We start from the raw sequence: 57671 nt of genomic DNA, 5'->3' as shown, positions 1-57671 counted from the left end.
ACTATCATTTTATTTCGTGGAAGTTCAAGGTCTACATTCTTAAGGTTATGCTCTTTTGCTCCCTTTATTATAATCTTATCATTCATTATAAAACCTCATATATTTTTTATGTTATTTTTGAAAATATAAAACATATTATCTAAAACTTTTACAAAAATTATCTAAATACTAATCATAAATGAATAATTCATATCAAGCATACCATAAATGGTGTTATATTTTATTAAATTACACAACACTTTTTATATCATTTTATTTAATTTTAGTATAATACTAAATTCTATTTAAATTAAGATATGCTCAAATTCTTTTGCAAGCAAAATTTCTAACAATTTTATAGATATCTTCTTTTAGATATTTATAAAACCTTGCTCCAAGCAAAATATATTTGAGCATAATATTAAAAAATATCTATGTTTAGTTAGACAATAGTATAAAATTTTTCAAAAATACAATTAAAAAATACCACATATATATTATTTGAAACATTTTATCTTATTTAATCTTTGCTTCTATTTCTTTTATTGTATCTCTCAACTTTGCGGCTTTTTCAAATTCCAAGTTTTCAGCTGCTGCAAGCATCTGCTCTGTGAGTAATATAATTCTTTGTTTCAATTCTTCTACTTCTATAATATCTTTTACTCCATAATTTTCACCGGTTTCGGCTACTTTTGTTGCAACTATTAAATCTCTTACTTCTTTATATATAGTCTGTGGTTTTATATTGTGTTTTTTATTATATTGCTCTTGTATATGTCTTCTCCTGTCTGTTTCGTCAATAGCCACTTGCATCGAATTTGTTATTATATCTGCATACATTATTACTTTTCCGTCAGCATTCCTTGCCGCTCTTCCTATAGTCTGTATAAGTGAAGTTTCTGAACGCAAAAATCCTTCTTTATCTGCATCCAATATCGCAACAAGTGAAACCTCTGGAATATCAAGTCCTTCTCTTAAAAGATTTATGCCTACAAGTACATCAAATTCACCTATTCGCAAATCTCTTATTATTTTTATCCTGTCGAGTGTATCTACATCGGAGTGCAAATATTTTACTCTTATACCTACTTTTTCAAGATAGCTTGTAAGTTTTTCTGCCATTTTCTTTGTAAGTGTCGTTACCAAAACTCTTTCATCTTTTTTGGCTCTTAAATTTATTTCTCCTATTAAATCATCTATCTGCCCTTCAATTTTTCTGACCTCTATAATGGGATCTAATAAACCCGTAGGTCGTATAACCTGCTCACCGAATTCTGATGATTTTTCCATTTCATATTTTCCAGGTGTTGCAGACACAAACATTATTTGATTTATTATACTTTCAAATTCTTCAAATTTGAGCGGTCTGTTGTCAAATGCAGATGGTAGTCTAAAACCGTAATCTATTAATGATTTTTTCCTTGAATGGTCACCTGCATACATAGCGTGTAGCTGTGGTAACATTACATGGGATTCATCTATTATTATCAAAAAATCCTCAGGAAAGAAATCTATCAGCGTAAACGGTCTTTCGCCAACTTTTCTTCCGGTCAAGTGAAGCGAATAATTTTCTATTCCTTTACAATTTCCTATCTCTTTCAACATTTCTATATCATATTTTGTACGCTGAGAAATTCTTTGCGCCTCCAACAACATATCATTATCTTCAAAGAATTGTATTCTATCTTTTAATTCTTGCTCTATACCTTTTATGGCTTTTTCCATCTTACCTCTATTTGTTACATAATGTGATGCCGGAAATATGGAAACATGATCTCTTGTCCCTAAAACTTCACCTGTAAGATAATTTATCTCTGATATTCTTTCTATTTCATCTCCGAAAAATTCTATTCTCAATCCTCTTTCATCAGTATTAGCAGGTAAAATTTCAAGAATGTCTCCTCTAACTCTGAACGTTCCTCTGACAAAATTTACATCATTTCTTTCATACTGTATCTCTACCAATTCTCTGATTACATCATCTCTATCTTTGTTCTGCTCCGGTCTTAATGATACCATCATTTCAAGATAATCCGTAGGATCTCCAAGTCCATATATGCAAGATACTGATGCAACTACAACTGTATCTCGTCTTTCCAATATAGCTGCTGTAGCACTGTGACGAAGCTTGTCAATTTCGTCATTTATGGATGAATCCTTTTCTATATATGTGTCGCTATGAGGTACATATGCCTCCGGTTGATAATAATCATAATACGATACAAAGTATTCCACCGCATTATTTGGAAAAAACTCCTTAAATTCACTGTATAATTGAGCTGCAAGTGTCTTATTATGCGTGATTACAAGTGTAGGCTTTTGAACCTCTTGTATTATGTTAGCCATTGTAAATGTCTTACCTGAACCTGTTACTCCAAGCAAAGTTTGAAATTTATTCCCTTTTTTTATTGATTTGCTCATAGCTTTTATGGCTTGTGGTTGGTCACCTGTCGGTTTGTATGAAGATATTACTTCAAATTGCATCGTTATATCCTTTCAATTTACTTTATATCAAAAAATATATTATGTTATTCCCATTAATTATACTATAAAATCCTATTAAATAAAAATATTTCTTGAGTTTATTTAAAACTAAAAAACAGGTACAACAATTTATCAAAACTATGTACCTGTTTTTAATTTATTTTATTTGAATAAAAATTCTTTTAAAAAAATATAGTTTAGGTTTTAAAAATATATATATTATCTAATTTTTGCAGGAAGTACATAACCGTTTCTGTTCTTCTTAGGCGCTGAAGGCATTTCCCATAAATTATGATCTGTATGCAAAAGACTATGTGCTTTATGGCTATTAGGCTCTTTAAAATAATTTTCATAAATAGCTTTTATATCAGGATTTTCATGAGAATATCTAATGGTTGAACTCTCATCTATAAAATAAAGATTTTTTCCTCTTTCAAATGCAAGCTCACTTCCATCGTGTATGGGTTGACCTCCTCCCCCTACACATCCTCCGGGACATGCCATTATTTCAACAAAATCATAGTGCTTTTCACCATTTTCTACACTATCTATCAATTTTCTTGCATTTCCTAAGCCGTTTGCTACACCTATTCTGAGATTTGTACCGTTTAATTCAAAATTTGCCTCTACTATTCCTGTTTCTTGTGAAGATGCTCTAACCACATCAAATGCGTCTGCCGGGCAATTAACTCCCATTATTGCATGGTATGCTGTTCTGAGTGCCGCTTCCATCACTCCTCCGGTAGCTCCAAATATAACTCCTGCGCCTGAATAATCATGGAATAACTTATCAGGCTCTATTCCAACTAAATTTTCAATATTTATATGTGACGCTCTTAACATTCTTACAAATTCTCTTGTAGTTATAACTAAGTCTGTATCATGCCCTGCATATTCTCCATGGAATAACTCCATATTGCTTTCTCCTTTTTTTGCAAGACAAGGCATTATAGCAACTGAAACTATGTCTTCAGGATTTTTACCTATACTTTGAGCAAAATATGATTTCATAACTGAACCGAACATCTGCATAGGAGATTTTGCAGTGGAAAGTTGTTTTACCAAATGAGGATATTGGCTTTTTATAAATCTTACCCAGCCCGGACAACAAGAAGTAAACATAGGTCTTTCCTTAAGATCTCCGTTACTGAATCTGTCTATAAATTCATATGCTTCTTCCATTATTGTAAGATCAGCTGAAAATGATGTATCAAATACATAATCCGCTCCCATCTTTTTTAGTCCTTCAAATATCTTATTTACTGTACCTGCTTCTCTCCCAAGATTGCTGTCTTCAGCCCAAGCCGTTCTTACAGCCGGTGCCACTTGTACTACAACTACTTTATTAGGGTCTGCAAATGCTCTCCACAATCTTTCTGTATCATCTCGTTCCACTAATGCCCCTACAGGACAGTGTGTAATACATTGTCCGCATAAGGAGCAATCCGCCTCTTTTATTGTTCTTGAACCTGAAACATTTACGGTACTTCTTGCTCCTGTTCCTTCGAGCTCCCATACATTGAGACTTTGAATTTTATCACAGACCTGTATACAGCGCATACATTTTATACATTTCGTAGAATTTCTTACAAGCGGAAATGTCCTATCCCACTCTTGTCTTTCAAGCACTTCTCCGTAAAGAATATCCCTTATATTTAAGTCATTTGACAGTGCTTGCAATGAACAGTTTCCTGAACGAACACAGGTTGCGCATTTACAATCATGCTGAGAAAGTATCATCTGAACAGTTCTATAACGATCAAGTCTCACTCTTTGGCTGTCAGTATGTATAATCATTCCCTCTTCAACAGAATTATTGCATGAGGTAACTAATCTATCTATGCCTTCCACTTCAACAACACATACTCTGCATGCCGCTATTTCATTTATATCTTTCAAAAAACAAAGTTTGGGAATATTTATACCGACAATTTTAGCGGCATCCATTATACTTGTTCCTTCGTCAACACTTACATTTACATCATCTATTATTAAATTTACCATAAGTTTTCACGACCTCCTTTGAATATACCGAATCCATAATGATCACAGCGCAAACATCTGCCACATTCTTGCATAGCCGCTTTTTTCGGCATACATATTTCGATTTCTTCAAAATCATTCTTCCTGTCACAAGCTTCTCGTTCTCCAAGCTCAGTTCTTGCACAAGGCTGCCTGTCATCTTTGCTTGGTATCGGTATTTCAACGTCACAACTTATTTCATGTCTATATCCTAAATATTCATCTATATTTGCCGCAAGCACTTTTCCGGCAGCTATTGCCTTTATAACTGTTGCAGGTCCTGATGCACAGTCTCCGCCTGAGAATATATTAGGCAATGCGTCAAAACCTCCTGTAGGCAATGAAAATATTTTCCCTTTCGCAACAGGTATTCCTGCATCTTCATAATGTTTAGTTTCTATATCTTGTCCTATAGCAACAATTATATTATCGCATTCTATAAGTTCGTCATCTTCTCCGGAAGGTATTACATTGGCTCTTTTATCTTTTATCTTGGATATCATCTGTGGAGTTACCCATATCCCTTTAAGTAAACCATCTATAATTTCAAGTTTTTTAGGGGCTTTTAAAGTTATAAGTTCTACACCTTCAGCTAAGGCTCCTTCAATCTCCATGGGCAAAGCCGTCATGTCGGCAGTTCTTCTTCTATAAACACAGCTCACTTTTTCACTTCCAAGCCTTACAGCAGTTCTTACAGCATCCATGGCAACATTTCCTCCGCCAATTACTACTGTTTTTTTACCGTCAAGTCTTTTTGCTTTATCAAGTCCCACTTCTCTTAAAAATTTTACTGCCGAAACTACATTTTCATTGTCTTCACCTTCAAGACCAAGTTTTTTATCTGTTGAAGCTCCTATCGTTATTAGAGTTGCATCATATTTTTTGCTCAGTTCATTAAAATCTATATCTACACCGATTTTTATTCCAAATTTAACTTCCACACCTGTTTTTAAAATTGCATCTATATCATCATCTAAACGTTTTTTAGGCAGTCTGTAATTAGGTATACCGTATCTTAACATTCCTCCAAGTTTAGGCAACATCTCATAAACAGTTGTTTGATGACCCATTAATTGTAAATAGTAAGCCGCACTTAATCCTGCCGGTCCGCCGCCTATTATTGCTATTTTTTTTCCGGTAGAAATATTACATTTTGGAGGATCAACTTCTCTTGCATAATCAGACGCAACTCTTTTTATTCCTCTTATGTTGATAGAATCATCTATCATATTTCTTCTGCATCTTTCTTCACAAGGGTGTTCACATATGTAAGCGCAAGTTGTAGGGAGAGGATTATCTTTTCTTATAAGTCTTATGGCATCCGCATAGCGTTCTTCCTTTACTAAAGCTATGTATCCCGGTATATCTATTCCTGCCGGGCAAAGTGAAACGCATGGAACCGGTTGTGTATTTAAGCAAGTACATCTCCTGCTTTTTATATGTTCTTCATAGTCATCCCTACAATATTTTACACTTTTATATACCATTTGAGCAGCTTCATAACCTATAGCACAATCAGCAGTTTCATATATGGATTTTGCTGTTTCTTCTATAAGATCTATAACTGATATATCCGCATTTCCTCTAAGTACATCTGTTATGAGATGTTTAAGCTGTAAAAGCCCTACACGACACGGAACGCATTTCCCGCAGGTCTGGGAATGACACATTTCTATAAACGCTCTCGTTGTATCTACCGGACAGACACCGATAGGACCTGATTTTATTCTTCGGCTTAAATCATCGTATATATCTTCGACTATAAGCTGAGAATTACTTCTGGAACGAAGTTCCAATCTACTCATATTAAAATCCCCTTTCTTTTTACCAATCATATAAAATATATATATTCCATATTCATAATATAAGCAATCAAAAAATAATTAAGTAAACCAATTCCAAAATTTGAAATTACAAAAATTTATATATATTATTAATTGATTTATAAAAAAAATATGATTTATTAATCAGCTCATCAGCTGATTATTGAATATATAAATATTTTTAATGAAAATATAATGCTATTATTTTTTATATGTTGCACTTATATCGTAAATCTAAAAACATACAATATTTTAATGTCATTTTAATTTACTAATATATACATATTTCTGATATATGATAAGTATTAAATATTTTTATTAGCTATGTTTAAATACTGATATTATAAATGTAATTATATAGTTTTAATTTTAAAATAATTATGCCATAAGTGCAATATTAGTTTATTTTTTATCAACAAAAAAAATATAATTATATGAATAAAAAAACCTATATCCTTGTTTTTATCACAAAAGATATAGGTAATACCATGCTTTGCAAACTATCTGAATATTTTCATTTGCAAATACATTTGAAAAATATTTATCAAACTATATGTTAAGTTTGTTTAATTTTTTTTATTCATATTTATTGTTTTTATTAGTTTATCGGGTAATTGTACTATATTTACTCCGTTTTCCTTTTTCAAAAATATATAAACATCCAATGTGCTTGCATTTTGAGCTATCTCAAACTGAGGTTTAAGAATATTATTTTCTTTTTTACTTGCTTGGTAGTAATAATAAGTAGCTTTGGGTATATGATTTAAATACTCTTTATTTATATTGTCTTTTCTTGTATAGACAAAATTTGCCAAAGAGTTGTCGGATTCTTTTATGTCATTTATCATATGAGTAGTTGCAATCAAAGAGTGTATAGTATTTCTTCCGTTTTTGTTAAAGTCTGAAATTTCTTTTCCATTGCTGTATTTTTTTATACCGCTTCCGTCGTTAGCTGCATCAAGAGGATAATAATATACATCAAAAGTATACACATTCATATAAAAATATCCGTTAAGTCCTTTTGTAATATTACCCTTCTCTCCGGCTTTAAATATGAAGTATTTTCCGTCAGCTAAATATTTTTCGTTTTTTGCATCATCGGTTAAAGCATAGGTAAAGCTGAATTTTTCAGAATCAGGACCTATAGATTTTTCAAGTTTTGCGGTGTCATTTTTTTGAGAAAATTTTATAGTGTTGACAATTGATTTTTCATCTGAATTTATTAAAAAATTTTTAGTTTTGTAGTTCCAAGATATTTTTAAATTAAAAAAATCTCTTAAAACAGTTGCAGGAACCATAAGTTTTCCATCTTTCAATACAGATTTCAATTCTATTGAAACTTTACTGTCATTAAGTTTGACAGTATTACTTCCATTCATAAATTCTATTTTTAAATCATCCGTTTTTACAGTTGCAATTTTTTCATTCTTGTTCCAAGATATACTTCCTCCTACTGCGACTGATAAATCACCGACTGATATAAATGCTTTATCATTTTGTATCAATATAGGTGTTGTGTTTTGGATTTTGTTATTATTTACATATATTCCTTCGGCATTACTGAAAGATATATTAAAAAGGAACACTAACAAAAAAGAAAAAATAATTTTATTAAAAAATTTCATATAATTCACCTCTTATAAATCACCGAACATTAAATTAATATTTAATAAATATCCATAATGAAAACAGTGTTTACACTACAAAGTTTTTTTAAAACATAGGTATTATAATTATTTGTATATATTAATTTAGTAAATTGGTGATTGTCTTAAAAATTAAATGTTTTGTCAAAAAAGAAAAAATCCTCTTATAAATAAAAAGAGGATTTAGATTTTTTTATTATTCTTGTGAAAAACTGTCTTTATCAACTCCACATACCGGGCAAACCCAATCATCCGGTAAATCCCCAAAGCTTGTTCCCGGTGCTATTCCGTTTTCTTCATCTCCGACAGCGGGATCATAAACATATCCACATACATCACATACATATTTTTGCATAAAAATATTCTCCTTTTTAAAATTTAATTTTTTAATAGAGCTTTGCCCCGATAATACTTATAATTAAACTTTAATTATAAGTTTAAACTATTCTCTTATATGAGGTAAATTGCTTACTTAAAAGCAAATATCTTATACCCCTCTATAATTTATAACTAACACCGTAAAATAAAATATATATTAATTTTACTATAAATTTAAATATAATACAATAACTAATTACAATTTGTAATAATATATAGTATAAAATATTCTTTATTTAAATCAAATTTATATTTAAATTTCAATATTTATATAAAAATATAAAATTTAAAAATTATTTAAATAGTGAAAAAATAATTACAAAATAAAATTATTATTGACAAACAATATTAAGCGTACTATTATAACTATAACGCATATATCTTGTAGTGTTTATGGTATTGTTGAATAATATAATCAAAATAAATTATTTTTTAAAGAGGAGGGAAAAAATTGATACAAGTAGATGTAAGAAGCAGAGTTCCTATATATGAACAAATCATCAACAGTATAAAACAGATGAGCATAAGCGGAGTATTGCTTCCCAATGAAAAACTGCCTTCAGTAAGAGAGCTTGCAAAAGATATGACCATTAATCCCAATACCATTCAAAAAGCATATCAGGAACTTGAAAGACAAGGGATAATATATATAAAAAGAGGTCAAGGCACGTTTATAAATCCTGATATAAAGGCAAAAAACAAGGAGGAAAAAATGACAAATCTAAAAGAGATTATAAGCAATATAGTCGTTGAAAGCATATATTTAGGCATATCAAAAGAAGAGCTCATAGAAATAATCAAAAACATATACGAAAAAAATCAAGTCCAATAAATGCTTATAGAAAGAGGTGAATAAAATTATGATAATAGGCGAAAACGTATCAAAAAGCTATGATGTACTCCCTGTTATAAAAGATATAAATATCCAGCTTAAAGAAAATTCCATATATGGACTCATAGGTGCCAACGGTGCAGGAAAGACAACACTCATCAAGACACTTTGCGGAATATATATACCCGACTTTGGAAGTGTAAAATTATTTGACAAAGATGTATACTCCTGCAATGAAATAAGAGAAAATATCGCATATGTACCTGACAGCATTATGTTTTACAACAATTTCACAGTAAAAGACATGAAAAATTTTTATAAAAATATATACCGTAATTGGGACGAAAAAAGATACCAAACTCTAAGAGAAGTATTTACATTTTCAGATAAAAAAAGAATAAAACACCTTTCAAAAGGAATGAAAACTCAATTATCTCTATTGATAGCACTCAGCTGTATGCCAAAAGTCATACTTATGGACGAACCTACTTCAGGTCTTGATCCTTTTATAAGAAAAGAGGTGCTTAATCTCATAGTACAAGATGTATCATCAAGAGGCACAAGCGTCCTAATATCAACTCACAACATATCAGAATTGGAACAGATATGCGACAGAGTAGGATTTATGAACAAAGGCGAATTAAAAATACAAGAAGAAATGGAAGATTTAAAATATAAATTCAAAAAATTACAGATAGCTTTTTCCGAAGAAATGAGTGAAGAATTTAAAAAAGAATTTAACCCTAAAATTACAAATAAATACGGAAAAGTATATGAAATTGTAGTAGATATGGATTTTGAAATATTTAAGGAGAGCGCTCAAAGATATAATCCTATTTTGCTTGAAAAATTGGATATGACCTTAGAAGAAATATTTTTATTCAAAATGGGAGGCGATAATAATGTCAAGCAAGTCACTATTTAACACTACACTGATAAAAAAAGATTTAAAAATACTATCTCCGATACTTTACATTAACATTATATACCTTATATTCTCATACCCTTTCAGATATACGCAGGCAATAATACAATTAAAAAACACAGCTTTTAATTTTTACAGTTTTGAAAATCTCAAAAGCTCTGAAATTTTTATAGTCGGCAGTTTTTTTTCAGCACTTATTGCATTTTTGTGTGCTATAATACTTTTTGCAAATGAAAAGAATAAAAAGACTATAGAAATATTAAGTGTAGCACCATTTTCAAGAAAACAAATATATATAAACAAAATAATAACAGGACTACTTGTAAGCATAGTTCCTATGATAATAATATATATGATAACATACTTTATAATATCCACTGAGCCTTTGTTGTCATCAGTATTAGAGTTACAATATTTCAGATTTTATATGTATGTTTGTGTACTTATATCACTTGTAGTATTTTCGTATTTTATAATGGTGTCAATGCTTTTCGGCTCTGTTATATCCACATTTATATGCGGAAGTATATTTGCATTTTTGCCGTTAGGATTTTTCCTATTATTAGACGAACTTGTAAATATCCCTGAAAAGTTGATAGATTTCAGTGCAAAATTTACACCTATGATGGCACAGGCGTTTTCTATAATATATAGAAACACAAATATATGGTCTTTACTTATATATTCGATAATATTCTTGTTGGCGGGATATTTTCTGTTTGAAATGTATAAAATGGAAAAAAACTCCGAATTTTTGACATTCAAATGGACAGAACCGGTATTTAAAATCGGTGTATTCTTATGCTCTGCAGTATTAGGTGCAAATATTATGAAAGTTATGCTTTACGATATATCAAGATTTGAAACTATGAACGAAATATTAGGATTTATAGTAGGCGGTGTATTAGGATATTTTATACCGAAAGCAATAATTTCAAGAAATAAAGTAGCATAGGAGGTATGATATGAAAACTAAAAAAATAATCATAATATTATTATTTGTTATATATATAGCATTTTCATATGTAGCGAATAGCAATGTAAGTATGTTTAAATATTCCGAATTTGCAAAATTGAATCTATATGATTATACAAACAGATTTAACGCTTCTACAATATGCGATATAAAAAATGTAAATTACTACGATAGAAGATATTCTAATATTTTTAGAGAATTCGATGTATATTATTATAATGAAAATAAAATTATATGCTATGTAACCAATTTGACAGATGTAGACAAGTTAATTGAAGATGAAAAAATAACAAATACAAGTAATATAGACTTTAAAAAGCCTAAATTTAATCTTCCGATAGATAAAGAAGAATATCAAAACTTTTTCGGTGATGATTTTACTAAAGTAAAGCAAGAGGCTAAAGTTATAGGTAAAGATGCAAACGGATATTCAAAATTCGATATTTCACCTGACGCACTAATACTCCTTACTGAAGATAACAATATAATATCATATGCTTATATAGACAACAGACTTATCGACACAAGAGATATTATGAACAAAAAATACAAAAATAATATATATGGCAAAGGAAATGACATAGATATGAAAATAGAAAGAGATGAAAAAGGAACATACAATAAGTATAAGCTTGTAGAAGTAAAATTAGAAAAAGAATATAAAGAAGAAGATAACTAAAAGTTACTTAACCCTCCATTTCAAATGGGGGGTTAAGTTTTCCAATTATTATTGTGGAGTGTAAATACTTTTGTGTATAATCTTTGCCTATTTAAATAGATATTATCATCATCTTTCATTTTTCAATTCTACTGAATTTATGCAAAAAAAACTAAGTAAAAAATTACTTAGTGATATTATGTATATTATATATTTTCTTTATATAAGAAAAATTACATTAAAGATTTGTTCTTTGTTATTAATATTATTTTTTTGCTAATACATTCAAACGATTTTATATAATAATCTTTTAATTTTACTTTCTTCATCATAAATTATACCTCCTAAAAAATATTAACTCTTTATTATAGCATAATTTACATAATTTATTTTGGGCTAAGTTAAAAACTTATCATAGGCTATATTGTCCTTAGATAATGTATAAATCGGCTTTATCAAAACTCTCTAAGGTATGCCTCCGCTCATTCCTATGAGCAGGCGTGCTATCAATAGTAACCCGTACTAAAGCTACACGCAAATATCATTAATCATCGCTCTTATATTTATTAAAATAAATATAGTCATTGCGGTCGATATTTAATGGTGCAGAGGAAGGGACTTGAACCCTCACGCCATCAATTAGCATACGCCCCTCAAACGTACGTGTCTGCCGATTCCACCACCTCTGCACATTACTAAATTATTTTATCATAAATTTAAAATTTTTCAAGCATTTTTTTATTTTAGCCTATTAGCTAATAAATAATAAGAAATCATTTTTTTATAAAATAAAAAATTTATTCTTTTATATTAATCTCTAATAGAGCTATTTGTATATTAAACAAAAAATCAATATGTTGATATAAGGTAAAAAATGAAACTGTTGAAATTCATAGCAACAGCTCCATCTTTTACTAAACACTATTTAAAATATACTCAAATATATTAAGAAATATCTGTATTAAATTATATAAATATCATATTGTTCAATATTACTTTACGAAAATATAATTATTTATAATCTATAAGTCCAGGCACGTATCCTAAATCTTTTATCATTTCTATATCATCTTTTATTGTAATTCCTGAAGTTGTAAGCAAATTACCTGATATTGCGGAGTTTGCTCCTGACTTGAAGCAAGATTTTCCTTTGTCTTCCAAAAGTCCTCTTCCACCGGCTAATCTTATTGACGCATCCGGTAATATAAATCTATATATAGCCACTATCCTTCTCATATCATCAATTGTCAGTTTTTTATTATTTTCAAAAGGTGTTCCTGATATTGCGTTCAACATATTTATAGGTACGGATTTTATCCCTAATTCTCTTAAATCTAATGCCATATCTATCCTATCCTCATATGTTTCTCCCAATCCCATTATTCCACCGCTACATACTTCTAATCCTGCTCTTTTTGCAGCTTTTATTGAATTTATTTTATCATCATATGTATGTGTAGTGCATATATTGGCAAAATTATTTCGTGAAGTTTCAAGATTATTATGAATCCTTACAATTCCGGCATCCTTTATATATCTGAATTCATCTTCATCGAGCAATCCGAAAGATGCACATATCTTCGTGTCAAAATCTGCCAATATTTTTTTTATGACATTGCACATATATTCCAATTCTTTTTTATTCAATTTTTTGCCTGATGTAACTATTGAATATCTAAAAATTCCATTTTCAATATTGTTTTTTGCAAGTGATATTATTTCATCTTCTGCAAGAAGCGGATAATAAGCTGCATCTGTATAATAAAATGATGATTGTGCGCAAAACTTACAATTTTCCGAACATTTTCCGCTCTTTCCGTTTACTATAGAACATAAATCAAAATTGTTATTACATATTTTTTCTCTTATTTCATCAGCACAATCACACAAAATTTCAAGTGGTGCGTCCACAAGTGACAATGCCTCATCTTTATCTATAAGTTTTCCGTTCAATACTTCATTTTTTAACTCTATAACCCAATTCAATTTATACACCTCTATTGTCAATTAATTTACAATAGATATGATACAATACTAAAATAATATTGTCAATCATAGTTTTAGTAAATATATACAATCCGCAGATTTTTTATTCGTGTTTTTGCACTAATCTATAATCATAATATGAGGAGATAAATACCAATACTATACCTATAAAACTGTACAACCCAATATTTTGTTTGAAAAATATTATGCTTAATATCGCTGCAAATATCACACTTGTATATGTATATATACTTACTTTGCTTGCCGGCGAATATCTATATCCCATAGTTAGACAAGTCTGTCCTAATCCGGCAAACACACCTATTCCTATCAATAAAAATATTTCATAAATGTTAGGCATTACAAAATTCATAACTACGAACGGAAACGAACATATAGTTGAAAATAAAGAAAAGAAAAATACTATTGTATAAGGCTTTTCAAATTTATTTGCATATGAAAGTGCCATATGTGATATAGCTGTAAGTATTGCAGAAAGCATAGCTATTAAAGATGGGAAAGTCTGTGAATCAAACTTGGGTCTTACTACAAACATAGCTCCTATAAAAGCAATTATAACACACAAGGTCTTGTTTCTATCAAGCGCTTTTCTTGCTAATATAGCAGAAAATATTGTTATGTATATAGGTGAGCTTTTCTGTAATATTGATGCATCTGATAATGTCATATGATTAGTTGCATAAAAAAAGCAACATACTCCTGTATATCCGAAAAATGCTCTTAAAAAAAGGTATTTTCTATTTTCTTTTTTTCCGAAAAAAGACTCTTTTTTCTTAAAAATTACAAAAAATGTTATAAAAAATGTAATTAAATTTCTAAAAAAAATTTGCTCCATAAGTGGTATATTCTTACCGGAAAACTTAACGCAAACTTGCATAACAGAAAACCAAAAAGAAGAAAGTATTATAAAAAATATAGCTTTTCCGGTATTATTATCTGTATTATTCATAAATAATCCTCTATATAATTATATTTTTGCTATTTAGCTTAATTTTAACACATAAACAAAAAAATATAAATCCTAATTTAAATATTTATAAATCTATACCTTTTTTGTTTCAAATATATCAACTGAGTGTATAATACAAATGTAAACCACTTTTAATAAATATATTTTTTATATATAAGGAGAATTTCTATGAAAAGTAAAAATAAAATTTCTGTTATAGGTGCCGGATTTGTAGGTTCTGCAATAACTTTTGCTCTGATACAATCAGGTATTGCTTCAAATATTGTAATGGTAGATTTAAATAAGGATAAGGCTGAGGGCGAAATAATGGATTTGGCACACGGTGCCGCTTTTGTAAAGTCGGTAGATTTAAGTGCAGGAGATTATAAAGATACGGCTGACAGCGATATAGTAATAATAACTGCCGGCGCCGGACAAAAACCCGGAGAAACAAGATTGGACTTAATCAAAAAAAATGTAGCAATTTTCAAATCTATGATACCTCAAATAACAAGATATTCTCCAAATGCAATACTTCTTGTAGTATCAAATCCTGTTGATATATTAACATATGTAACTTATAAGTTATCCGGTTTTCCTGCAAAAAGGGTAATAGGAAGCGGTACTGTACTTGATTCGTCAAGATTGAAATATGAAATTTCAAAAGAATTCGACCTTGATGCAAGAGCAGTTCATGCATATATAATAGGTGAACATGGAGACAGCGAGTTTCCTGTGTGGTCATCAGCATTTATAGGAGCAATATCATTTCATGATTACTGTGAAACAAACGGGCTTGATGAAGAAAAATTAAAAGAAAAATTATCTAAAAATGTAAGAGATGCTGCATATCTTATAATTGAGAAAAAAGGCTATACCAATTATGCAATAGGGCTTGCAGTAAATAGAATAGTAGAGGCTATATTAAGAGATGAAAAATCTATACTTACCGTATCAACTTACAACTCAATAGATGATGTATATTATTCAGCACCTAATATTGTCGGACAAAACGGTCAAGTTATAAAAATATGTCCTAAATTGACTGATTTGGAAACAGAACAATTGGAAAACTCTAAAAAAGTGCTTAAAGAGGTACTTGATCAAATAGATCTCAGATAATTTAACAATACTATAAAAAATCACAACTTCTCTTATATAAAAAGAGCAGCTGTGATTTTTTTTATGCTATCATGCTTGTATTATCGTCTTTTTGATTTTTTTCTTGTCTAATATATGTGACTTCCGGCATAAGCTCGCTTGTAATCTGTTTCAAAATTCCTTGAAACGTATTCATTTCTTCGGCTGTCAATTTTTCTTTAAGCCTATTTATTACCAAATCTACATATCTTTTTTTTATATCATTATATTTATAGTATTTGTCAGTAAGTTCAAGATAATATTCCCTTTTATCGTCTTCAGATTGTATTTTTCTTACATAGCCTTTTTTTACAAGTGATGTTATTCTATAAGCCGTGTTAGGCTGTGATGCTCCCATAAACTCTGTAAGTTGAGATATAGTAGGTCTATTTAACGCATAAATAATATCCACGCAAAAAACTTCCATCAAACTTAAACTTGGATTTCTTTTTTCAAATTTCTTGAATATTATTTTATAAAAATTTATCTTGAATTTGTCATAAATTTCATTAAATAGTTCTTCTACCGTTTGCATTTCAATCCTCTTTCTAAAAATTAATACCTCGGATTAATATAATACCAATCTTAAATACTTGTCTTATCAAATAAAATTTAGTTGCAATATACTTTTTTAAAAGTCTAAATATTATAAGCACTATTTGAATTAAAATATTCTCAAATTATTTTGCAAGAAAAATATATTTAAATATTGTATTAAAAAAACATTTATGTTTAATTGAATAACCGCCTTAAACAAACCTGTTTAAAAAATACTGATTTAATACATGAAAATCAAAGTATTTGAGATTGGTATTAAAAATTGTTCAATTATGGTCAATTACTTTATATCTTAATTTATTACAAATTTAAGCTCAGCTGTACAAACAACTTTATCATTCACTATAGCTTTTGCCTTTCCTATACCGAATACTCCTCTTTGTTCGGTAAGCTCACATTCCAACCTTAATATATCTCCCGGCTTAACTTCTCTTTTAAATCTGACTTTGTCAGCCCCAGCAAACAATGCAATTTTCCCCTTGTTTTCTTCTTTTGATAATATAGCTACAGCTCCTGTTTGAGCCATAGATTCTAATATCAAAACTCCGGGCATTACAGGATAATTTGGAAAATGTCCGTTAAAAAATTCTTCATTAGCTGTAATCGCTTTTTCTCCTATTGCAAATTCCCCTTCTTTGTAATCCAATATCTTGTCTATTAGCAAAAAAGGATATCTGTGAGGTATTATTTTTTTTATTTCATTTATATCAAGCATTAAATTGCTCCTTTACAGTTTTATACTGTTATATTAAAACCTATTTAAAATAACACATAATGCCGAAACATAAAAAATGCATATGAACGTGTTTGATTAAGATAGTTGTAAACTCCGGTGCAGTCAAAAGTGTCTATAATAAAATATATTCCATTCAGCATTTTATTATATGTTTATTTAGGAATTATTAATAATCTGAATTTTAAATTATATTAAAGTATTTTCTTTTCTCATAAGTATAGAGCCGTTATGTCCTCCAAATCCGAATGAATTGCTGAGAGCATAATCTATCTGTGCTTTAACACCTACATTTGGCACTATGTTTAAATCACATTCTTCATCAGGCACTTTATAATTCAAAGTAGGCGGTATAAAATCATTGTTCATAGCAAGTATTGTAAATATCGCCTCAACCGCACCGCTTGCTCCTAATAAATGTCCTGTCATAGATTTTGTAGAACTTACATACATATCATAAGCTATTTTGCCGAACGCATTTTTTATAGCCTTTGTTTCACACATATCATTAAGTTTTGTTGATGTCCCATGTGCATTTATATATACTATTTGTGATTTGTCTACATTTTCAGCATCCGATACCGCATTTTCCATAGCTTTTTGTGCAAATATTCCTTCAGGATTAGGTGACGTTATATGCTCTGCATCACAAGTTGCACCATATCCGTCCATTATCGCATATATTTTGGCGTTTCTTTTCCTTGCGTGTTCCAAATCTTCCAAAACTAATATTCCGGCACCTTCACCCATTACAAATCCGTCTCTTTCTTTGTCAAAAGGTATACTTGCTCTTGATATGTCATTGTGAAGATTAAGAGCTTTCATAGCTGTAAATCCGCCTGTCCCAAGCGGTATTATACAAGACTCGCTACCACCTGCAAAAGCATAATCCAAATATCCGTGGCGTATAAGTCTCATAGCTTCTCCAATAGCCATAGTACCTCCCGCACAAGCCGTTACAGGGCAATTACACATTCCGTTTAATCCTAATTCTATTGCTATATATGCTGAAGTCATATTCACTATTGACATAGGCACAAAAAATGGAGATATATTGTCATATCCTTTTTTTACACCTTTTTCAACTTCTTTTTGTATCGTATCCAAACCGCCTATACCTGATGATATTATTGTGCCTATTTTATCTCTGTCTATTTCATTCAAATCAAGTCCACTGTCTTCTAATGCCATTTTAGCCGCTATAACTCCGAATTGATTTACTCTGTCCATTCTTCTTATAGCTTTTCTGTCTAAATATTCTTCTATCTTTAAGTTTTTCACTTCACCGGCTATTTTCACTATCTGATTTGAAGTATCGAATTGTTTTATATAATCTATTCCGCAATAGGAATTTTTTATGTTATTCCAAATATCTGTAAGAGTATTGCCTATAGGCGTAACGCCTCCCATTCCCGTTACTGCTACATATCTTCTCATCCTAAACTTAAACCTCCATCTACAACTATAACTTGACCTGTTATATAATCAGAATCAGCTAAAAATGAAACTGTCTTTGCAATATCTTGTGTATTTCCTATTTTTCCAAGAGGAATTTTCTTAGATGCTTCATCAATAAATTCTTTCGGAAATTTTCCAACCATATCTGTATTTATAAAACCGGGTGCTATGGCATTTACCGATATATTTCTTTTAGATAACTCCTTTGCCAACGTTTTTGTAAGGCCTATAAGACCTGCTTTTGCCGATGAATAGTTTGCTTGCCCTGCATTTCCGTAAAGTCCGCTTACACTCGATATATTTATTATTTTTCCGCTTCTCTGTTTAACCATTATCTTAGAGACAAATCTGCTACAATTAAATGCTGATACCAAATTAGTCTGTATTACCTGCATAAAATCTTCTAAATTCATCTTTAATATTAAATTATCCTTAGTAATGCCGGCATTATTCACAAGAATATCTACTCTGCCAAACTCAGACATAGCTGCATTTATAAGATTTTCACAGTCTTTTTCAAGTGATAAATCACCTTTTACAATTATGGCTTTTACACCGAATTCTTCACATTCTTTTTGTACTTCTTTTGCACTTTCTCCACTATTTTGATATGATATAGCTACATTATAGCCGTCTTTTGCCAGTTGAATGGCTATTGCTTTTCCGATACCTCTACTTGCTCCGGTTATTATTGCTGATTTATTATCCATTTATATCTCCAAAATTTTTATTTATTAAAATCTATATAATTTAATTATTTCGATAAAAAATAGTTTCTATTTTCTATTTTTTATTTTTATTAAAAACTGTTAAATATATTTTTATACTAAAATACAATATAACAGTAAAAAATAGTGTTTTGTAAATTTAATAAAATAGAACATATTTATAAACTTTTATTATATAAATTATCTATTATTCTATTAGAAATCAGTATAAAATTATAAACTCTCCATATCCTTGACAAAGTTTTCAAGTGTTTCCACAGAATATATTTCATATACTTTTTTACTTGGATCTACTTTTTTCATAAAACCTTTTATAACTGAAGAAAATCCTATTTCAACAAATACATCTATGTCCTGTTTTATGATATTTTCTAATTCTTTTCCAAAATGTACGGTATTTTTTACTTGTTTTACCATTATCTGTTTACATTTATCTTCATCATATATATCTTGAGAATATATACTTGCGTCTAAATTTAAACCTACAGGTATTATAGGTTTACTGAATTTTATATCTTTGAATATATGTTCCAATTCTTCTGATGCACTTTGCATATAAGAAGTATGAAAAGCATTGCTGACTTTAAGTGCAAGTGCCTTTCTGACGCCATTTTCTTTTAATACAGATACTACTTCATCTACTGCATTTTCTTCTCCTGCTATAACTATTTGTCCAGGACAATTAAGGTTTGATATTTCTACAGGATACTCACCTTTTTCGCTTATTTCTTCGCAAGTATTTCTTACAAGTGTTTCATCTGCTCCTATTATAGCCATCATTTTACATTTCATCTTGCTGTTTTGTGCCATAGCAAGACCTCTTTTTTCAGCTATTTTCATAGCATCTTTATCAGTTAAAATATTACTTGCATAAAATGCGCTGTATTCTCCTATACTAAGGCCTCCTACTATTGACGGAAATATATTCTTCTCATTCAATATCTTAGTAATACCTATTTGAAAAGCTACCATTATAGGTTGTGTATATTGTGTTTGAGCTATTTCTTCATCTGATTTTTCAAATGAATACTCCTTTAAATCAAAGTGCAAGTTTATACTTTCATAAAAATCTTTGAATATAGGATAATTATCATAAAAATCTTTACCCATACCCATTTTTTGACTACCTTGTCCACCATATAAAAAACATATTTTCATAAATTATCACCCTATTTTAATTTGCTAACAAGCTCTTCAAGTACTTCTTTTACACTCTTTATTTCTCTACCGTTTCCGGCATTTGCACCACAAAAGAAAAGTCCGTTTTCATAATCTCCTTTTACTGCATTTATAAGTGCTTCCGTTATACAATATATAGTAGTTTTAGGATTGCAAGCTTGAATGCAATTTATACATTTTGCGGGTGCCAATCTTCCAAAGTTTATCCTTTGTAAAAACGGTGTATTTACCGCTCTGCCTATAAGACCTACAGGAGATTTCATAATTTTTAGATCATCTTTGGTGCTTTGCTGAATAACTTTTTTGTAGTCATCTGACGCATCACATTCATTAGTAAGTATAAACGGTGTTGCAGCCTGTACACCATCTGCACCGAGACTTATAATCTCATTTACATCTTCCGGAGAATTTATTCCTCCTGCTGAAAAAAATGGTATCTTTCCGATTATACTCTCATTACTTTTCAAATATTCAAACACTTGCTTAGTTATATTTTGTATACTGAGCTGTTCATCTTCAACTTCTTCTTTTGAAAATCCTAAATGTCCTCCTGCTCTCGGACCTTCCACAACTATAAAATCAGGAAGTCTTTGATAGCTGTTTTTCCATTTTGTTATTATAAGTCTCAAAGCTCTTGCACTTGATACTATCGGTGCTATCATAACATTGCTTCCTTTTACAAGTTCAGGAAGGTTTATAGGTAATCCTGCACCTACTATTATTGCGTCTATCTTTTCTTCGGCTGCAACTTTCACATATTCTTCGAAATTATTTATAGCTCTCATTATATTTACAGCTATAATACCGCTACCTTTTGCAAGCTCTCTGGCTTTTTGCAACTCTTTTCTAAAAGCTCTCTTGTTCGCTTCTATCGTGTTTGTATAAAAGTCTTTTTCTTCATATCCTATATCAACCATTGATATTACTCCAACTCCACCTTCTCTTGCAACACTGCCTGCAAGATTTCCAAGTGAAATTCCTATACCCATACCTCCTTGAATTATAGGATACTTTAAGGAAAACTTACCTATTTTCATCTCTTTTAGTTTTATACTTTTCACCTATTTTCTCCCATTCACTATAATATTCAGACATAAGTCTTTCTATAGTTTCTTCAACTGTACTTATTTTGTTTATCTGCCCCACAACCAAACCTGCCATAACTGAACCGTTGCTTGTATCCCCGTCTAATACCGCCTTTTTCATTGAGCCCAAAGTGAATTTTTCAAGCTCCATTTTATCTTCACCTTTTCTCTCCATAGCCAAATATTTTCTCGACATATCATTTTTTATAAGTCTTACAGGCATACCTATGCTATATCCTGTAACGGTAATATTATTGCTTGATGCTTTCAATACTGCATTTCTATAATTTTCATGTATAGGACATTCTTTTGTTGCCAAAAAAAACTGTTCCCATTTGCATACCTTGAGCTCCTAATATCTCAGATGCTACCATTTGTTTACCGTTACATATACCGCCGGCAGCTATAACAGGTATTTTTATTTCCTGAACAACCTCATTCACTATCGTCATAGTTGTCATAGGTCCGATATGTCCACCGCTTTCGCACCCTTCTGCTATTACAGCGTCCGCACCATATTGCTCAACTCTCCTTGCAAGTGTAGAATTAGGAACTACAGGAATTACCTTAATCCCCTCTTTTTTCCAATTCTCTATATATTTTGACGGGTTTCCTGCTCCTGTAGTAACTACCGGTACTTTCTCTTCAATTACAATATTTGCAAGTTCATCTATTTGTGGATGTAAAAGCATAAGGTTTACTCCGAATACACCATCTGTCTTGCTTTTACATACCCTTATTTCTTCTCTTAAAGTATCCTTGTCCATTCCGCCTGACGCTATTACTCCCAATGCACCTGAATTAGAAACAACAGCGGCGAAACTTCCGGTAGATATATTTGCCATACCGCCTTGAAGTATAGGATATTTAATTCCCAATAATTTATTTATCATACATTCCTCCAACTACCACTTAACATAATAAGAAACCCACGTGAGACCGCCTCCGAATCCACAAAATATTACCTCATCACCTTTTTTTAGCATACCTTTTTTATTAACTTCGTCTAATATAAGAGGTATACTTGCTGATGAAGTATTCCCTACACTTTGCAAATTCATAGGAAATTTATCAATAGGAACACTCCATTTTCTACAAGCTGACTTTAATATTTTTTCATTTGCCTGATGAGATATAAAATAAGTTATATCTTCAGGTTTTTTATTTAACTTTGCAAGTACGTTCTCTATACTTTTAGTAATTACATCTACTGCAAATCTGTATACCTTTTTACCATCCATACTTACATAATTTTCAGATTCCCTAAAATCTCTCAACTTTAATGCGTCTGCTGAATAACTTGCACCAAAATCACAAGCACTTACATCATTATTTTTTTTAACTAAAACACCGCCTGCACCATCTCCAAAAAGTACAGCAGTATTTCTGTCATTTAAATTTATTATACCCGATAATTTTTCTGCTCCTATGACTATTCCATAATCTCCATCTTGCAAAATACCTTCTATAAGAGTAACTCCGCCTGCAAATCCGCTACAAGCCATATTTATATCAGTTGCAAAAATATCTTCATTTAAACCGAGAAAATTTTGCACATGACAAGCCATATTAGGCATAAGGCTGTCAGGAGTTAAGCTTGAAACTATAACCGCTTTAATTTTATGTCTTTCCTCTTCAGTAAGTTCAAAGCCTTCGCATACCTTTGAAATCATATACGATGTTGTTTCATTCTTTGCAAAATGTCTTACCTTTATACCTGTCCTCGAACTTATCCACTCGTCAGAAGTATCAAGATATTTTTCAAATTCTGAGTTTTCTACTATTTTCTCAGGTAGATATGATGATGTTTTCTTAATTTCTAACCCCATTTATCTCTCCCATGCTGAAAAATTTTTCTTTTTTTGATTTTAACACATTTTCTCTGCTCATATCCATTAATTTAAGCAGATGATATTGTATTGTTCTATCTAATCTTAAAAAATTCCTTTTCTTAGCCTCTTCACTGTTCCAATCATCTTCTTTTACTATGTCATCCGCCACACCAAAATCAAATAATTCTTTAGCTGTAAGTTTCATAATGCTCGCCGCCTCTTTCGCTCTGCTTGCATCTTTCCATAATATAGTAGCAAAACCTTCCGGAGAAAGCACAGAATATATGCTGTTTTCCATCATTATAACCTTATTTGCTACAGCAAAAGCCAAAGCTCCTCCACTTCCGCCTTCTCCTGTAAATACTGCAATAGTAGGTACTGTAAGCCTACTCATACAAGCAATACACGATGCTATAGCTTCTCCTTGGCCTCTTTCCTCAGCTCCTATTCCGGGATATGCTCCAGGTGTATCAATGAAAGTTATAACAGGTCTTGAAAACTTTTCAGCTTGCTCCATAAGCCTTATTGCTTTTCTATACCCTTCAGGATTTGGCATCCCGAAATTAAATTTTATATTTTCAGATATTTCTTTGCTCTTTCTCATACCTATAAAAGTAACAGGTATTCTGTGAAATAATCCTATTCCTCCAAAAACACAAGGATCATCTGCGAAAAATCTGTCTCCATGCAAAATAATTTGTTTTTTTATAATATTTTCTGCAAACTCATGAGCCTTTGGTCTTTCCTTATCTCTTGCTCTACACACCGTATTATAAGCATATGAGTTGTCAATATATCCCATTTGTTCCATCTTAATCTCCTAAAAATCAAACCTTTTTATAAAACTTATATCTAATTTAAATTGCAAAAATTAAACTCTATTAATTGATTGTTCTGACATTCTTATGCAATCTTATAAGCGTATATATATATTCCTTGAGATTTTCTCTTGGAACTATATCATCCAAAAATCCATGCTCTAATAAAAATTCTGCGCTTTGAAATCCTTCCGGTAAATCTTGTCTTATAGTTTGTTTTATTACCCTCGGTCCTGCAAAACCAAGATGCGCATGAGGTTCTGATATTATTATATCAGCAATGGATGCAAAACTTGCAATTACTCCCCCTGTTGTAGGATTTGTCATACAAGATATATATAATAATTTCGCCTCGCTATGCTCATTCACAGCCATTGTCGTCTTAGCCATCTGCATAAGAGAATATATTCCTTCTTGCATTCTTGCTCCACCTGATGCACTGAATACCACAACAGGTAAATTATTTTCCTTTGCATATATAAAGGTTCTGCTTATTTCTTCACCAACATAACTTCCCATAGATCCCATAAAATAATTAGGATCCATAACACATACCACAACTCTTTCGTCTTTTATATTACCTACCGCACTTAAAACCGCCTCCATAGAGTCAGTTTTTTTCCTCATATCAAGCTGTTTTTCCTTATAATTAGGAAAATTTATAGGATCGTATATATCAGGATTTTTAGATATGACATCATACGAATCCAATATACTCTTTATTCTGCTGACCGCAGGCATTTTAAAATACAAATTACAATTAGGACAAATATAGTTTGATTTCTCTACAGCACTTTTTTTAACCTCTTTTTTACAATGACTGCAAGTGATAGTAGAACTCTTGGCAAATGAAAGCAATTTACTTCCTATATTTTCAAATTTCATAACAACTCCATTCATATAAAAATTTATACTCATAAGATATAATCATTTTAAAAAAAAATAAGTTATAGATATATCTTTTTTTAATTATTTAAAAATTCATATTAATACCTATATATTTTTTTAATGAATATTCATCATATTTATAAACTTAAACAAAAATTCTATTTTAATGATAAATAAAAATGATTAGCAGAATAAAAAATAATTTAATCTTTTTACACCCCACTAATCATTTTATACTTTTTTAATTCAATTATTTGTTATTTTCAAGATAGTCAACTATATCTTTTACTGTTTGAAATTTTGTAAACTCTTCATCAGGTATCTTAGCAGATAACTTGTCTTCTATTTGAGTAGCTATATCCAACGCATCAAGAGAATCAGCATTCAAATCATCTGTCAGATTGCTCTCCAATTTTATATTTTCTTTATCAGTTCCCAAAACTTCTGCTATTATCTCTTGTACTTGTTCAAACATATTCTTTCTCCTTTAATTTATAAATACATAAAATTTTTTATATAAATTATTTTATATATTTTTTTTTATTTGTCAAGAAATTTTTTTCTAAAATTTATATTTAATACTAAAGACCAATTAAAATTGTATTATAATTATGCACTTAAAAATCCATGTTACTTTAAAATCACAAATTATATAAAGCTTAAAGATTTTATAATTTGTAATAATATTCATACTGTTTTCTAATAAAATTATAGATAACTTACATAATGATATAACATCAATATAAATAATTTATTGAAAAATTAATTATTATTATTCCCCATTATTCTATGAGATTTTAGTATTATTATAAATTATAAGTCAAAAAATTTACATAAAATATAATTAGTATATTAATAATGATATTTTATAACTGTAATTTTAATAATAATATGGGATATATATTAAATAATTTCTATAAATAGTAAAAACGAATTATATAATACATTATAATTATATTTTGCATTGAAAAAACAATCATAATGTGTTAATATAAAATATATCAACATAAGTCTGTTATTTTCATAAAATATTATAAAATACTATATTAAAAATTGTTTTCTATCTCTTTTTTTATAAAAGAATATTATTTTGTTATAAATATTGCTTTATTAAAAGCTAATATATTATATAAATTATATTTTAAAGAGGTGTAATTATCATGTTTTTAAAAAAGTCGAAAAATGACAACATGGAGATTAGCAAAAAAAGTTTAGGTATCGGATTTAAACTGAGTTTTATTATAGTTGCCGTACTGATTATTATATTGGGTGCGAAAACTGTATATGACTCTGTAAGCAATTACAGATATGCCCTTAAATCCAATGAATCAATAGAACTCGAAAAGACTCGTAAACTCGCTTTAGAAATTGAAAAGATGTTTGACAGTATGTATCAAAGTGCAAGAGATATCGACATAGTAGTTGAACAGATTTTAGAAAGTCCTGTAGAAGAAAGAAAAAGAGATTTCATAATAAAAAGTTTGGAAAAAATAGCTCTTGACAATCAGGATATAGACGCTATAGGAGTATTTTTCGAACCGAATGCTTTTGACGGAAAAGATGAACAAAATAAAACTTCAGACAATCCCACAGGAAGATTCGTACCATATGCAGATCTATCAGGAAACACAGTTACAATGACATCTGTAGTTCCTGCAAATGAGGATTGGTATACAAAAGCTATGCAAAATAAAAAAACCGTGCTTATCCCTCCCTATAACTCTGACGGCAAACTTATAACAAGTATATCCATACCTATAGAGCATAACGGAAATGTAGTTGGAGTGGTTTCAGCCGATTTGGATTTGGACACTTTTCAAGAAAGAATAGAAAAGATAGAAGGTGTATCTAAAGTTAATGTCAAAACTATATTGGCAAGTAACGGAACAATAGTAGCCAACTCATATGATAAAGGCTTACTCGGCAAAAATGCGGCGGAAAATGATGAAACTACAAGAACTGCAATAGAAAATGTAAATAACTATAATGAAACTGTAGTTAATAAGAAATCTTCTTTGACAGGAGATATGTCAAAAGTTATGTATATACCTATAAGAATCAAAGGCATAGACGAAAATTGGACATATGGCTCCACAAATTCACTCAGCGATTTTACATCTTATGCTACACAAAATATGTATTTGACAATAATTATAAGCATAATTATGATTTTAATAATAATAGTCGTAGTATATATGGCTATCAAAAAAATGGTAGGTACACCGCTTGCAGCTGTACAATCAGCTATAGGTAAAATGGCAAAATATAATCTTGATATATCAGAAGACGCTGAAAAAGTAAAAGAATATAAAAATAATAATGATGAAATAGGATCCATGTTAAGAGCCATTGATCTTATGGTAGAAAATTTGAAGAGTCTTATAACTTCCATATCTTCAAATACGCAAAATGTAGCAGCTACAGCAGAAGAGTTGACAGCTACATCACAAAGCACATCAGACTCGTCTCAAGAAGTGGCAAGTGCAGTCGGAAATATAGCAGAAGGTGCCACATCACAAGCACAAGATACACAAAGTGCCGCACAAAGTGTAGAGCTTTCAAATTCTTTATTAAGCGAAATGCTTGAGATATTAAAAGATCTTTCAGAATCTACAAATATAATATATGCTAAAAAAGAAGAAGGTAATGAAGTTCTTAAAGAACTTATAGATATATCTGAAGATAACAAAAATATACAATCAAAAGTAAGCGATGTAATATTGGATACTAATAAGAGTACGGAAAAAATATCAACAGCATCAGAAATGATACAATCAATATCAGATCAGACAAATCTTCTTGCACTTAATGCAGCAATAGAAGCAGCAAGAGCGGGAGAAGCAGGTAAAGGCTTTGCAGTAGTAGCTGAAGAAATAAGAAAATTGGCAGAACAATCAGCAGGTTTCACAGAAGAAATAAGAAAAGTAATAGATGAATTAAAAGTAAAATCAGAAAGTGCAGTATCAATGATGCAATCAGCAACAGATATGTCAAACAAGCAAGAAGAAAAAGTAAACGAAACAGGCAAAAAATTTGAAGAAATATCAACAGCTGTAGAAAACAGCAAAAAGATAGTAGAAAATATAAATGCTTCATCAAAGAAAATAGAACAAGAAAATAAAAATGTTATAAGAGTAGTGGAAAACTTATCTGCAATAGCAGAGGAAAATGCAGCTACAACTGAGCAAGCTGCCGCATCGGTAGATTCGCAAACAGAATCAATTCATGATATATCAAAAGCAAGTGAAAATCTTGCAACAATAGCAACAGATTTACAAGAAGAAGTATCAAAATTCAGATTTTAATCTGTTGAAATTATAAATTGATTTGTTTTATAAAACATTTAATTAATAACTGTTTACTATAAAAAATAAATCACTTTTTATAATAATTGAACAAAATTAATTATATAATACGATTTTATTCAATATTCAAATAAAAATGGCTTTTTAATAAATGCGTTGCATTGTTAAAACAGCCATTTTTATTTTATATTAATACTAATGATATTATCCCATCAAATATATTTTAGTTTAAATAATATTTAATCAAAATATTAATTTATTTACAAATTTATGCAACTTGCTATATTTTTTTAAATCTGTTATAATTTCAATGATTATATTTTTATCTTATACGAAAATTATTAATTAATTTTTTGACTTACAATAAATAATTTTTTATATTTTTTTGAATTTATAAACACATTTTATAAATAACAGCTAATACATTTTTTTACAGATACCTAAATTAGTTTACCGATTTATAAAAAACTTATAAAGAGAGATTGATATGGACAATTATAATCCTTATTTTATGAGACTTGCACTTAAAAATGCTGTAAAAGCTTATTATAAAAATGAAGTTCCTGTCGGTTGTGTAATAATAAGAAATAACAAGATTATAGCACAGGCATATAATACAAAAAATATCGAACAATGCGTTACAAGACATGCTGAATTAATAGCAATAGAACAAGCCTCTAAAAACAAAGGAAGTTTTATATTGGACGATTGTGAAATGTATGTTACATTAGAGCCTTGTCTTATGTGCATAGGTGCAATAATACAAAGCCGTATAAAAAAACTGTATATAGGTGCAACAGACGAAACTATGGGCTCTGTTATATCCAAAATCCCAATTATAAAAGATGAGCTTGTATATCCTTACAAATTGGACTATTCATTTAAAAAAACTATAAGTTCAAAAATATTGACCAGATTTTTCAAAAAAATACGTGAAAAAAATAAAATATAACAATCAAATTTATTAATATTATATAAAAATAAATTACAAGGAAAGATATTAATGGAATTAGATAAACTCAATGAAAAACAAAAACAAGCAGTTATTACTACAGACGGTGCACTGTTGATATTAGCAGGTGCAGGCTCAGGAAAGACAAGAGTAATTACAAACAAAATAGCATACTTGATAGAAGAAAAAAATGTAAATCCATATAATATACTCGCAATAACTTTCACAAATAAAGCTGCAAAAGAAATGCAAAGCAGAGTTGAAGACCTCATAGGTATAGATTCAAAAAGAGTATGGATAAGTACATTTCACGCTTTTTGTACAAGAATATTGAGATATGAAGCTTCACATATTCTATACGAAAATAATTTTACAATATATGACACACAAGACAAACAAGTGCTTATAAAAAATTGTATGGATATTCTCGGATATGACAAAGAAACTCTCAATATAGCATCAGTTGCAAGTGAAATTTCAAGAGCAAAAGATTCTATGGTTTCGGTAGATGATTACGAAGCTGAAGCGACATCTGATTATAGAAATAGTAAAATAGCAAGAGTATACAGACTTTATCAAGAAGAACTCAAAAAAAACAATGCTATGGACTTTGATGATCTTATATACAACTGTATAAGACTATTTAAATTGCATAAAGAAGTTTTGGAAAAATATCAAGATAAATTTGAATATATAATGGTAGACGAGTATCAAGATACAAACTACTCCCAATATCTGCTCATAAAAATGCTCTCACAAAAACACAAAAATATCTGTGTTGTCGGAGACGATGATCAATCAATCTACGGTTGGAGAGGCGCAGATATAAGAAATATATTGGAATTTGAAAAAGATTTTGAAAATGTAATCCAAATAAAATTGGAGCAAAACTATCGTTCAACCTCAAACATAATAAATGCAGCAGGTACAGTTATAAAAAACAACGAAGGCAGAAAAGATAAGAGGATATGGACATCATCGGATAATGGAGATAAAATTACGATATATGAGGCCACAAGTGAAAATGATGAAAGCCTGTATGTTGCACAAAACATAAGAAAATTGACAGAGCAAGGATACAAATACAGTGATTTCGCCGTATTATACAGAGCAAACGCACTTTCAAGAAAATATGAAGAAGCATTTATGAAATATAAGATACCTTACAAAATTTTTGGAGGCATAAAGTTCTATGACAGAATGGAAATAAAAGATATACTCGCATACTTAAGACTAATTGACAACAAAAACGATGATGTATCATTAAAAAGAATTATAAATGTTCCAAAAAGGGGTATCGGTGCAAAAACCGTAGAAAAACTCGAACAATATGCAAGAGAACACTCTATAAGTATGCTCGATTCCATAGAATATATATCTCAAATAATAGGTGCCGGCAAAGCACAGGAATCAATAAAAAAATTTGCCGTTATGATAGGTGCATTAAAAGCCTTTGCAAAGATACTACCTGTCAGTGAATTACTTGAAAAAGTAATATCTTCCACAAATTACGAAAACAGCCTTATAGAAGAAAAAACGCCGGAATCACAGTCAAGACTTGAAAATATAAATGAATTAAAATCTGTTATACAAGAATTCGAAAGAACAAGCGAAGACAAATCTTTATCAGATTTTCTTCAAAATGCAACTCTTTCAACAGATATGGATGAAGATGATAAAAAGAGCAATTATGCTACACTTATGACTATACACAGTGCAAAAGGTCTTGAATTTCCTGTTGTATTTATAGTGGCGGCAGAAGAAAATATATTTCCGTCATCGAGATCTGTATTAGATGAATCAAAACTGGAAGAAGAGCGAAGACTTTGTTATGTTGCAATCACAAGAGCAAAAGAAAAATTATTTATAACAAGAGCTAAATCAAGACTTTTATATGGCAAAACTAACTGTAACCTTTCCTCAAGATTCATATCCGAAATAGATAAAGATTTGGTTATAAATGAGAAAAAAGAGTATTATGTAGATGAAGATAGCAAACAAGCATATTCACTTCATCAAAAATATATAGAAAAATATAAAATTATGAATGAGCATAAAAAAGATGAACCTCAAGACATAAAAATTGGAACAAAAGTATCACATAAAACATTCGGAAAAGGTATGATAGTTGGAAAAACAGGCGGAAAATACAGTATAGTATTTGATAAAGTAGGTGTTAAAACTATAGATACGTCTGTTGTAAAATTAGAAATATTATCATAATATTTTTATTGATAATTGTATTAAAAAATATCTATTTCTAATAGTATAATGCTATAAAACAAAAAATATTCATTCTTATATCCGATATTTAATTAAACGGTATATAATAAAAATGTTGAATTGAATGTATTTAATTAAAAGTATCCGTATTTTTTATATTTTAGTGCTACACTTTATTTTAAATAAGTTTCAATATAAAATAAAAAATGCTTATTTTTAGAACATAAAAACATATTTTTAAAAATCAACGGCAAGAAGAGGTAAATTGATGATTAGTTTGAGCGTAAGCAATTTACGAAAAACTTATGGTATAGATTTGATATTTGATAATGTGAGTTTTGCAATAAATGAACGTGAAAAAGTTGCAATAGTCGGTGCAAACGGTGCAGGTAAGACCACATTATTCAATATAATTGCAGGCATAGAACCGAAAGATTCAGGCGATATATTCATAGCCAAAGATTCTTCCCTTGGATATATGAGCCAAAATGTAAACATAGTAAGTGATAAAACATTGATACAAGAAACACTTTCAGTTTTTGAAGATTTAATAAAATTAGAAGATGAAATAAGAAGGCTTGAGCATGACATAGCCGAGCATCATATGGACGAAGAAAAATCTCAAAAGCTTATGAAAGAGTATGCAAAAAAAACAGAACAATTCGTAGAAAATGATGGATACTCCTATAATTCCAAAGCCAAAGGTGTACTTATAGGATTAGGTTTTGATATAAACGATTTGGATAAAAAGATAGATTTATTGTCAGGTGGCGAAAAATCAAGACTTTTACTTGCAAAAATACTTCTAAAAAAACCGTCCATATTACTTCTGGATGAGCCCACAAATCATCTTGATATGGACTCGATAACTTGGCTTGAAACCTTTTTGAAAAATTATGACGGTACTACTCTCATAATTTCTCATGACAGATATTTTTTAAATACACTTACCACAAAGACAATAGATATGTCAAATCACACATCTAAAATTTATAACTACAATTATGAAAATTATGTTATAGAAAAAGAAAAAGATGAAGAATTAGAAATAAAAAACTATGAACTCAATCAAGCCGAAATAAAAAGACAAAAAGAAATAATTGACAAATTAAAGGCATTCGGCAGAGAAAAACAAGTCAAAAGAGCAAGATCAAGAGAAAAAGCCTTAGAAAAAATGGAAATCATACAAAAGCCCACAAAAGAAAATTATAAATCAAACATAATGTTTGAATGCAGTGTAAAATCAGGAAAAGATGTACTTCATATAAATAATTTATCAAAATCATACGATACAAGAAATCTGTTCAAAAATGTCAACATGGATATATATTCAAGCGAAAAAATAGCAATAATAGGAGCAAACGGTACAGGCAAAACCACATTTTTCAATATCTTATTAGGACTTGAAAATCAAGATACAGGCGAAATAAAATATGGTGTCAATGTAAATACCGAATATTTCAATCAAGAGCGTTCAGACCTTAATATGAACAATACAATATTAGAAGAAATATGGAATAACTACCCTAATCTAAAAGAAGTACAAATAAGAAACTATTTAGCCGGTTTTTTATTCACAGGAGATGATGTTTTCAAAAAAATATCTGACTTAAGCGGTGGAGAAAAATCAAGAGTATCACTTCTGAAATTAATGCTTTCAAAATCAAATTTCTTGTTTATGGACGAACCTACAAATCACCTTGATATAGCATCAAAAGAAGTATTGGAAGATGCAATTTGTGCATATAACGGAACAGTTCTTGTGATTTCACACGACAGATATTTTCTGAATAAAGTACCCGATAGAATATTTGAATTAAAAAACGGAGAATTTGTAGAATATCTTGGTAATTATGATTATATGATCGACAAAAAAAATGAATTGGATCAGTATAATCAATTTCTTTTAGAAAAAGAAGACACAATAACAAAAACACAACTAAAACTACAAAAGAAGAAAAATAAAGAACAAGAAATAGAAAAAAGAAAATTAAAAAATGAAGAAAAAAACATATTGGAGAGCATACACAAAATAGAAGAAGAAATAAATTATATAGATTTAGAGCTGTGCAAAGAAGAAGTATACTCCAATCCGGAAAAATCAGTAGAATTTACCAAACAAAAATCACATAAAGAGCAAACACTAAAAGATTTGTACGAACAATGGGAAAATATATTGGAACTCATAGAAAAAAATCAAGATTGAAATATTAAAAAAAATATAGTATCATAGTCTTATAATTATATCTAAATTTGTGCATATTACTTTAATGTTTATACAATTTTCATAAAAAACATATTATATAAAATTTCAGTTGAATAATTATATTTTAATTAAGAAAGGGACTTGTTTTGTTATTATGAAAAAACCTAAGAAACTTTTCGATAAAGGGATTACCTGCCCTAACTGCCATACGGAATTTATGACTAAAAAGCCTATATCAAGCAGACTTAGGATATTAGAATCTGAAACAGACGGGCATAGAATATATAAAGATACTTCTCCATATTTATACGAAATGAATGTATGCCCTATATGTGGAATGGCGTTTGGTGATAAATTAAACAACACGTTATATGAAGAAGATATTCATAAACTTATGAACTATTTTTCAAATGTAAAAGACTACTCTCATTACTGTGAAGAACGAAATATAGACGATGCAATAAGAATATCAAGATTAGCTTTATTGATAGCCGATATAATAGACGAGCCTCATACTTTAAAAGGTGTTCAAAATCTTAAAACATCATGGTTATATAGAGAAAAATGTGATATACAAAACGAGCACAAATATCTCCTTGCAACAAAACTTCAATTTGAAGAGGCATTTGAATCTGAAGATTTTGAATATTTCGGACTCAAAACACATGTGCTTTACAATATATTGTCAGAAACTTGCAGAAAATTGGACTTATATGAAGACGCTGCAAAATATTATTCAAAATTATTCAGGTGCGCAACTACTCCTGTTTATATGAAACAAAAAGCTCAAAATAATTGGTTGGATTACAACAGCAGAGAATAATCATATTTAATACTGTTATAAAATTAAAAGTAGATATTTATAAAAGTATTAGCAATTATATTCGAAAATCAATCTGAACATATCTTAATTTAAATAGATTTTACTATAAAACCAAAATTAAAAAAATAATTGCCCACTTTTAAAAAGAATATATAAAAGGAATGATTTATAATGCAAAGAGCCGACGATGGCATGGGATTTATACTGAAATACGAAAATGTTGCTTGGTATGAAGACGGAAAAGTTCGCATATTGGACAGAAGAATTTACCCTATAAATATAGAATATGTGGTTTGTACAACTTATTTAGAAGTAGCAAAAGCAATAGCAGATATGGTTACGCAAAGTGGTGGACCATATACGGCTGCTGCTATGGGAATGGCACTTGCAGCATATCAAGTAAAAGATGAAAAAAAAGACAAAATAATAGCTACTCTAACAGATGCAGCCTATAAATTATCTCATGCAAGACCTACAACATCTTCAAAAATGGAACTAATCACCAACAATTCACTTGAAAAAGCAAAAAATTTATTAAATAACGGCATAAATGGACTTGATTTAGTAGAAGAACTTAGAATTATCGCATTTAATTATATAAACAATAACTATCTTAAATACATAAACACAGGAAAATATCTTGCATCTTTAATTCCTAAAAACGGAACTATTCTTACACAATGTTTTGCTGAAACAATCATAGGGACTCTATTAAACGAATGTAAAGCCCTAAATAATAATATAAAAGTTATATGCGCTGAAACAAGACCATATTTTCAAGGTGCAAGGCTTACAGCAAGCGTAGTTAGCGATATGGGATTTGACGTTGCTGTAATAACGGATAATATGCCTGCTTTTATAATGAAAGAAAAAAATGTAGATTTATTCACATCTGCTGCTGATGTAATAACAGTAGACGGGCATATAGTGAATAAAATAGGTACATTTCAAATAGCAATAGCAGCAGATTATTTACAAATACCGTATTTTGTTACAGGCTCTCCAAATTTTTCGCATAAAACTATTGATTCTGTAAAAATAGAATATAGAGATGAAAATCTTGTAATGCAATCCATGGGCGTAAAAATTGTCAAAGACAAAGTAAAAGCATATTATCCTGCATTTGATATAGTTCCGCCTAAACTTTGTAATGGTGTTGTAACTGATAAAGGAATATTTTCACCATATAATTTAAAAGAATATTTCGAAAAATAGTAAAAAAAGAGCTGTTGCAAAATTACAAATAATGGCAAAAGCTCTTTTTAATATAATAAATTTTTTATTGTTTATGCTAATACCTGTTTAATCAATGAATAAAATTTATATAAGTTTTTTATTGTAAGTATACTTAATTTTAATTGGCCAATAAATTTTTTAAAGCAAAAATATCCATTGCTCTATTGATTTTTAAAATTAGCATATTGATTTTTATCAAAAATCTTCTCTAATCATAAAACTCAAATTCAAATCCATAAATAGATACTGTATCTCCGTCTTGTATTCCATCTTTTCTAAGCATGTCGAATATGCCTGTATTTTCCAATACACTTTGAAAATGTCTCATTGATTCCAAATCATTGAAATTGACAGAGTACAACAATCTTTCCAATTTATCGCCCTCTATTTTATATATGCCTTTTTCTTTTGTAATTTTTATATCATCAGTTGATTTTTTCACAGCTTTTTCATCTGTGTAGTACTCTTCTTCATCAAATATCTCTTCTTCTTCTATTTGTGATAACAATTGTGAGCAATAGTTCAATATATTCTCTACACCTTGTACAGTTGCTGTTGACATGGCAAATACTTTGTATCCTCTTGATTCTATTTCATTTTTAAATTCTTCATATATACTGTGGTCAAATAATAAATCCATTTTATTTGCCACTACTATTTGTTTTTTACAACTAAGTTTTTCATCAAACTCTTTTAATTCTTTATTTATTTTTTCAAAATCTTCTAATGGTTCTCTGCCCTCGCAACCACTTATATCAATTATGTGTATAAGTATCTTTGTTCTTTGCACATGTCTTAAAAAATCGAAACCAAGCCCTACTCCTTGTGATGCTCCTTCTATAAGACCGGGTATATCCGCTATAACAAATGAGTCGCCATTTTTCAAACTTGCTACTCCAAGATTGGGTGTAAGTGTTGTAAAATGATAGTTTGCTATTTTAGGTGTTGCCTTTGTAACTATAGATAAAAATGTAGATTTGCCGACATTTGGAAAACCTATAAGCCCTACATCCGCCAAAAGCTTAAGCTCAAGATTTACTTCAAATTGTTGTCCTTTGGTTCCAGATTTTGCAAATGACGGTGCTTGTCTTACAGAAGTTTTAAAGTGTGAATTTCCTTTTCCGCCATGACCTCCATGGGCAACAATAACTTCCTGTCCATTTTTTCTAAGATCTGCTATTACAAGATTGGTGTCTGTGTCTCTTATAACTGTTCCAACAGGCACTTTTATTATTAAATCTTCTCCGTTTTTCCCATACATATTTGAGCCTTTTCCATCTTGTCCGTTTTCAGCTTCATATTTTTTCTTGTATTTGAAATCAAGCAGAGTTCTAAGATTATTATCAGCTTTGAAAATTATATTGCCTCCGTTACCACCATCTCCGCCTGCCGGACCTCCATCCGGTACATATATCTCTCTTCTGAAAGCTACACAACCGTTACCGCCATCTCCGGCTTTTATGGTTATCTTTGCTATATCTACAAACATTTATTCTCCTTTTTACTTTTATAAATCTTTTTTTCTCATATCATTTAGTTTTTCTATCATTTCTTTATCTAAAAAATCATCTAATGTATTTCTTTTATTTTTCACTGTTTTTTGTATTTTTTCCTGTATTTTTACTTGTGCATTATTTACTTCTATATATAATTGTCTTGTAGAAATTCTGTTTCCACCTTTACCTGACACTACCTGTTGCTCTGCTATATCGTCTGTTGCAACTGTAATATCCAAAAATTTTTTGGGGCCTAACTCAGTTATATATCTTTCTATATATGTGTCTGCTGTTTCTTTTTCTTTTGTAAAAACTATTTCAAGATTTTTTATTTTCTCATATCTTGTAACAGAATCTTTGACTTTATACGCATCATAAACTATTATGGTTTTATAGCCTTTAAATTGTGCATATTCACTTATTACATAATTTAATTTTTCTCTTGCATATTCAAGATTTTCTTCTGATAATTTTTTTAAGTCCTCCCAAGCATTTATGACGTTATATCCGTCAACTATGAGGATTTTTTTTAATCTTTTCATTTCTTCCTCATTCTCTGCTTTACAACCTCAAACATAGCTATTGATGCTGATACACTTGCATTAAGTGAATCTATTTTTCCTGTTATAGGTATTGATATTATCATATCGCTATTTCTTTTAACAAGTGTGCTTATACCTTTGCCTTCATTCCCTACTATAAGTGCTACATCTCCGCTAAGATCCGTATCAAAATATGGAGTCTCTCCCATATCAAGTGAGTATATCCATATACCTGAATTTTTTAATTTTTGAATTACATCATTTAAGTTGGATACTCTACATATCTTCATATATGATGTTGCTCCTGCTGAGGTCTTTTCAACTGTTTGATTTATCTGCGCCGAACGTCTGTTTTGTATTATTATTGCATCTGCAGAAGCACAATAAGCTGAACGAACTATCGCACCGAGATTATGAACATCTTCTATTCTATCAAGTATAAGTATGAGATTTTTTTTGCCTTTTTCTCTATTATTTTTTATATCTTCAAGTAAATTATCAAACTCATAATATTTATATTCGCTTATAAGTGCCAAAACTCCTTGATGATTTGCATTTTCACTCATCATATCCAATTTTTTCTTATCGACTTCTTTTACCAATATCTTCTTATCTTTTGCTATAGATATTATATATTTAAGTCTTTCTTCTTTTTCACCTGATTTTATATATATTGTATCTATTTCTCTATCATTTTTTATAGCTTCTATTACCGGATTTTTGCCAATTATATAGTTCATTTTATTTCCACACCTATTGTTCAATATTAAAGATTATCTTTTATCTTCCTATCCATTTCTTCCATCCTTGTTTTCGGTATTTCTGGATGTCTACAACTCATAGCACCCTCTTTACACTTATTTCTCGAAATACAGGAAGGACCTGCATTTTTAAACAGATTAGGAGCGGTTTTTTTAACTTCTTCAAGCATAAGATATGCCATTTCCTTTATTTCCCATTGAGCTCTTTCACATATCCTATGTTCAAAAAAGTTCATGAGAGTTCTCGCATTCATAGTGACTACAATTTTAGTCTCACACGCATTTGGAAAAACATATCTCGCATCTTCTATAGATTTTTTTTCTGCCATTGATTTAGCTTGTTTTTCACTATACCCTTCTTTTATGAAATGCTCAATATTGCCTTCAATGAGTTCATCAACTATTTTATCATATGCTTTTTGATCATCCTCCATAGCTTTTATGAAAATTTTTCTTGATTTTTCATTTTCAGCTATTTGTGGCGGAATTATATACTCAAATTGCTCTAATTTAACATATCTTTGAGACTGTTGAGAGTAACTTGCTATCCTATGCCTTACTAATTGATGCGTACATACTCTGCTTATACCTTCTATCGCAAACGTAAAACTTACGTGCTCTATGGGACTTTGATGTCCTATACTTGTCAAATGTGATATAAATTTTTGTACTTTTTCATCATCAAGATTATCTCTTATATTATCCACTCCCGTTTTAGAATAACATAGTTTAGCTGACATAGCTACTACATAATCAGGATTTGGTGTATATGTCAATAACTCTACCTTCATAACTCACCTCATTATATCTTGGTGCACCTAATAGGACTCGAACCCATATCTCTCGCTTCGGTGGCGAGCGTTCTATCCCTTGAACTATAGATGCACATTTTAATTTTAGTTTATCGAAATTTGACATAAAAATATGTATTTACGTCATTGGACCGGTATATTTTTCATCTGTGTAACTTTAGTACACTCATTCAATATATATTCGTTCGCCTCATTCTACACGTTTTACAGTGCAAATTTTACTCAATGATTAAGTATATATAACTTTAAAAAATTGCTATAATTTATATTTTTATACAATATAATTTACCATAGTTTCAATAGATATTAGTATAAAAAATCTGTTGGAACAACTTTCAAACTATTTTATAAATTATATCATAATTTTTACAATAATAAAACACCATTGCTGTGAATGGTGTTTTTTATAAAAAATCTATCTTATAAAAAATGGAGCGGGTGAAGGGGATCGAACCCTCGCAACCGGTTTGGAAGACCGGGGCTCTACCACTGAGCTACACCCGCAAAAAAACTACAATATACCAATTTATTTATTAAATATAAAATCTGTCATACAAACATATATTTTATTTAAAAATAAATGGTAATATATCAAAAATTTCTATATGAAATTTACCTTAACAATAATAACAAAAAAAATCTAAATTGTCAATTTAATTTAAAATTTTTTTTATGAAAATGTTTTTAAATATATCTTACATTGTTTTTTACACTATGTTATAATATTAATTAATAATTACAAAAAATATGAAAGGAGAAAATTTTGAAATCATATACAAAAGACATATTGAATAATTTCACAAATATGAAAAAAACATTGGTATTTGACGGTATATTGGTTGGAATAGGTGCAGGTTTTGTATCTGTATCTTACAGATTTTTTCTCTCTTATATGGAAAAAATTTGTCGATATTTGTACTCTATACCGCTTAATTTTACATATTTTTTAATTTTGATAATACTGCTCTCATCTCTTGGCTTGATAGTCGGACTATTGGTAAAGTGGGCGCCTTTAAGTAGCGGTAGCGGTATACCACAAGTTCAAGGAGAGCTTATGGGAGTATTTAATATGGACGCCTTAAAAACTATCATATCCAAATTTGTAGGTGGAAGTTTTGCAGCGCTTGGAGGCTTATCACTTGGTAGAGAAGGTCCTTCTATACAATTAGGGGCCGCCACGGCTAAGCTTATTGCAAAATTTTTAAGGCGTGATCAAAATGAACAGAGGTATTTGATAAGCGCAGGTGCAAGTGCAGGATTATCGGCAGCATTTTCAGCTCCTATATCAGGTACAATTTTCGTACTTGAAGAAATACATAAAAACTTTTCACATTTAGTACTTGTACCGGCTATAATAGCAAGTGTTATCGCCGACTTTATGAGCAAGACCATATTCGGGCTTTCACCAAGCTTTTCATTTTCCGTAAAAACACCGCTCAGTTTAAATGAATATGGTCATATAATAATACTTGGAATAATAATCGGACTTATTGGAGTAAGTTTTAATAAAACTCTGCTTTCTATACAAACACTTTATAAAAAACTGCCAATAAAAAATGAATTTAAACCTATAATAGCATTTTTGATTGCCGGAATTTTCGGTTATACATTTCCATATGTTTTAGGAGGCGGACATCACGTAATAGAAAGTCTTGTTGCAAACAGAGTATCCATACAACTGTTAACTATGATACTTGTACTTAATCTATTATTTACAGCCATAAGCTACGGCTCTACAGCTCAAGGCGGAATATTCTTACCAACACTTGTGATAGGTGCTATAGGTGGAGGAATTTATTATAACATAATAGCTCATTTTAGTCTGATTGATATAAACAACGATTATTTTGTAAATTTTATTATACTTGCTATGGCTGCAATGCTTTCAAGTGTAGTACGCTCACCAATAATATCAATAATGCTTGTAACAGAAATGACAGGTTCCTTTGAACACATACTATCTTTATGTATGGTTTCAATAACAGCATATTTAGTAGCTGAAATATGTAGATGCAAACCTATTTATGAAGAATTATTTGAAAGAATGCTTAATTCATCACTTCAAGAAACTGAAAATAATTACATAAATGAAAAAGTATTGCATCAGTTCATAATAAATTATGACTCCTCTATTTCAGGAACGTATATAAAAGATATAGATATGCCGTTTAATGCACTAATAGTTTCAATAAAAAGATTAGACAACGAAATAATTCCAAAAGGAAATACGGTCATAAAAGGTGGAGATACAATAACTGTACTGACAGACAACAAACACCTTAAAGATATTGTAGACTACTTTGACAACATATGAAAATAAACTTTGTAGAAGTTTAATAAAATATATGAAATTTAAGTTTAGAATATAAATTAACTTAAATATGGATTTACTTATTTTTTACAAAAAATTATTGAAAGTTTCAGTAATTTTTTGTAAAAAATTTATCAATACCAATCTCAAATTTAAAAAATATATAAAATTATTATAAATATTTTTATGTATCAATCTTATATACTTTTTTAATAATACTAATTATAAAATAGCTAAATTTTAGATGATTTGAAGTTTTCAAAAACACAAATTTTTTAATATATAATTATACTGTATTTTTAATTCGTGTTTAGTATTAGATTAATATACATAATAAATGAATTGAAAAATTCATCACTTAAAAAATTACAAAATTAGGAGGTATTCAAAATGAAACATGAACGAAAATATTTTTTTAAAGCTATTACATATTTTTTACTGCTTATATGTTTAATAAGCATTTTGCCAATCAAAACATTTGCAGAAAAATCAATTACAGTGTACATAAATGAAAAGAAAATTAGTATGAAAACATCTCCTGTTATATCAAACGGAACAACATTTGTACCGCTTAGAGATATATCAGAAAATTTAGGTTGCACTGTTTCATGGGATTCATCAACTGCAACTGCTAAAATTAAAGATAAAAAATCTAAAAAAACTATTATAATTGAAAAAAATTCGTATACTGTAAATGGCAAGAAAAATTCTTTAAATCCTGCAACTATAAACAAAAACGGTGTTACTTTAGTTCCGTTGAGACTTGTGTCAGAAGCCTTGGATTGCACTGTTGATTGGGACCCTTACGACAGTTCTGTTTCAATTGTAAAATATAGAGTTGTAGAAGTATCTAACGCAACGGAACTCCTAAATAATATAAAAAACAATACAAAAATTATTTTAACAGCATCAGAATACAATTTAAGTGAAGTTAAAAAAATATCAAATCCTGCAATAAAAACTGAGTATACTTTTGACGGGGAAGAACATATCATATCAAATGTAAATAATATTATAATAGATGCCAAAGATGGCGTTGTTCCAACTTTATTAGTCACTCCAAGGTATTCAAATGTGCTTCCTTTTGAAAACTGCAAAAATATTAAAATTAAAAATATTATAGCAGGTCACACAATTGAGACAGGATATTGCACAGGTGGAGTTATCAACCTTACAAACAGTTCTAATATATATATCGAAAATTGCAAACTGTATGGTTGCGGAACATATGGAATAATTGGAGAAAATGTTTCCGATTTATTCGCAGTAAACTCAGAGATATATGAATGTACATATGGTTGTGTAACATTCAATAACAGTAGAAATATTAATTTATCGTCTTGTATATTTAGAGATTGTAAGGAATTTTCAATGTTTGAATTTACAAATTGCTATGATTCAAAAGTAGTAAGCTCTTTAATTAAAAATAATGAAACAAGCACATATTTTTCTTTTATTAATGCAGAAAACGGAAATAATATAATATTTGAAAATTGTGAATTTTTAAATAACACTTATCCTAAACTGTTTAAAGGCAATGTAAAATTCTATAACTGTAATATACAATAAAAATAATTAAGCTTGCTCTATTATTTAGTAAGCATAGACATTTTTTAATATAATGAGCATACTCATACTAAAATCTTATAGAATAATGAAAAATCATAATAATTAATTTTTCCGGTAGACTATTTATATTAAATTAAAGTTATATAATTATACAAGTTATCCATAATTTTATTAGAAAATAGTATCGAAATAAAAAGATTATATAAATTTTGTCAATTAATTAAACCAATATCAGTAAAAAAATACAAAAAACAGTTATATATCAATCAACTATTTGAAATATAACTGTTTTTTTATTACAACTTTATTATTCAGCAATACTGAATTTTTTTAAAGATACCATATAGCCTATAACTCCTCCGACTATTGCCAACGGCAACCAACCAAAAGCATCCGTAAACATAGGATAAACAGCATTTACCTGTTCAGATATCGCTTTTGGCAATATTGATGTCAATATTCCATATATAAGCACAGGCAAACAAGCACCTTTATATATATATTTGTTTTTTACAGATATTACATTAAACACTATCAATATTATAGTTGTCGGATAAAGTGCCGATAATATAGGTGCTGAAAAGGCTACTATTTTATCTACACCCAAATATGCCATACATGCGCTGAATATACATGTAAATACAGCTGTAAGTTTATATTTTAATTTTCCGTTTGTAATTGTTTCAAAATATTCCCCTGCTGTTGTAGTAAGACCTATTGCAGTTGTAAGACACGCAAAACTTATTATCATTGCAAGTATAAATTTCCCTTTATATCCCATAGTTTGATCAGCTATATATATTACCATATCGCTCTTGCTTATATCTGGTGATACTGAACCGCTCGCACAAGAACCTATATATAAAAGTCCGAAATATATAAGTGCAAGTCCCAATCCTGCAAAAAAACCTGTAACTGATGTTATCTTTCTAAGTTTTTCATCTTTATAGCCTTTTTGTGAAATGCTCTTTATAATAATCATTGCAAACATTATTGAAGCAAAAGCATCCATAGTCTGATATCCATTAACAAAGCCCATTGAAAAGGCACCTTCAATTTTTAAATCTTTTGGTACTCCCAAAGGATTTACTATTCCATTTACTATAAGTATTATTAAAGATATTAGTAATAACGGTGTCAATATTGCTCCTAATTTATCTATAACATTACTCGAATTTAATGAAAAAAACAATGTTACCATGAAAAATATTATTATCGCTATATATGAGTTTGAGCTTGGAAATAATGTTTTAATCCCTATTTCATATGTTAACGCCGCTGTTTTAGGTATAGCAAGAAGCGGTCCGATTGCAATCATTATACAAGTTCCGAGAATTAGCGGGAATTTATTAAAAACTCTATTTGCAAAGTTGTCAAATGTGCCTGATTTGGCAATAGCTATTATACCGAGTATAGGTAAACCGGCACCCGTAATAATAAAACCGAGAGCTGACAATAAAAAATCACTTCCGCTTGTAAGCCCTAAATATGGAGGAAATATAACATTACCTGCTCCAAAAAACATAGAAAACAACGCAAATGATACAATTAATATATCTTTTCTAATCGATTTGTTCATAAAAATACCTCTATCTATTTTATTCCATACTTTTTTCATCTTTTATAAAAATACATATATAGTGCCATAATTTTCAAAATTTACAGCATTTTTCAATCACTTATATTTTCCTGATACAAACAATTTTGAATAGTATTCTTTAGATTTTATAACTTTTTCTATATACATTCCGGTTTCTATAAAAGGTATATTCCAACTTGTATATTCTTTGCTCACATCTAAAAAACCTCTATTTATCCATTCCGATATATTTTCAGGTCCTGCATTATACGCTAATATAGCATACTTTTCATTTTTAAATCTACTTATTAGATGCGAAAGATACCATACTCCGACCTCTATATTGGTCTCCTTATCATATATATCATCTCTTTTTATGTCTATTACATTTTTAGCATGCTCATAAGTCACATCCGACACTTGCATCAATCCTTTACTGCCGGTTTTTGACTTCGCAAACGTATAAAATTTTGACTCATTTTGAATTATTGCATATATGAGCTCCTTGTCAACATTATATAATTTGCTGTATTTATCAACAATATTTTCATATCTTACAGGATGCGAATATTCATAAACAATTTTTTTAATCTCATCGAATCCTGCTACTTTGAAAAATATCACTAAAAATATAACTGTAAAAAGAGGTATTACCCATTTTTTAATCTTCATATCAATCCCTAATTATTATATTCAATACTTCATCTATTTTAAAATGCAACTTGTCCAATGTTGTATTATTTTCAACTATATAGTTGCTTTTTTTCATTTTTTCTTCTACACTCATCTGCTTTTCTATTATAAGTCTTGCCTTTTCCTCATCTGTATTGTCTCGCAAGATAATTCTTTCTATTTGAGTTTTTTCATCACAATATATCAGTATAATCTCATCACATTTTTTATAAAGCATAGTCTCAAACAAAAGCGGTGCATCTAAAAAAACTGTTTTTTCCTTATTAAATGCTTTTATATTTTTGTCAATTTCTTCAAATATCAAAGGATGTAATAAAGAATTAAGTTTTTCAAGTTGCTTGCTGTCATTAAACACAATGTTCGAAAGTTTTTTTCTGTCTATTTCTTCTGATTTATCAATTACATGACCAAAATTGTCAATTATCACTTTATATCCTATATTACCCTTTTTGGTTATGTTTCTTGATATGTAATCTGCATCTGTTATTTTATATCCTTTTGATGATATATATTTACTTACTTCGCTTTTTCCGCTTGCAATTGAGCCTGTTATCCCTACTACTTTCATATTATTTACCTACATAATCTTAAAATTGTAATTTATGAATTTATGATATTTATTATCCGGTGTTATAACAGGAAACTCCAATCTCATCCATTTATCATTTAATATAAAATCATAGAACCTTATATTTATAAATTCATTATTACTTATATTGTTGGAATTTACAAATATATGAGTATTATTGGTAGTAATATTCAAAAATCTTTTTGAATTTTCCTGATATATACTTACTGTTGGCTCTATATCCATATTTTCCAGTTCAAACAATGTATTATATACTTCATTTTTGTGTATTCTTCCATAATGGCTGTTAACTCCGTCTTTTATTGCTCTTAAATATGAAAAATCAAACGGAGTCTTTTCTACACTGAGCTTCCTTATTTTCGCCTCTTTAGAAGATATTTGATAGAAAAATTTGCTTGGAATAAGAAGCCTGTGATTTAATATTCCCTCTTCATCTTCAGGTCTTATGTTAAAACTCAAATTGTTGAATATGTTAAGCGATATGCTTTTTTCAGATTCTATTTCATAATCTATTAAGAAGTTATTTTCTTCATCCAAGCTGTACTTTATAATCTTATTTATATTAAAACCGTTGCTGTGAAGCGTAGTAGATTTTAAACTGACTCTTATTAAATCTTTTTCTCTAAATGTCTCAAACTCATACTCTGAAATGTTTGATTTTGAAAAAATTTCCATATCATCCATAAATATATACTCTTTTTTATCAAGCAATGAAGATTTATCAGAGGTTATCATTATTATATTACCATAATCAAGCGAATTTTTGTCATACAGATTATCTTTTTGATGTTTTATTATATTTTCAAAGTTCCCGTTTGAATCAGGTACTTCAAATTTCGTTATTATTCCACAATAAGTCAAAAAAAGCTACCTTTATTTTTTGAGAATTTTCTATTACTATTTCATTTGTATTCATATCACCAATTTTTATAGGTATTATTTGTATTTTCATCCGGTCACCTTGAAACCTTAATACTGACGTTTTTTATACAGTTTCTTTGTCCGCTACTTTTTATTTCAAATTCATCAAATGATGATATAAATTTAGAGAATTTATTATATCCATAGTTTTTTACATCGAATTGTGGTATTTTTTCTAATAACAATTGAGATAATCTTCCCATATCTACTGATTTTGACTCATTGTCTTCCAAAATAGTATATATTATATCTCTTATCTCATTATTTTCTTTTATATATGCTTTAACTGAATTTTCCTTTTTGACTATGCCTATTGAAGGGAGGTTTGACAAAAATGTGGATAATTTATAATATCCGTAGTTTCTCACATCAAAATCAGGATATCTTTTGAGTATGCTGTTACCTATTTCGCCTATGTTCATATATTTGCTTGTATCCGATTTTTCCAATATTATTTTCAATATTACATTTTCTATGTCATCTATACTTGTGATATAGCTTTTATCAGGTGATTGGTTATCCTCGATAGGCAATTTTTCCTTTATATCCATTTTCTCTTCATCGTTTTGCTCTTCTTCATACTCAACCAATACATCCAGATATTTAAATAAACTACAAGCATTTGTAAAAGGCTTTGGAGTTTTCTTTTCTCCCATACCTATGACAAGCATACCCGCTTCTCTCAATCTCATAACCAACCTTGTAAAATCGGAATCACTTGACACTAAACAAAAAGCCTGCACCGAATTAGAATAAAGTATATCCATGGCATCTATTATCATTGCGCAGTCGGTAGAATTTTTCCCTGTTGTATAGCTGTATTGTTGCACAGGATTAAGAGAGTTTTCAAGCATTACAGATTTCCAACCTGAAAGAGATTGTGATGTCCAGTCTCCATATATTCTTCTATATGTGATAGTGCCGTAGTTTGATGTTTCATCCAAAAGAGATTTTATATATTTAGGTGACACGTTATCGGCATCTATCAAGACTGCAATTTTTTTCTCTTCATTAAACATACTACACCCCTTAAATAATAGACTATGATTATAGTTATTTAATTTTTAAAAATATAACTCTTATATTATCACTGTTTAAAAAGTAAAATATTGAATATTTATATAGCCTTATTTATCAATATTTTTTATATCTAATACCGGTCGGATAAAATTTATATAAGTTGTTTATTTTAAGTATACTTAATTCTACTTAGCTGATAAATTTTTGAAAACAAAAACATCCATTATTCTATTAACTTTTAGTATAACTGATTTGGCTGTATTAATATAATTTAAGTAAATATTTTTTGATAATGTTCAGTAAAATTTTTAAACAATTTTATAATTAAATAGCTATAATCATAGTATTATATCATACTTTTATTTATTTTTCCAATACAAAAAAATAGCCATACTCTATAATACAAAGTACTAATTAAAAATATGATGTAATTATACTGCTAAAAAATTATATTTTTTTAAATAGGTAAATATGTAAAAATCAGAAATTTTTATATTTTTTAATAACATTTTATATAAGGTGAGTTGAATACGGTTCAAAAAAAATAATATCATTCGCTTTAATAAATTAAGCATAGTTTTACCATAAGAAAGGCTATTCACAAAACTATTTTACACTCCCGCAGAATATAAAAAGAGAACCTCTGCATTTTTGTATTAGAAGTCCTCTTTAATTTTTTTATTGTTTATTATCGTATTTTTAATTCATATTCTACAAAACTTTTTATCCTTTTGTCTATTTTTTCAAGTTCTTTTTTGTTTTTTGCTGCACTTTGATATTTTTCTTCGTCTGTTTTTCCTTTATCTTTGTATTTGAGTAACTTTTCTTTTTCTTTTGACAGTTTTCCAAATTCTTCTAATTTTTCTATTGCCTTTTCGTCTACTTTTTTAAATTTTGCATTAAATGACTTTGCCAAATTTTTTGAACTTAAAGCCATCATATCTCCAATCTTTGCAATATAATCAAGAACTCCTTCTTTTTCATGAATTTGTTCTAATGATTTTTTTAACTCTTCAAACTGTTTTTTTATCTTGTCTATTTCACTTTTAAAACGCTCAATATCTCCTTTTGTTATATTTCCAAAATGACTTTTAGAATCTGAAATTTTTGAAAAAAACTCCAAAAGAAAAATTATGCCCCTGTTATAATTAATTGTATCTTCAATCGGTCTAACTACATTTTTGTCCATTACAATCTTAAACTCTTTATCGAGTGCAGACAGTTGTTTTTTTTGTTCTTCTCCTGTATAATTTTCCAATATGCCTTTTTTTAACTCTTGGTATTTTTCTTCCATTTCATTTATTGTTTCTGTCGGAGATATTATATATGCAAAATGAAAATCACACCTCCTGCGGTGTAGATTGCCTTTTATCTCATAGCGTGCATTTTCTTCTACAGCACACATTTTATCACGATATTCTCTCGAAACCTTATCAAATTCGTCAATATAACCCTCAGAATCATAGATATCTCCCAAAAATATTGTTTTTCTTCCTGCAGCTTTTTCAAATTTTGCAAAAATATCTTTTTGGCTTTGATCTTTTTTATCAAGCATTACATTGACATCATCTTGGTCGTTTTTTATCTTGTTATTGTTTACTGTGAGTATATGCACATTATTTTGACCGCTTATAGAACTTATCATATTCCCTCCTTGAAAATTATCCAAATTATTTTAAATCTTGTGGCATTTGAAGTTTTCTTGCATACCAATTCCACTCGGTATCTATTGCTTTTCCTGTATTTACATCTACATAAAAAGAATAATAACCTGAAGCTATCATTTCGCTTGGCTTTATATAATAAAATTCATACTCTCCCGTATTTAAATTATTATGAAAATACATATAAGAAAAACCTGTCATTTTAACTTCTATACAATCATCTGATTTAACATTTTGCGGTCCGCTGTATGTTCCGTTTTCATAAAAAGATTTATTGATCATAGTTATCGGAGATGTATCAACTTCCTGATTTCTTGTATAGTTAATGCTGTATCTGTAACGCCAGTTCATATCCGCCTGTTTACCGTCTATATAAACGGCTTTGTCCGTAAGTTGCACTATTTTTCCGCTTTTTGTTGTTTTAAAAACAGGATTGTTTGATATTTTATCTGTAATTATAAACTCATATTCCGTATTTTCATCATAGCCTTGTGATGATGCTATCTTTATCAGGTATACTCCTTGCTGTAATATAATAAATTAACTGATTTTATTATCGAAAATTTTTAATATATAATCAATAGAGTTGGAAAAATTGACACGATTTTTGGAAAAATTGGTAAATAATACTAAAACACATTTAAATTGAAGATATCTGCAATATTTTATTTATTGTATTATGAATACTATCAATGTTGTAAAAATACTTTTGTCAATTATTTCAAATTTGCATATACCGTTATTTTTTTCAACTACTTTTTTTATATTTTTTATTCCGTAACCATGTTCTTTTTCATTATCTTTTGTAGATTCATAGTTATTTTTTAAATTCCCGTTAAACTTATTTTGTATATATATGATAAATTTACCGTTTTCTTCTTTTATTTTTAATATAATCTTTCTTTCAACTTCATCCACTTTTTTAGATGCTTCTATGGCGTTGTCCAATATATTGCCGAGTATTACCGTCATATCATAAGATGATATATGCAAGCCTGTAGAAATTGAAATATCTGTAATAAATCTTATTTTTTCGTTTTCAGCTAAATTTAATTTATAATTTACTATGCTGTCTATTATTTCATTTCCGCTTGATATATATTTTTCATTGTCAAAACTTATGTTACTTATTTCGTTCAGATATTTTTTTAATGCTTCAATTTCATCTTTATCAATTAAAGAATTTATAACGGTCATATGATTTTTCATATCATGTCTGTATGATTTGATAGTTTCTTCGCTTTCTTTCATCAGTCTTAACTGATTTTTGTAAAAGTTATTCTGTTCTTCCACGACTTCTTTATTTTTTTTGAAAGTAATTATTTTAACTGTATTTATATACACTTTATATGTAATGACATTTATCAATAACAGCAGTATTGTGAGAATTGAAGTTTGAACCGGCTGTATTTTTTCAAATGAGTAAAATAATATGAGCAGAATTAATGATAAGAGAGGAACTATAAGTAAATAATATTTTGTAAAATCATCTATTTTATTATTTTTTTCTTTTTTCACTTTTGCTAAAATCAAAGCTACTATATAGCTGAAAGCCTGCATTATAATCAAATCTGCAACTTGTTTTATTTCTATGTCTCTTGTAGGAATTATGTGAGCATATCCTAAAAAAGTCCCGCTAACAATCTCGGCAATAAGTAAAACAGTATCAATATATAAAGCATTAAAAGCTTTGTCAACTAAATCATAACAATAGTTGTTCAATATAATAAAAATAGCTGTATAGCTCGCAAATAGATTAAATATAGGTTTTTGGATTACTGTAGAAAAAAAAACGACTATTATATAAGATACTATATATCTAAGATAATATTTTTTATCATTTTCTTCTACTCTTTCATTTGATAAAGCATTGACCATTAAATGTACTATATAAATATAAAAAACACTTAAAAACGGCATAAATAATTTTGTAATCGGCATATTAACTCCTGAATATTTTACATTTGTTTTAATCAAAATTTTGTAAATAGTTTATTTTTTTCAAATTCCAAGACTTTATTTAAAAAAACGTCTTTTTTACTTCTACTTATGGCAATTCTTCTTCCTCCGTTCATAACAACCTCTTTACTGCCGTATTTTTCTATTTTTTCCATATTTATTAAATATGATTTATGAATTTGAACAAAATAAAATTTATCAAGTTCTTTTTCTATTTGATTCATATCTGCATAAAATAAAATTTCAAACGCTTTTGTTACCATTTTTATTTTCTTCCCGACAATTTCAAAGTATGTTATCTCATCAATTTTTTGAAAAAATGTATCCTGACCTATCTTGTACGAAAATGTCGGAAAAAATTTTTTACAAAGTTTCAGATAGTCTTTTAACTGTTTATGAATGTCTTCTCTTGTAAAAGGTTTGTCCAAAAAATTCATAGGTCTTATATCAAAAAGACTTCTGCAGTAGTCTTGTTTACCCGATATATAAACTATTTGCATATCATCATCCTGCATTTTTTTTCTTATGTAATTTCCTATTTCAACTCCGTTTATATCAGGTAATTCTATATCTAAGAAAAGCAAATCTATTTTTTCTTTTTTCATAATTTCATATAAAGTTTCTGCGTCATTTGCTATATATATTTCAAATTGCTCTTCAGTCTCTATGTAAAATTCTTGTATATATGTATTTATTTGTTTACATATATATGATATATCGTCACAAATTGCTATATTTATCATTAAACCATCTCCTCATATTATATTTATTATACATCCATTTAATCTGTTTTAAAATATAATATATTGATAATTTATACTGAACATTGTTTAAATTAATAATGCTCAAATTATTTTTCAAACAAAATATATTTGAGCATTATTAAAAAATATCTGTATTTAGTCTGATAATAGAATAAATATGAAAAAAGTTTTTTACAACATAATTACTGCTATTGATAAAATAAATATGAAAATTATTATATTATTTTAAATACATAATTTTCATATTTTATCTCTATATTATTTTTTTATTTTTTCTAAAATATTATTCATATATGCTATTGCTATGCCGTAATTGGTTATGGGGATTCCTTGATTTCTTGCCTGCTCTACTCTGTTCATAACATATTTTTTGTTGAACATGCAGCTGCCGCAGTGTATTATGAGTGAATATTCGCTTAAATCTATGGGAAAATTATTACCGCTTACAACTTGTATATCCAAATCGGCTCTTGTCTTTTTTCTAAGCAGAGCCGGTAGTTTTATACGACCTATATCTCCATCAAGCGGGTCATGGCTACAAGCTTCCGCAATAAGCACTTTATCTCCGTTTTTTAAATTGCTTATGGAGTAAGCACCTTCTACAAAAATATCTATGTCTCCTTTATGTCTTGAAAATAAAACGGAAAATGATGTTAATGCACTTTCTTGCGGTTTTTGTTCATATACTTTTGCAAAAACTTGTGAATCCGTTATAATCAATTTAGGAGGTTCTTTTAAGATTTTAAATGCCTTTTCAAGATTATCTGCCGTTACTGATATAACTATACATTTGTTGTCTAATAGATCTCTTATAGTTTGTACTTGCGGCAATATCAATCTGCCTTTTGGTGCTTGTATATCCTGTGGCATAACGAGCAGTACAACATCATCTTTTTTTACCAAATGTCCGCATATGGAGCTTTCTTTTATATCTAATGCTATGTTTCTCAATTCTTCTATTATTTTTTGTATGTTCTTTTTTTCTTTTGCACTTACAGATATAGCTCTAAGATTTATTTTTTCTATTTTATGTTGTAATAATTTTGTATTTTTATTTTCGTCTATCTTATTTATTATGGCTATTACAGGAGTTTTTTTGGCTCTCAGTTTTTCTATCCATTCAAGCTCTTTTGATATATCATCATCTGCAAATACTACAACTCCTATATCTGTACGTTCTAAAATATTTTCAGTTTTCTCTATTCTTTTTTCTGAAAGATTGCTGTCGTCATCAAATCCTGCCGTATCTATAAGCACACAAGCTCCTATTCCGGCTATTTCCATAGATTTAAAAACTGCATCTGTCGTAGTTCCTTTTATATCTGATACTATTGAAACCTCCTGATTGGCAATGGCATTTATAATTGATGACTTACCTGCATTTGTTCGACCGAAAAATCCTATATGAATTCTTTCTCCTCTTGGAGTTTCGTTTAAGCTCATTATTTTTTACCTTCTTCATTTCAATAAAATAAATTTTGATATATTAAAATCTGAAATCTCTTTTTCCTTCTTGCATCTGATGTATATAATCTTTTGCTTTTTTCTTTACAACTTCTCTTTGTATTTCTTCGAGTTCATTTAATATAACTGTTTCTCCTTTTTGCTTTGTGTCATTACTTGCGTAATCTATCAAGTATTCTTTAAGTGTCATAAGTGAGTTCGGCTGGCATACATTTACAATCTGACCTGATTTTGCAAGTTTCATAAATCTGTCACCTGTGCGCCCTGCCCTATAACAGGCTGTACAAAAACTTGGCACATATCCCAATTTTAACAGCCAATTTACAATTTCATCCAATGTTCTGTTGTCATCTACATCAAATTGTGCAGAATTATCCTCTTCGCTTTCTTTTTGCTCATATCCTCCTACACTTGTAGATGATGCTCCACTTATTTGTGATACACCTATTTTCAAAACTTCTTCTCTTGATTTTTGTGATTCTCTTGTAGAAATTATTATCCCTGTATAAGGTGCCGATATTCTTACTAATGCCACTATTTTTTTAAATAATTCATCATATATTGCATTGGGAAATTCATTCAAGTCTATATCATCTGCAGGTCTTATTCTCGGTATGCTTATAGTATGAGGTCCTACACAAAATTTAGCCTCCAAATGTTCTGCGTGCATCATCAATCCTATAAAATCATATCTGTATTGATAAAGTCCGAATAATACGCCTATACCCACATCATCTATCCCTGCCTCCATTGCTCTATCCATAGCCTCGGTATGATAAGCATAGTTATGCTTAGGACCTGTAGGATGAACTTTTTCATAGGTTTCTTTATGATAAGTTTCTTGAAAAAGTATATATGTTCCTATCCCCGCATCTCTTAACTTTTTATAATTTTCTACCGTTGTTGCCGCTATATTAACATTCACACGTCTTATTGCTCCATTTTTATGATGTACGGAATATATTGTTTTTATACTTTCAAGCACATAATCTATCGGACATTTTTCAGGATCTTCTCCTGTTTCAAGTGCCAATCTTTTGTGTCCCATATCTTGTAGAGCTGTAACTTCTCTTATTATATCTTTTTGAGATAATTGTTTTCTTTTGATAGTCTTGTTTTTTAGATGATATGGGCAATAAGTACATCCGTTTACACAATAATTTGACAAATAAAGAGGCGCAAACATAACTACTCTTTTACCATAAATTCTTTCTTTTATTTTTTTTGCTATTGAATATATTTTTTCTAATACATTTTTATCCGAACATTCCAATAACACTGCTGATTCTCTATGTGTTATGCCGTTCATTTTTTCAGCTTTCTCAAGTATTTGCTCTATAAGTTCAATATTATTACCGTTTTCTTTTGCATATTTTATTGTATCCAATATTTCCTTATCATTTATAAATTCTTGTGCTTTTGATGATTTTGGATTATACATATAAACACCACCTTTTTATTTTTTTGATATTAATAATAAAAAATTACATTGAAACCTGTTTAAAATGCCATGTAACACCAAAAATATATTCAAATTTATACTAAAAATTAATAGAATAATGGATATTTTTAATAATTTATTGGCTAAGTAAAATTAAGTGTACTTAAAATAAACAACTTATATAAATTTTATCCATTAATCAAACTAATATTGGTATTAGTATTATACTCGTATCACACAGGTATTCTTCCTAAATTTTTTATCTGTTGTTCTAAAATTTTTCTTTCTTTGTATATATCACTCACTTTTATATTTGACGGATATATACTGTAATACTGTTCATATTTTTGTGGGGTAACTTTCCTCATTATAACATTTGCTCCACAAGAAAATATATTATCTTTTTCTTTTGAGTCTATAACTCCAAGTGCAGTAGTTGCAGGTAAGTGAGCTTTAGGCAACATTATTCTTGTAAGTGCTACCGCTCTTTTGGTAAGCTCTGTACTTCCATTTTGTAAATTTCTCAGCGGTGTATCACTATGTGATATAAACGGTCCTATCCCTGCCATATCACAAGGTATGCTCACAAGAGTAAGTATGTCGTTTGCAATGGTATCAAGAGTTTGAAAAGGAAGTCCTATCATAAAGCCACTGCCTGTATAATATCCGAGAGACTTTATATTTTTAAGTGCATTAAGACGATTTTCAAGAGTTCCACATGAATGTAAATATGAATATATTTTTTTATCAGATGTCTCATGTTTTAATAAATATCTGTCTGCTCCACATAATTTTATATATTTGTAGTCTTCATAACTAAACTCACCTGAGCTTACAGTTACAGCCATAGAAGTGTATTTTTTTATCTGCCTTACAATATCTCCTATCATCTTTGCTGTGTAGTAGTTGTCTTCTCCGGACTGCAAAACTATGGTTTTATATCCTGCATCATATGCAGTCTTTACCGTTTCTAAAATTTCATCAACGCTCATACGATAGCGTTTCACATTTTTATTTGTAGAGTTGAGACCACAATATTTACATTTTCTTTTACAGTAATTTGAAAATTCCAATATTGCTCTTATATCCACGTAATTTCCAAAATTTTCATATCTTATATCATCAGCAAGTCTGAAAATTTCCGAAAAATCATCTAATGCTAATAAATGCGATAATTCTTCCTTTGTAAGTTCATCTCTGTTTTTTATCTTGTGAATTAAATTATTCATGTTTGTCTGCAACCTTAGCATACATAGTTTTTGAATTTATGCCTTTTATCATTCCAAGCTTACCTGACAAAGTATTTATCTCGTCACTTGGTGCATCCACTATTATACTTATCACGCCTATGTTTCTATCTCTATATGGTACTCCCATTCTACCTACTATTATATGACTGTATTTATGTAGCAGGTTGTTAAGCTCTTCTATATAGGTATTATCTTCTACTATTATGCCTATTATTGCCACTCTGTTTTGCATACATTCCCTCCAAGCCTTTATATTATTTTTATACTGATACTGAAAGTTAATAGAATAATGAATATTTATATTTTTAAGTATATTAATTATAATTTGACAAAAAAATATACTATATGACAAGACGCACTCATCACATAGTATTGTGTAATTAACCAACTCAAATGTTATATTTTTCAAATATTATAATATAAAATATTTTTAGTTGCAAATATGATGGTATTGCCTTATATTAAGGATTTTTCCTATATAGTCAGAAACAATAATATTATTTATCTATCTTTTTGCTTGATAATAGATATCTTGCAATCAGATTTATAATAATTTTTTTAAATATAAACTTCACTTTATTAATAAAATTTGTATTATTTAAAATATTATATTTTTGTTTTACTTTTTGTCTGAAATTAAATTATATTTTTAAGCATTAACAATTTTTTTGATAAAAGCTGTATTCTTAACTTGATTATACATAATCGTTAAAATAATTATCTTTTTGTAAAAATATTGTTTTTAATATATCATATTCATCTTTTTCTAATGAAATATTGTTTTTAAATATAACGTAATCAAGAGACGAATAGCCGAAATATAATTGTGTGAAATCATATATATTTATACTAAAATTACATTTTTCTTCTGTTTTTTTAACCAAATCTTTGTATACTTCAAATTTTGCATTATTTTCTTCTATTATATCATCTTTTATTTCTATACAAAATCTTTCTTGTGAATTTAAGTTTTTCAGTGTATTTAATACATTT

50 protein-coding genes, 3 tRNA genes and 1 pseudogene (1 of these 54 running past the window's edge) are annotated in these 57671 nt (G+C 29.1%); 13 read left to right on the top strand and 41 right to left on the bottom strand.

Annotated elements, in window-relative coordinates:
• The 6 genes from uvrA to rd form a co-directional block, all read right to left on the bottom strand.
• Positions 1–86: the beginning of an excinuclease ABC subunit UvrA gene (uvrA, locus tag HMPREF9629_RS07965; protein ID WP_009525878.1), read on the bottom strand. 2737 nt of this gene lie to the left of the window's left edge; only the first 86 of its 2823 coding nucleotides appear in the window; it begins with the start codon at positions 84–86; its stop codon lies beyond the left edge, outside the window.
• A 409-nt stretch (positions 87–495) separates the two neighbouring features.
• Positions 496–2463 carry an excinuclease ABC subunit UvrB gene (gene uvrB / locus HMPREF9629_RS07960; RefSeq protein ID WP_009525877.1) on the bottom strand — a complete coding sequence of 656 codons (1968 nt, stop codon included), beginning with the start codon at positions 2461–2463 and terminating at the stop codon, positions 496–498.
• 219 nt (positions 2464–2682) lie between these two features.
• Positions 2683–4467 (bottom strand): [FeFe] hydrogenase, group A, encoded by a 1785-nt coding sequence (locus tag HMPREF9629_RS07955; protein ID WP_009525876.1) that lies wholly within the window; start codon positions 4465–4467, stop codon positions 2683–2685.
• On the bottom strand, positions 4461–6290 hold the full coding sequence (locus HMPREF9629_RS07950; RefSeq protein WP_009525875.1) for an NAD(P)-binding protein: 1830 nt from the start codon (positions 6288–6290) through the stop codon (positions 4461–4463). Before HMPREF9629_RS07950 ends, HMPREF9629_RS07955 begins: the two co-directional genes overlap by 7 nt.
• Positions 6291–6874: 584 nt before the next feature.
• A complete protein-coding gene (locus HMPREF9629_RS07945; RefSeq protein WP_009525874.1) occupies positions 6875–7933 on the bottom strand; it encodes a copper amine oxidase N-terminal domain-containing protein in 1059 nt (352 codons plus the stop codon).
• A 217-nt stretch (positions 7934–8150) separates the two neighbouring features.
• On the bottom strand, positions 8151–8309 hold the full coding sequence (rd, locus tag HMPREF9629_RS07940; protein ID WP_009525873.1) for a rubredoxin: 159 nt from the start codon (positions 8307–8309) through the stop codon (positions 8151–8153).
• Between the two features lie 474 nt (positions 8310–8783).
• On the opposite strand from rd, the gene HMPREF9629_RS07935 reads away from it, so the two are divergent.
• From HMPREF9629_RS07935 to HMPREF9629_RS07920, 4 genes are read left to right on the top strand one after another with little or no spacing between them, the layout of a single operon-like run.
• Positions 8784–9164 carry a GntR family transcriptional regulator gene (locus HMPREF9629_RS07935; RefSeq protein ID WP_009525872.1) on the top strand — a complete coding sequence of 127 codons (381 nt, stop codon included), beginning with the start codon at positions 8784–8786 and terminating at the stop codon, positions 9162–9164.
• 28 nt (positions 9165–9192) lie between these two features.
• Positions 9193–10089, top strand: a complete 897-nt coding sequence (locus HMPREF9629_RS07930) for an ABC transporter ATP-binding protein (RefSeq protein WP_009525871.1) — start codon at positions 9193–9195, stop codon at positions 10087–10089.
• On the top strand, positions 10067–11044 hold the full coding sequence (locus tag HMPREF9629_RS07925; protein WP_009525870.1) for an ABC transporter permease subunit: 978 nt from the start codon (positions 10067–10069) through the stop codon (positions 11042–11044). The genes HMPREF9629_RS07930 and HMPREF9629_RS07925 overlap by 23 nt, the downstream gene beginning before the upstream one ends.
• 10 nt (positions 11045–11054) lie before the next feature.
• The gene (locus HMPREF9629_RS07920; protein ID WP_009525869.1) at positions 11055–11744 is read left to right on the top strand and encodes a hypothetical protein; all 690 of its coding nucleotides are present in this window, start codon (positions 11055–11057) and stop codon (positions 11742–11744) included.
• A 580-nt stretch (positions 11745–12324) separates the two neighbouring features.
• Here HMPREF9629_RS07920 and HMPREF9629_RS07915 read toward each other — a convergent pair.
• The 3 genes from HMPREF9629_RS07915 to HMPREF9629_RS07905 form a co-directional block, all read right to left on the bottom strand.
• A tRNA-Leu gene (locus tag HMPREF9629_RS07915) sits at positions 12325–12412 on the bottom strand.
• A 322-nt stretch (positions 12413–12734) separates the two neighbouring features.
• Positions 12735–13709 (bottom strand): biotin synthase BioB, encoded by a 975-nt coding sequence (bioB, locus tag HMPREF9629_RS07910; protein ID WP_009525867.1) that lies wholly within the window; start codon positions 13707–13709, stop codon positions 12735–12737.
• A gap of 103 nt (positions 13710–13812) precedes the next feature.
• Positions 13813–14679: a DMT family transporter gene (locus HMPREF9629_RS07905; RefSeq protein ID WP_009525866.1), complete on the bottom strand. Its 867-nt coding sequence runs from the start codon at positions 14677–14679 to the stop codon at positions 13813–13815.
• A 189-nt stretch (positions 14680–14868) separates the two neighbouring features.
• On the opposite strand from HMPREF9629_RS07905, the gene HMPREF9629_RS07900 reads away from it, so the two are divergent.
• The gene (locus HMPREF9629_RS07900; protein WP_009525865.1) at positions 14869–15801 is read left to right on the top strand and encodes an L-lactate dehydrogenase; all 933 of its coding nucleotides are present in this window, start codon (positions 14869–14871) and stop codon (positions 15799–15801) included.
• A 61-nt stretch (positions 15802–15862) separates the two neighbouring features.
• On the opposite strand, the gene HMPREF9629_RS07895 is transcribed toward HMPREF9629_RS07900, so the two are convergent.
• From HMPREF9629_RS07895 to HMPREF9629_RS07845, 11 genes and pseudogenes are all read right to left on the bottom strand, one after another.
• A complete protein-coding gene (locus tag HMPREF9629_RS07895) occupies positions 15863–16354 on the bottom strand; it encodes a MarR family winged helix-turn-helix transcriptional regulator (RefSeq protein ID WP_009525864.1) in 492 nt (163 codons plus the stop codon).
• Between the two features lie 315 nt (positions 16355–16669).
• A complete protein-coding gene (fabZ, locus tag HMPREF9629_RS07890; RefSeq protein WP_009525863.1) occupies positions 16670–17092 on the bottom strand; it encodes a 3-hydroxyacyl-ACP dehydratase FabZ in 423 nt (140 codons plus the stop codon).
• Between the two features lie 207 nt (positions 17093–17299).
• A complete protein-coding gene (gene fabF, locus HMPREF9629_RS07885; RefSeq protein ID WP_009525862.1) occupies positions 17300–18547 on the bottom strand; it encodes a beta-ketoacyl-ACP synthase II in 1248 nt (415 codons plus the stop codon).
• Positions 18544–19278, bottom strand: coding sequence for a 3-oxoacyl-[acyl-carrier-protein] reductase (gene fabG / locus HMPREF9629_RS07880; RefSeq protein ID WP_009525861.1), 735 nt, complete (start codon positions 19276–19278; stop codon positions 18544–18546). Before fabG ends, fabF begins: the two co-directional genes overlap by 4 nt.
• Positions 19279–19509: 231 nt before the next feature.
• Complete coding sequence (locus HMPREF9629_RS07875; protein WP_009525860.1) at positions 19510–20454, bottom strand: ACP S-malonyltransferase; 945 nt, start codon at positions 20452–20454, stop codon at positions 19510–19512.
• Positions 20455–20465: 11 nt separating this feature from the next.
• Complete coding sequence (locus tag HMPREF9629_RS07870; protein WP_009525859.1) at positions 20466–21536, bottom strand: NAD(P)H-dependent flavin oxidoreductase; 1071 nt, start codon at positions 21534–21536, stop codon at positions 20466–20468.
• Positions 21499–22453: pseudogene (locus HMPREF9629_RS12680) on the bottom strand (nitronate monooxygenase). The gene HMPREF9629_RS07870 and the pseudogene HMPREF9629_RS12680 overlap by 38 nt, the downstream one beginning before the upstream one ends.
• Before the next feature lie 12 nt (positions 22454–22465).
• Positions 22466–23389 (bottom strand): beta-ketoacyl-ACP synthase 3, encoded by a 924-nt coding sequence (locus HMPREF9629_RS07860; RefSeq protein WP_009525856.1) that lies wholly within the window; start codon positions 23387–23389, stop codon positions 22466–22468.
• Positions 23373–24203, bottom strand: coding sequence for a carboxyltransferase subunit alpha (gene accA / locus HMPREF9629_RS07855; protein ID WP_009525855.1), 831 nt, complete (start codon positions 24201–24203; stop codon positions 23373–23375). Before accA ends, HMPREF9629_RS07860 begins: the two co-directional genes overlap by 17 nt.
• A 70-nt stretch (positions 24204–24273) precedes the next feature.
• Positions 24274–25095 (bottom strand): acetyl-CoA carboxylase carboxyltransferase subunit beta, encoded by an 822-nt coding sequence (locus HMPREF9629_RS07850; protein WP_009525854.1) that lies wholly within the window; start codon positions 25093–25095, stop codon positions 24274–24276.
• A 253-nt stretch (positions 25096–25348) separates the two neighbouring features.
• On the bottom strand, positions 25349–25573 hold the full coding sequence (locus HMPREF9629_RS07845; protein WP_009525853.1) for an acyl carrier protein: 225 nt from the start codon (positions 25571–25573) through the stop codon (positions 25349–25351).
• 685 nt (positions 25574–26258) lie between these two features.
• On the opposite strand from HMPREF9629_RS07845, the gene HMPREF9629_RS07840 reads away from it, so the two are divergent.
• The 6 genes from HMPREF9629_RS07840 (at position 26259) to HMPREF9629_RS07815 (ending at position 35822) form a co-directional block, all read left to right on the top strand.
• A complete protein-coding gene (locus HMPREF9629_RS07840) occupies positions 26259–28403 on the top strand; it encodes a methyl-accepting chemotaxis protein (RefSeq protein WP_009525852.1) in 2145 nt (714 codons plus the stop codon).
• A gap of 487 nt (positions 28404–28890) precedes the next feature.
• Positions 28891–29355: a nucleoside deaminase gene (locus tag HMPREF9629_RS07835; RefSeq protein WP_009525851.1), complete on the top strand. Its 465-nt coding sequence runs from the start codon at positions 28891–28893 to the stop codon at positions 29353–29355.
• Between the two features lie 51 nt (positions 29356–29406).
• Positions 29407–31578 (top strand): ATP-dependent helicase, encoded by a 2172-nt coding sequence (locus HMPREF9629_RS07830; protein WP_009525850.1) that lies wholly within the window; start codon positions 29407–29409, stop codon positions 31576–31578.
• Between the two features lie 268 nt (positions 31579–31846).
• The gene (locus HMPREF9629_RS07825) at positions 31847–33784 is read left to right on the top strand and encodes an ABC-F family ATP-binding cassette domain-containing protein (protein WP_009525849.1); all 1938 of its coding nucleotides are present in this window, start codon (positions 31847–31849) and stop codon (positions 33782–33784) included.
• 154 nt (positions 33785–33938) lie between these two features.
• Positions 33939–34607, top strand: coding sequence for a DUF2225 domain-containing protein (locus HMPREF9629_RS07820; protein WP_009525848.1), 669 nt, complete (start codon positions 33939–33941; stop codon positions 34605–34607).
• A gap of 171 nt (positions 34608–34778) precedes the next feature.
• Positions 34779–35822, top strand: a complete 1044-nt coding sequence (locus tag HMPREF9629_RS07815; protein WP_009525847.1) for a s-methyl-5-thioribose-1-phosphate isomerase — start codon at positions 34779–34781, stop codon at positions 35820–35822.
• Between the two features lie 229 nt (positions 35823–36051).
• Here HMPREF9629_RS07815 and obgE read toward each other — a convergent pair whose 3' ends face one another.
• From obgE to HMPREF9629_RS07785, 6 genes are all read right to left on the bottom strand, one after another.
• Positions 36052–37332, bottom strand: a complete 1281-nt coding sequence (obgE, locus tag HMPREF9629_RS07810) for a GTPase ObgE (protein ID WP_009525846.1) — start codon at positions 37330–37332, stop codon at positions 36052–36054.
• 18 nt (positions 37333–37350) lie between these two features.
• Complete coding sequence (locus HMPREF9629_RS07805) at positions 37351–37881, bottom strand: NYN domain-containing protein (protein WP_009525845.1); 531 nt, start codon at positions 37879–37881, stop codon at positions 37351–37353.
• Positions 37878–38621 carry a 23S rRNA (guanosine(2251)-2'-O)-methyltransferase RlmB gene (gene rlmB / locus HMPREF9629_RS07800; RefSeq protein ID WP_009525844.1) on the bottom strand — a complete coding sequence of 248 codons (744 nt, stop codon included), beginning with the start codon at positions 38619–38621 and terminating at the stop codon, positions 37878–37880. The genes HMPREF9629_RS07805 and rlmB overlap by 4 nt, the downstream gene beginning before the upstream one ends.
• Before the next feature lie 26 nt (positions 38622–38647).
• Positions 38648–39433 (bottom strand): FAD-dependent thymidylate synthase, encoded by a 786-nt coding sequence (gene thyX, locus HMPREF9629_RS07795; RefSeq protein ID WP_009525843.1) that lies wholly within the window; start codon positions 39431–39433, stop codon positions 38648–38650.
• 19 nt (positions 39434–39452) lie between these two features.
• Positions 39453–39527, bottom strand: a tRNA-Arg gene (locus HMPREF9629_RS07790).
• A 357-nt stretch (positions 39528–39884) separates the two neighbouring features.
• Positions 39885–39958: transfer RNA gene (locus HMPREF9629_RS07785), tRNA-Gly, on the bottom strand.
• 259 nt (positions 39959–40217) lie between these two features.
• Between HMPREF9629_RS07785 and HMPREF9629_RS07780 the strand changes: the two genes are divergently transcribed.
• Together HMPREF9629_RS07780 and HMPREF9629_RS07775 are read left to right on the top strand one after the other, a co-directional pair.
• Entirely contained in the window at positions 40218–41768 is a 1551-nt protein-coding gene (locus HMPREF9629_RS07780; protein ID WP_009525842.1) for a ClC family H(+)/Cl(-) exchange transporter, read from the top strand.
• Between the two features lie 387 nt (positions 41769–42155).
• Complete coding sequence (locus HMPREF9629_RS07775) at positions 42156–43334, top strand: stalk domain-containing protein (RefSeq protein WP_009525841.1); 1179 nt, start codon at positions 42156–42158, stop codon at positions 43332–43334.
• A gap of 307 nt (positions 43335–43641) precedes the next feature.
• Here the strand turns inward: HMPREF9629_RS07775 and brnQ are convergent, their stop codons facing one another.
• From brnQ to HMPREF9629_RS07705, 15 genes are all read right to left on the bottom strand, one after another.
• Positions 43642–44913, bottom strand: coding sequence for a branched-chain amino acid transport system II carrier protein (gene brnQ, locus HMPREF9629_RS07770; RefSeq protein ID WP_009525840.1), 1272 nt, complete (start codon positions 44911–44913; stop codon positions 43642–43644).
• A gap of 96 nt (positions 44914–45009) precedes the next feature.
• The gene (locus HMPREF9629_RS07765; protein WP_009525839.1) at positions 45010–45585 is read right to left on the bottom strand and encodes a lytic transglycosylase domain-containing protein; all 576 of its coding nucleotides are present in this window, start codon (positions 45583–45585) and stop codon (positions 45010–45012) included.
• Position 45586: 1 nt separating this feature from the next.
• Positions 45587–46174 (bottom strand): dephospho-CoA kinase, encoded by a 588-nt coding sequence (coaE, locus tag HMPREF9629_RS07760; protein ID WP_009525838.1) that lies wholly within the window; start codon positions 46172–46174, stop codon positions 45587–45589.
• 9 nt (positions 46175–46183) lie between these two features.
• Positions 46184–47056, bottom strand: a complete 873-nt coding sequence (locus HMPREF9629_RS07755; RefSeq protein WP_009525837.1) for an aldose epimerase family protein — start codon at positions 47054–47056, stop codon at positions 46184–46186.
• Positions 47025–47147, bottom strand: a complete 123-nt coding sequence (locus HMPREF9629_RS12460; protein ID WP_009525836.1) for a hypothetical protein — start codon at positions 47145–47147, stop codon at positions 47025–47027. The genes HMPREF9629_RS07755 and HMPREF9629_RS12460 overlap by 32 nt, the downstream gene beginning before the upstream one ends.
• A gap of 4 nt (positions 47148–47151) precedes the next feature.
• Positions 47152–48135 (bottom strand): NYN domain-containing protein, encoded by a 984-nt coding sequence (locus tag HMPREF9629_RS07750; protein WP_009525835.1) that lies wholly within the window; start codon positions 48133–48135, stop codon positions 47152–47154.
• A 689-nt stretch (positions 48136–48824) separates the two neighbouring features.
• The gene (locus tag HMPREF9629_RS07745; protein WP_009525834.1) at positions 48825–49781 is read right to left on the bottom strand and encodes a hypothetical protein; all 957 of its coding nucleotides are present in this window, start codon (positions 49779–49781) and stop codon (positions 48825–48827) included.
• Between the two features lie 25 nt (positions 49782–49806).
• Positions 49807–50199 carry a hypothetical protein gene (locus HMPREF9629_RS07740; RefSeq protein ID WP_009525833.1) on the bottom strand — a complete coding sequence of 131 codons (393 nt, stop codon included), beginning with the start codon at positions 50197–50199 and terminating at the stop codon, positions 49807–49809.
• A gap of 270 nt (positions 50200–50469) precedes the next feature.
• Complete coding sequence (locus tag HMPREF9629_RS07735; RefSeq protein ID WP_009525832.1) at positions 50470–51741, bottom strand: sensor histidine kinase; 1272 nt, start codon at positions 51739–51741, stop codon at positions 50470–50472.
• A gap of 32 nt (positions 51742–51773) precedes the next feature.
• Complete coding sequence (locus HMPREF9629_RS07730) at positions 51774–52502, bottom strand: LytR/AlgR family response regulator transcription factor (RefSeq protein ID WP_009525831.1); 729 nt, start codon at positions 52500–52502, stop codon at positions 51774–51776.
• A gap of 279 nt (positions 52503–52781) precedes the next feature.
• Positions 52782–53966, bottom strand: a complete 1185-nt coding sequence (gene hydF, locus HMPREF9629_RS07725) for a [FeFe] hydrogenase H-cluster maturation GTPase HydF (protein WP_009525830.1) — start codon at positions 53964–53966, stop codon at positions 52782–52784.
• A 43-nt stretch (positions 53967–54009) separates the two neighbouring features.
• Complete coding sequence (hydG, locus tag HMPREF9629_RS07720; protein ID WP_009525829.1) at positions 54010–55428, bottom strand: [FeFe] hydrogenase H-cluster radical SAM maturase HydG; 1419 nt, start codon at positions 55426–55428, stop codon at positions 54010–54012.
• Positions 55429–55661: 233 nt separating this feature from the next.
• The gene (gene hydE / locus HMPREF9629_RS07715; protein ID WP_009525828.1) at positions 55662–56657 is read right to left on the bottom strand and encodes a [FeFe] hydrogenase H-cluster radical SAM maturase HydE; all 996 of its coding nucleotides are present in this window, start codon (positions 56655–56657) and stop codon (positions 55662–55664) included.
• A complete protein-coding gene (locus HMPREF9629_RS07710) occupies positions 56650–56910 on the bottom strand; it encodes a TM1266 family iron-only hydrogenase system putative regulator (RefSeq protein WP_009525827.1) in 261 nt (86 codons plus the stop codon). Before HMPREF9629_RS07710 ends, hydE begins: the two co-directional genes overlap by 8 nt.
• A 463-nt stretch (positions 56911–57373) precedes the next feature.
• Positions 57374–57671 (bottom strand): sterol carrier protein domain-containing protein (locus tag HMPREF9629_RS07705; RefSeq protein ID WP_009525826.1); only part of this gene is annotated, 298 nt, incomplete at its 5' end.

The organism is Peptoanaerobacter stomatis (assembly GCF_000238115.1).
GTDB lineage: Bacteria > Bacillota > Clostridia > Peptostreptococcales > Filifactoraceae > Peptoanaerobacter > Peptoanaerobacter stomatis.
This window is presented reverse-complemented; position numbering and strand designations above follow the sequence as displayed.

What these genes read in the sequence shown, in the direction of transcription:
- uvrB (WP_009525877.1), bottom strand. Translation starts at nt 2,463, where the DNA reads ATGCAATTTGAAGTAATATCTTCATACAAACCGACAGGTGACCAACCA.
- HMPREF9629_RS07955 (WP_009525876.1), bottom strand. Translation starts at nt 4,467, where the DNA reads ATGGTAAATTTAATAATAGATGATGTAAATGTAAGTGTTGACGAAGGA.
- HMPREF9629_RS07950 (WP_009525875.1), bottom strand. Translation starts at nt 6,290, where the DNA reads ATGAGTAGATTGGAACTTCGTTCCAGAAGTAATTCTCAGCTTATAGTC.
- HMPREF9629_RS07945 (WP_009525874.1), bottom strand. Translation starts at nt 7,933, where the DNA reads ATGAAATTTTTTAATAAAATTATTTTTTCTTTTTTGTTAGTGTTCCTT.
- rd (WP_009525873.1), bottom strand. Translation starts at nt 8,309, where the DNA reads ATGCAAAAATATGTATGTGATGTATGTGGATATGTTTATGATCCCGCT.
- HMPREF9629_RS07930 (WP_009525871.1), top strand. Translation starts at nt 9,193, where the DNA reads ATGATAATAGGCGAAAACGTATCAAAAAGCTATGATGTACTCCCTGTT.
- HMPREF9629_RS07925 (WP_009525870.1), top strand. Translation starts at nt 10,067, where the DNA reads ATGTCAAGCAAGTCACTATTTAACACTACACTGATAAAAAAAGATTTA.
- HMPREF9629_RS07920 (WP_009525869.1), top strand. Translation starts at nt 11,055, where the DNA reads ATGAAAACTAAAAAAATAATCATAATATTATTATTTGTTATATATATA.
- HMPREF9629_RS07905 (WP_009525866.1), bottom strand. Translation starts at nt 14,679, where the DNA reads ATGAATAATACAGATAATAATACCGGAAAAGCTATATTTTTTATAATA.
- HMPREF9629_RS07900 (WP_009525865.1), top strand. Translation starts at nt 14,869, where the DNA reads ATGAAAAGTAAAAATAAAATTTCTGTTATAGGTGCCGGATTTGTAGGT.
- HMPREF9629_RS07895 (WP_009525864.1), bottom strand. Translation starts at nt 16,354, where the DNA reads ATGCAAACGGTAGAAGAACTATTTAATGAAATTTATGACAAATTCAAG.
- fabZ (WP_009525863.1), bottom strand. Translation starts at nt 17,092, where the DNA reads ATGCTTGATATAAATGAAATAAAAAAAATAATACCTCACAGATATCCT.
- fabF (WP_009525862.1), bottom strand. Translation starts at nt 18,547, where the DNA reads ATGAGAAGATATGTAGCAGTAACGGGAATGGGAGGCGTTACGCCTATA.
- fabG (WP_009525861.1), bottom strand. Translation starts at nt 19,278, where the DNA reads ATGGATAATAAATCAGCAATAATAACCGGAGCAAGTAGAGGTATCGGA.
- HMPREF9629_RS07875 (WP_009525860.1), bottom strand. Translation starts at nt 20,454, where the DNA reads ATGAAAATATGTTTTTTATATGGTGGACAAGGTAGTCAAAAAATGGGT.
- HMPREF9629_RS07860 (WP_009525856.1), bottom strand. Translation starts at nt 23,389, where the DNA reads ATGGGGTTAGAAATTAAGAAAACATCATCATATCTACCTGAGAAAATA.
- accA (WP_009525855.1), bottom strand. Translation starts at nt 24,203, where the DNA reads ATGGAACAAATGGGATATATTGACAACTCATATGCTTATAATACGGTG.
- HMPREF9629_RS07850 (WP_009525854.1), bottom strand. Translation starts at nt 25,095, where the DNA reads ATGAAATTTGAAAATATAGGAAGTAAATTGCTTTCATTTGCCAAGAGT.
- HMPREF9629_RS07845 (WP_009525853.1), bottom strand. Translation starts at nt 25,573, where the DNA reads ATGTTTGAACAAGTACAAGAGATAATAGCAGAAGTTTTGGGAACTGAT.
- HMPREF9629_RS07840 (WP_009525852.1), top strand. Translation starts at nt 26,259, where the DNA reads ATGTTTTTAAAAAAGTCGAAAAATGACAACATGGAGATTAGCAAAAAA.
- HMPREF9629_RS07835 (WP_009525851.1), top strand. Translation starts at nt 28,891, where the DNA reads ATGGACAATTATAATCCTTATTTTATGAGACTTGCACTTAAAAATGCT.
- HMPREF9629_RS07830 (WP_009525850.1), top strand. Translation starts at nt 29,407, where the DNA reads ATGGAATTAGATAAACTCAATGAAAAACAAAAACAAGCAGTTATTACT.
- HMPREF9629_RS07825 (WP_009525849.1), top strand. Translation starts at nt 31,847, where the DNA reads ATGATTAGTTTGAGCGTAAGCAATTTACGAAAAACTTATGGTATAGAT.
- HMPREF9629_RS07820 (WP_009525848.1), top strand. Translation starts at nt 33,939, where the DNA reads ATGAAAAAACCTAAGAAACTTTTCGATAAAGGGATTACCTGCCCTAAC.
- HMPREF9629_RS07815 (WP_009525847.1), top strand. Translation starts at nt 34,779, where the DNA reads ATGCAAAGAGCCGACGATGGCATGGGATTTATACTGAAATACGAAAAT.
- obgE (WP_009525846.1), bottom strand. Translation starts at nt 37,332, where the DNA reads ATGTTTGTAGATATAGCAAAGATAACCATAAAAGCCGGAGATGGCGGT.
- HMPREF9629_RS07805 (WP_009525845.1), bottom strand. Translation starts at nt 37,881, where the DNA reads ATGAAAAGATTAAAAAAAATCCTCATAGTTGACGGATATAACGTCATA.
- rlmB (WP_009525844.1), bottom strand. Translation starts at nt 38,621, where the DNA reads ATGAACTATATAATTGGCAAAAATCCGGTAATAGAAGCTATAAAAAAT.
- thyX (WP_009525843.1), bottom strand. Translation starts at nt 39,433, where the DNA reads ATGAAGGTAGAGTTATTGACATATACACCAAATCCTGATTATGTAGTA.
- HMPREF9629_RS07775 (WP_009525841.1), top strand. Translation starts at nt 42,156, where the DNA reads ATGAAACATGAACGAAAATATTTTTTTAAAGCTATTACATATTTTTTA.
- brnQ (WP_009525840.1), bottom strand. Translation starts at nt 44,913, where the DNA reads ATGAACAAATCGATTAGAAAAGATATATTAATTGTATCATTTGCGTTG.
- HMPREF9629_RS07765 (WP_009525839.1), bottom strand. Translation starts at nt 45,585, where the DNA reads ATGAAGATTAAAAAATGGGTAATACCTCTTTTTACAGTTATATTTTTA.
- coaE (WP_009525838.1), bottom strand. Translation starts at nt 46,174, where the DNA reads ATGAAAGTAGTAGGGATAACAGGCTCAATTGCAAGCGGAAAAAGCGAA.
- HMPREF9629_RS12460 (WP_009525836.1), bottom strand. Translation starts at nt 47,147, where the DNA reads ATGAAAATACAAATAATACCTATAAAAATTGGTGATATGAATACAAAT.
- HMPREF9629_RS07750 (WP_009525835.1), bottom strand. Translation starts at nt 48,135, where the DNA reads ATGTTTAATGAAGAGAAAAAAATTGCAGTCTTGATAGATGCCGATAAC.
- HMPREF9629_RS07745 (WP_009525834.1), bottom strand. Translation starts at nt 49,781, where the DNA reads ATGATAAGTTCTATAAGCGGTCAAAATAATGTGCATATACTCACAGTA.
- HMPREF9629_RS07735 (WP_009525832.1), bottom strand. Translation starts at nt 51,741, where the DNA reads ATGCCGATTACAAAATTATTTATGCCGTTTTTAAGTGTTTTTTATATT.
- HMPREF9629_RS07730 (WP_009525831.1), bottom strand. Translation starts at nt 52,502, where the DNA reads ATGATAAATATAGCAATTTGTGACGATATATCATATATATGTAAACAA.
- hydF (WP_009525830.1), bottom strand. Translation starts at nt 53,966, where the DNA reads ATGAGCTTAAACGAAACTCCAAGAGGAGAAAGAATTCATATAGGATTT.
- hydG (WP_009525829.1), bottom strand. Translation starts at nt 55,428, where the DNA reads ATGTATAATCCAAAATCATCAAAAGCACAAGAATTTATAAATGATAAG.
- hydE (WP_009525828.1), bottom strand. Translation starts at nt 56,657, where the DNA reads ATGAATAATTTAATTCACAAGATAAAAAACAGAGATGAACTTACAAAG.
- HMPREF9629_RS07710 (WP_009525827.1), bottom strand. Translation starts at nt 56,910, where the DNA reads ATGCAAAACAGAGTGGCAATAATAGGCATAATAGTAGAAGATAATACC.